General features: G+C 41.2%; 58 protein-coding genes (2 of these 58 cut by a window edge). 25 read left to right on the plus strand and 33 right to left on the minus strand.

Annotated elements, in window-relative coordinates:
• Positions 1–246, minus strand: the start of a protein-coding gene (locus CHJ_RS21995) for an NAD(P)/FAD-dependent oxidoreductase (RefSeq protein WP_317919042.1). It extends 1,020 nt beyond the left edge of the window; 246 of the gene's 1,266 nt are visible here — the first part of the coding sequence; its start codon is at positions 244–246; its stop codon lies off the left edge, out of view.
• Between the two features lie 110 nt (positions 247–356).
• On the opposite strand from CHJ_RS21995, the gene CHJ_RS22000 reads away from it, so the two are divergent.
• The 3 genes from CHJ_RS22000 (at position 357) to CHJ_RS22010 (ending at position 3,791) form a co-directional block, all read left to right on the plus strand.
• Positions 357–1,358: a 4-hydroxyproline epimerase gene (locus CHJ_RS22000; RefSeq protein WP_317919043.1), complete on the plus strand. Its 1,002-nt coding sequence runs from the start codon at positions 357–359 to the stop codon at positions 1,356–1,358.
• A 12-nt stretch (positions 1,359–1,370) separates the two neighbouring features.
• Positions 1,371–2,885, plus strand: coding sequence for an aldehyde dehydrogenase (NADP(+)) (locus tag CHJ_RS22005; protein WP_317919044.1), 1,515 nt, complete (start codon positions 1,371–1,373; stop codon positions 2,883–2,885).
• 240 nt (positions 2,886–3,125) lie between these two features.
• Positions 3,126–3,791, plus strand: coding sequence for a GntR family transcriptional regulator (locus CHJ_RS22010; RefSeq protein WP_317919045.1), 666 nt, complete (start codon positions 3,126–3,128; stop codon positions 3,789–3,791).
• A 118-nt stretch (positions 3,792–3,909) separates the two neighbouring features.
• Here the strand turns inward: CHJ_RS22010 and CHJ_RS22015 are convergent, their stop codons facing one another.
• A complete protein-coding gene (locus CHJ_RS22015) occupies positions 3,910–4,695 on the minus strand; it encodes a helix-turn-helix transcriptional regulator (RefSeq protein ID WP_317919046.1) in 786 nt (261 codons plus the stop codon).
• Between the two features lie 205 nt (positions 4,696–4,900).
• On the opposite strand from CHJ_RS22015, the gene CHJ_RS22020 reads away from it, so the two are divergent.
• On the plus strand, positions 4,901–5,521 hold the full coding sequence (locus CHJ_RS22020) for a glutaredoxin (RefSeq protein WP_317919047.1): 621 nt from the start codon (positions 4,901–4,903) through the stop codon (positions 5,519–5,521).
• 105 nt (positions 5,522–5,626) lie between these two features.
• Here CHJ_RS22020 and CHJ_RS22025 read toward each other — a convergent pair whose 3' ends face one another.
• Positions 5,627–5,770: a hypothetical protein gene (locus CHJ_RS22025; protein ID WP_317919048.1), complete on the minus strand. Its 144-nt coding sequence runs from the start codon at positions 5,768–5,770 to the stop codon at positions 5,627–5,629.
• Between the two features lie 193 nt (positions 5,771–5,963).
• Here CHJ_RS22025 and CHJ_RS22030 point away from each other — a divergent pair, with 193 nt between their 5' ends.
• The gene (locus tag CHJ_RS22030; RefSeq protein ID WP_317919049.1) at positions 5,964–6,839 is read left to right on the plus strand and encodes a patatin-like phospholipase family protein; all 876 of its coding nucleotides are present in this window, start codon (positions 5,964–5,966) and stop codon (positions 6,837–6,839) included.
• 86 nt (positions 6,840–6,925) lie between these two features.
• On the opposite strand, the gene CHJ_RS22035 is transcribed toward CHJ_RS22030, so the two are convergent.
• A complete protein-coding gene (locus CHJ_RS22035; RefSeq protein ID WP_317919050.1) occupies positions 6,926–7,300 on the minus strand; it encodes a YbaN family protein in 375 nt (124 codons plus the stop codon).
• 194 nt (positions 7,301–7,494) lie between these two features.
• Here CHJ_RS22035 and CHJ_RS22040 point away from each other — a divergent pair, with 194 nt between their 5' ends.
• Positions 7,495–7,773, plus strand: coding sequence for a hypothetical protein (locus CHJ_RS22040; RefSeq protein WP_317919051.1), 279 nt, complete (start codon positions 7,495–7,497; stop codon positions 7,771–7,773).
• Positions 7,774–7,963: 190 nt separating this feature from the next.
• Here CHJ_RS22040 and citG read toward each other — a convergent pair whose 3' ends face one another.
• The 7 genes from citG to CHJ_RS22075 form a co-directional block, all read right to left on the minus strand.
• Positions 7,964–8,908 carry a triphosphoribosyl-dephospho-CoA synthase CitG gene (gene citG, locus CHJ_RS22045; protein WP_317919052.1) on the minus strand — a complete coding sequence of 315 codons (945 nt, stop codon included), beginning with the start codon at positions 8,906–8,908 and terminating at the stop codon, positions 7,964–7,966.
• Between the two features lie 40 nt (positions 8,909–8,948).
• Positions 8,949–9,476 carry a citrate lyase holo-[acyl-carrier protein] synthase gene (gene citX / locus CHJ_RS22050; RefSeq protein WP_317919053.1) on the minus strand — a complete coding sequence of 176 codons (528 nt, stop codon included), beginning with the start codon at positions 9,474–9,476 and terminating at the stop codon, positions 8,949–8,951.
• A gap of 2 nt (positions 9,477–9,478) precedes the next feature.
• The gene (citF, locus tag CHJ_RS22055) at positions 9,479–11,008 is read right to left on the minus strand and encodes a citrate lyase subunit alpha (RefSeq protein ID WP_171752574.1); all 1,530 of its coding nucleotides are present in this window, start codon (positions 11,006–11,008) and stop codon (positions 9,479–9,481) included.
• A 15-nt stretch (positions 11,009–11,023) separates the two neighbouring features.
• Positions 11,024–11,899 (minus strand): citrate (pro-3S)-lyase subunit beta, encoded by an 876-nt coding sequence (gene citE / locus CHJ_RS22060; protein WP_171752575.1) that lies wholly within the window; start codon positions 11,897–11,899, stop codon positions 11,024–11,026.
• Positions 11,896–12,192: a citrate lyase acyl carrier protein gene (gene citD, locus CHJ_RS22065; RefSeq protein ID WP_317919054.1), complete on the minus strand. Its 297-nt coding sequence runs from the start codon at positions 12,190–12,192 to the stop codon at positions 11,896–11,898. The genes citE and citD overlap by 4 nt, the downstream gene beginning before the upstream one ends.
• 468 nt (positions 12,193–12,660) lie before the next feature.
• The gene (locus CHJ_RS22070) at positions 12,661–13,362 is read right to left on the minus strand and encodes a hypothetical protein (protein ID WP_317919055.1); all 702 of its coding nucleotides are present in this window, start codon (positions 13,360–13,362) and stop codon (positions 12,661–12,663) included.
• A gap of 202 nt (positions 13,363–13,564) precedes the next feature.
• A complete protein-coding gene (locus tag CHJ_RS22075; protein ID WP_317919056.1) occupies positions 13,565–14,224 on the minus strand; it encodes a hypothetical protein in 660 nt (219 codons plus the stop codon).
• A 487-nt stretch (positions 14,225–14,711) separates the two neighbouring features.
• Here CHJ_RS22075 and ylqF point away from each other — a divergent pair, with 487 nt between their 5' ends.
• Entirely contained in the window at positions 14,712–15,656 is a 945-nt protein-coding gene (gene ylqF, locus CHJ_RS22080; protein WP_317919057.1) for a ribosome biogenesis GTPase YlqF, read from the plus strand.
• A 164-nt stretch (positions 15,657–15,820) separates the two neighbouring features.
• On the opposite strand, the gene chrA is transcribed toward ylqF, so the two are convergent.
• Positions 15,821–16,975: a chromate efflux transporter gene (chrA, locus tag CHJ_RS22085; protein WP_317919058.1), complete on the minus strand. Its 1,155-nt coding sequence runs from the start codon at positions 16,973–16,975 to the stop codon at positions 15,821–15,823.
• 107 nt (positions 16,976–17,082) lie between these two features.
• On the opposite strand from chrA, the gene CHJ_RS22090 reads away from it, so the two are divergent.
• A complete protein-coding gene (locus CHJ_RS22090) occupies positions 17,083–17,994 on the plus strand; it encodes a LysR family transcriptional regulator (protein ID WP_317919059.1) in 912 nt (303 codons plus the stop codon).
• A gap of 27 nt (positions 17,995–18,021) precedes the next feature.
• On the opposite strand, the gene CHJ_RS22095 is transcribed toward CHJ_RS22090, so the two are convergent.
• Complete coding sequence (locus tag CHJ_RS22095) at positions 18,022–19,002, minus strand: CobW family GTP-binding protein (RefSeq protein ID WP_317919060.1); 981 nt, start codon at positions 19,000–19,002, stop codon at positions 18,022–18,024.
• A 519-nt stretch (positions 19,003–19,521) separates the two neighbouring features.
• On the opposite strand from CHJ_RS22095, the gene clcA reads away from it, so the two are divergent.
• The gene (clcA, locus tag CHJ_RS22100) at positions 19,522–20,862 is read left to right on the plus strand and encodes a H(+)/Cl(-) exchange transporter ClcA (RefSeq protein ID WP_317919061.1); all 1,341 of its coding nucleotides are present in this window, start codon (positions 19,522–19,524) and stop codon (positions 20,860–20,862) included.
• A gap of 22 nt (positions 20,863–20,884) precedes the next feature.
• On the opposite strand, the gene CHJ_RS22105 is transcribed toward clcA, so the two are convergent.
• The 3 genes from CHJ_RS22105 to CHJ_RS22115 all read right to left on the minus strand — a co-directional run bounded on the left by CHJ_RS22105 (position 20,885) and on the right by CHJ_RS22115 (position 25,219).
• On the minus strand, positions 20,885–21,406 hold the full coding sequence (locus CHJ_RS22105) for a methylated-DNA--[protein]-cysteine S-methyltransferase (RefSeq protein WP_317919062.1): 522 nt from the start codon (positions 21,404–21,406) through the stop codon (positions 20,885–20,887).
• 117 nt (positions 21,407–21,523) lie between these two features.
• Positions 21,524–23,725 (minus strand): diguanylate cyclase, encoded by a 2,202-nt coding sequence (locus CHJ_RS22110; protein WP_317919063.1) that lies wholly within the window; start codon positions 23,723–23,725, stop codon positions 21,524–21,526.
• 153 nt (positions 23,726–23,878) lie between these two features.
• Positions 23,879–25,219 carry a diguanylate cyclase domain-containing protein gene (locus tag CHJ_RS22115; RefSeq protein ID WP_317919064.1) on the minus strand — a complete coding sequence of 447 codons (1,341 nt, stop codon included), beginning with the start codon at positions 25,217–25,219 and terminating at the stop codon, positions 23,879–23,881.
• Positions 25,220–25,543: 324 nt separating this feature from the next.
• Between CHJ_RS22115 and CHJ_RS22120 the strand changes: the two genes are divergently transcribed.
• The gene (locus CHJ_RS22120) at positions 25,544–26,311 is read left to right on the plus strand and encodes a transporter substrate-binding domain-containing protein (RefSeq protein ID WP_317919065.1); all 768 of its coding nucleotides are present in this window, start codon (positions 25,544–25,546) and stop codon (positions 26,309–26,311) included.
• A 91-nt stretch (positions 26,312–26,402) separates the two neighbouring features.
• Here CHJ_RS22120 and CHJ_RS22125 read toward each other — a convergent pair whose 3' ends face one another.
• The 3 genes from CHJ_RS22125 to CHJ_RS22135 all read right to left on the minus strand — a co-directional run bounded on the left by CHJ_RS22125 (position 26,403) and on the right by CHJ_RS22135 (position 31,155).
• On the minus strand, positions 26,403–27,590 hold the full coding sequence (locus CHJ_RS22125; RefSeq protein WP_171752588.1) for an acetate/propionate family kinase: 1,188 nt from the start codon (positions 27,588–27,590) through the stop codon (positions 26,403–26,405).
• A gap of 506 nt (positions 27,591–28,096) precedes the next feature.
• Positions 28,097–30,028 (minus strand): DEAD/DEAH box helicase, encoded by a 1,932-nt coding sequence (locus tag CHJ_RS22130; RefSeq protein ID WP_317919066.1) that lies wholly within the window; start codon positions 30,026–30,028, stop codon positions 28,097–28,099.
• Positions 30,029–30,375: 347 nt separating this feature from the next.
• Positions 30,376–31,155, minus strand: a complete 780-nt coding sequence (locus CHJ_RS22135; protein ID WP_171754038.1) for a substrate-binding periplasmic protein — start codon at positions 31,153–31,155, stop codon at positions 30,376–30,378.
• 275 nt (positions 31,156–31,430) lie between these two features.
• On the opposite strand from CHJ_RS22135, the gene rnb reads away from it, so the two are divergent.
• Both rnb and CHJ_RS22145 read left to right on the plus strand, forming a co-directional pair.
• A complete protein-coding gene (gene rnb / locus CHJ_RS22140) occupies positions 31,431–33,422 on the plus strand; it encodes an exoribonuclease II (protein ID WP_317919067.1) in 1,992 nt (663 codons plus the stop codon).
• Positions 33,423–33,494: 72 nt separating this feature from the next.
• Positions 33,495–34,304 carry an AraC family transcriptional regulator gene (locus tag CHJ_RS22145; RefSeq protein WP_171754040.1) on the plus strand — a complete coding sequence of 270 codons (810 nt, stop codon included), beginning with the start codon at positions 33,495–33,497 and terminating at the stop codon, positions 34,302–34,304.
• Positions 34,305–34,349: 45 nt separating this feature from the next.
• Here CHJ_RS22145 and CHJ_RS22150 read toward each other — a convergent pair whose 3' ends face one another.
• Positions 34,350–34,709, minus strand: a complete 360-nt coding sequence (locus tag CHJ_RS22150) for a DUF3024 domain-containing protein (RefSeq protein ID WP_171754041.1) — start codon at positions 34,707–34,709, stop codon at positions 34,350–34,352.
• A 288-nt stretch (positions 34,710–34,997) separates the two neighbouring features.
• On the opposite strand from CHJ_RS22150, the gene CHJ_RS22155 reads away from it, so the two are divergent.
• Positions 34,998–35,813: a phosphate ABC transporter substrate-binding protein gene (locus tag CHJ_RS22155; protein ID WP_171754042.1), complete on the plus strand. Its 816-nt coding sequence runs from the start codon at positions 34,998–35,000 to the stop codon at positions 35,811–35,813.
• A gap of 98 nt (positions 35,814–35,911) precedes the next feature.
• On the opposite strand, the gene CHJ_RS22160 is transcribed toward CHJ_RS22155, so the two are convergent.
• Positions 35,912–36,598 (minus strand): MaoC family dehydratase, encoded by a 687-nt coding sequence (locus CHJ_RS22160; RefSeq protein WP_171754043.1) that lies wholly within the window; start codon positions 36,596–36,598, stop codon positions 35,912–35,914.
• Between the two features lie 786 nt (positions 36,599–37,384).
• On the opposite strand from CHJ_RS22160, the gene CHJ_RS22165 reads away from it, so the two are divergent.
• Together CHJ_RS22165 and CHJ_RS22170 are read left to right on the plus strand one after the other, a co-directional pair.
• Positions 37,385–37,921, plus strand: coding sequence for a hypothetical protein (locus CHJ_RS22165; RefSeq protein ID WP_317919068.1), 537 nt, complete (start codon positions 37,385–37,387; stop codon positions 37,919–37,921).
• 96 nt (positions 37,922–38,017) lie between these two features.
• Positions 38,018–38,383, plus strand: a complete 366-nt coding sequence (locus CHJ_RS22170) for a PH domain-containing protein (protein WP_171754045.1) — start codon at positions 38,018–38,020, stop codon at positions 38,381–38,383.
• A gap of 131 nt (positions 38,384–38,514) precedes the next feature.
• On the opposite strand, the gene CHJ_RS22175 is transcribed toward CHJ_RS22170, so the two are convergent.
• A complete protein-coding gene (locus CHJ_RS22175; RefSeq protein ID WP_171754046.1) occupies positions 38,515–39,036 on the minus strand; it encodes an ATP-binding protein in 522 nt (173 codons plus the stop codon).
• 122 nt (positions 39,037–39,158) lie between these two features.
• The gene (locus tag CHJ_RS22180; RefSeq protein ID WP_317919069.1) at positions 39,159–39,329 is read right to left on the minus strand and encodes a hypothetical protein; all 171 of its coding nucleotides are present in this window, start codon (positions 39,327–39,329) and stop codon (positions 39,159–39,161) included.
• Between the two features lie 833 nt (positions 39,330–40,162).
• Between CHJ_RS22180 and CHJ_RS22185 the strand changes: the two genes are divergently transcribed.
• Positions 40,163–40,546 carry an energy transducer TonB gene (locus tag CHJ_RS22185; RefSeq protein ID WP_317919070.1) on the plus strand — a complete coding sequence of 128 codons (384 nt, stop codon included), beginning with the start codon at positions 40,163–40,165 and terminating at the stop codon, positions 40,544–40,546.
• A gap of 213 nt (positions 40,547–40,759) precedes the next feature.
• Here the strand turns inward: CHJ_RS22185 and CHJ_RS22190 are convergent, their stop codons facing one another.
• The 4 genes from CHJ_RS22190 to CHJ_RS22205 all read right to left on the minus strand — a co-directional run bounded on the left by CHJ_RS22190 (position 40,760) and on the right by CHJ_RS22205 (position 44,578).
• Positions 40,760–41,554, minus strand: a complete 795-nt coding sequence (locus CHJ_RS22190; protein ID WP_317919071.1) for a hypothetical protein — start codon at positions 41,552–41,554, stop codon at positions 40,760–40,762.
• 55 nt (positions 41,555–41,609) lie between these two features.
• A complete protein-coding gene (locus tag CHJ_RS22195) occupies positions 41,610–41,831 on the minus strand; it encodes a hypothetical protein (RefSeq protein WP_317919072.1) in 222 nt (73 codons plus the stop codon).
• A gap of 399 nt (positions 41,832–42,230) precedes the next feature.
• Positions 42,231–43,262 carry an L-threonine 3-dehydrogenase gene (tdh, locus tag CHJ_RS22200; RefSeq protein WP_317919073.1) on the minus strand — a complete coding sequence of 344 codons (1,032 nt, stop codon included), beginning with the start codon at positions 43,260–43,262 and terminating at the stop codon, positions 42,231–42,233.
• Between the two features lie 122 nt (positions 43,263–43,384).
• Positions 43,385–44,578 carry a glycine C-acetyltransferase gene (locus tag CHJ_RS22205; RefSeq protein ID WP_171754056.1) on the minus strand — a complete coding sequence of 398 codons (1,194 nt, stop codon included), beginning with the start codon at positions 44,576–44,578 and terminating at the stop codon, positions 43,385–43,387.
• A 161-nt stretch (positions 44,579–44,739) separates the two neighbouring features.
• Between CHJ_RS22205 and CHJ_RS22210 the strand changes: the two genes are divergently transcribed.
• Positions 44,740–45,681 (plus strand): LysR family transcriptional regulator, encoded by a 942-nt coding sequence (locus CHJ_RS22210; protein WP_317919074.1) that lies wholly within the window; start codon positions 44,740–44,742, stop codon positions 45,679–45,681.
• A gap of 1 nt (position 45,682) precedes the next feature.
• Positions 45,683–46,066, plus strand: coding sequence for a VOC family protein (locus tag CHJ_RS22215; RefSeq protein WP_317919075.1), 384 nt, complete (start codon positions 45,683–45,685; stop codon positions 46,064–46,066).
• A 56-nt stretch (positions 46,067–46,122) separates the two neighbouring features.
• Here the strand turns inward: CHJ_RS22215 and CHJ_RS22220 are convergent, their stop codons facing one another.
• Positions 46,123–46,866: a phosphatase gene (locus tag CHJ_RS22220; protein WP_171754059.1), complete on the minus strand. Its 744-nt coding sequence runs from the start codon at positions 46,864–46,866 to the stop codon at positions 46,123–46,125.
• A 170-nt stretch (positions 46,867–47,036) separates the two neighbouring features.
• Here CHJ_RS22220 and CHJ_RS22225 point away from each other — a divergent pair, with 170 nt between their 5' ends.
• Complete coding sequence (locus CHJ_RS22225) at positions 47,037–47,357, plus strand: heavy metal-binding domain-containing protein (protein WP_171754060.1); 321 nt, start codon at positions 47,037–47,039, stop codon at positions 47,355–47,357.
• A gap of 280 nt (positions 47,358–47,637) precedes the next feature.
• Entirely contained in the window at positions 47,638–48,294 is a 657-nt protein-coding gene (locus CHJ_RS22230) for a Qnr family pentapeptide repeat protein (RefSeq protein WP_317919076.1), read from the plus strand.
• Between the two features lie 65 nt (positions 48,295–48,359).
• Here the strand turns inward: CHJ_RS22230 and CHJ_RS22235 are convergent, their stop codons facing one another.
• From CHJ_RS22235 to CHJ_RS22245, 3 genes are all read right to left on the minus strand, one after another.
• A complete protein-coding gene (locus tag CHJ_RS22235; protein WP_171754062.1) occupies positions 48,360–48,674 on the minus strand; it encodes an AzlD domain-containing protein in 315 nt (104 codons plus the stop codon).
• The gene (locus CHJ_RS22240) at positions 48,671–49,357 is read right to left on the minus strand and encodes an AzlC family ABC transporter permease (protein ID WP_317919077.1); all 687 of its coding nucleotides are present in this window, start codon (positions 49,355–49,357) and stop codon (positions 48,671–48,673) included. The genes CHJ_RS22235 and CHJ_RS22240 overlap by 4 nt, the downstream gene beginning before the upstream one ends.
• Before the next feature lie 81 nt (positions 49,358–49,438).
• Positions 49,439–50,293, minus strand: coding sequence for a tetratricopeptide repeat protein (locus CHJ_RS22245; RefSeq protein WP_171754064.1), 855 nt, complete (start codon positions 50,291–50,293; stop codon positions 49,439–49,441).
• A gap of 617 nt (positions 50,294–50,910) precedes the next feature.
• Here CHJ_RS22245 and CHJ_RS22250 point away from each other — a divergent pair.
• On the plus strand, positions 50,911–51,597 hold the full coding sequence (locus tag CHJ_RS22250; protein ID WP_171754065.1) for a helix-turn-helix domain-containing protein: 687 nt from the start codon (positions 50,911–50,913) through the stop codon (positions 51,595–51,597).
• 15 nt (positions 51,598–51,612) lie between these two features.
• On the opposite strand, the gene CHJ_RS22255 is transcribed toward CHJ_RS22250, so the two are convergent.
• The gene (locus tag CHJ_RS22255) at positions 51,613–52,131 is read right to left on the minus strand and encodes an NUDIX hydrolase (RefSeq protein ID WP_171754066.1); all 519 of its coding nucleotides are present in this window, start codon (positions 52,129–52,131) and stop codon (positions 51,613–51,615) included.
• Between the two features lie 78 nt (positions 52,132–52,209).
• Entirely contained in the window at positions 52,210–52,917 is a 708-nt protein-coding gene (locus tag CHJ_RS22260) for a GntR family transcriptional regulator (protein WP_317919078.1), read from the minus strand.
• Positions 52,918–53,318: 401 nt separating this feature from the next.
• Between CHJ_RS22260 and CHJ_RS22265 the strand changes: the two genes are divergently transcribed.
• From CHJ_RS22265 to torA, 4 genes are all read left to right on the plus strand, one after another.
• On the plus strand, positions 53,319–54,707 hold the full coding sequence (locus CHJ_RS22265; protein WP_317919079.1) for a DEAD/DEAH box helicase: 1,389 nt from the start codon (positions 53,319–53,321) through the stop codon (positions 54,705–54,707).
• A gap of 443 nt (positions 54,708–55,150) precedes the next feature.
• Positions 55,151–55,960 (plus strand): AraC family transcriptional regulator, encoded by an 810-nt coding sequence (locus CHJ_RS22270; RefSeq protein ID WP_171754069.1) that lies wholly within the window; start codon positions 55,151–55,153, stop codon positions 55,958–55,960.
• Positions 55,961–56,447: 487 nt separating this feature from the next.
• The gene (locus tag CHJ_RS22275) at positions 56,448–57,545 is read left to right on the plus strand and encodes a NapC/NirT family cytochrome c (protein ID WP_317919080.1); all 1,098 of its coding nucleotides are present in this window, start codon (positions 56,448–56,450) and stop codon (positions 57,543–57,545) included.
• Positions 57,546–57,565: 20 nt separating this feature from the next.
• Positions 57,566–57,671 carry the 5' end (the start) of a trimethylamine-N-oxide reductase TorA gene (gene torA, locus CHJ_RS22280; protein ID WP_317919081.1) on the plus strand. The gene runs 2,321 nt beyond the window's last position, so 106 of the gene's 2,427 nt are visible here — the first part of the coding sequence; the start codon lies at positions 57,566–57,568; the stop codon falls past the right edge of the window.

A 57,671-nucleotide genomic window follows, 5' to 3' on the forward strand; every position in this document is an offset into this window, starting at 1 on the left:
AGGGCTTGTCGTAGAAAGTAACATCTTGGGTAATTGAGGAAGTAAGCTCGGCGTCGCCAATGGAAAAACCTGTTCAGTGGCAAAATGACCCGCATTGCCTTTTGAACATTTTTCAGCCGCATCAGCACGTTCAAACAGCGTAACTCTTTTGCCTTCTAACTGAAGCTTTAAAGCGATACATAAGCCAATTACTCCCGCTCCAATTACTGCAACCTTGGTGTCGTCTGATGAAATTTTGTTCACCATTATTTTGCTCCTTATCACGTTTACCGTATAAAATTGTATAAAATATACTTAACATTACGATAACATTCAAACCCAGCACTACAACTAATTTCATGATCAAGGAGCGAGAAATGAGACAAGGCACTTTCTTTTGTATTGATGCTCATACCTGTGGAAACCCAGTTAGACTGGTTGCGGGGGGAGTGCCACCGCTAGTGGGTAATACCATGAGTGAAAAACGTCAGTACTTTCTAAAAAACTACGATTGGATTCGTCAGGCTTTAATGTTTGAGCCTCGTGGTCATGCCATGATGTCTGGGTCAGTTGTACTTCCGCCGTGCAGTGACAACGCTGATGCGTCAATACTCTTTATCGAAACCAGTGGCTGCCTGCCAATGTGTGGCCACGGAACAATTGGCACCGTCACCTCCGCTTTAGAGCACAAACTCATCACCCCAAAACAGGAAGGCAAGCTCATTTTAGATGTCCCAGCCGGTCAAATAGAGGTCCACTATCAACAAAAAGGAGATAAGGTGACCTCAGTTAAGATCTTTAACATTGCCGCCTACCTCGCCCATCAAGACATTACCGTTGATATTGAAGGCCTTGGCACCATCACTGTTGATGTTGCTTACGGGGGCAATTTCTATGTCATCGTTGACCCACAAGAAAATTATCTAGGGCTAGAGCACTATAGTTCAGACCAAATATTGATGCATAGTCCTAAGGTGAGAGAAGCGGTCTCTAATGTTGTGGAATGCATCCACCCAGATGATCCAACGGTTTGTGGTGTCTCACACGTATTATGGACAGGCACGCCAACTCAACCGGAGGCGATCGCTAAAAATGCCGTTTTCTATGGAGAAAAAGCCCTCGACCGCTCCCCGTGTGGTACAGGAACCAGTGCCAGAATGGCGCAGTGGCACGCCAAAGGAAAACTCAAAGTAGGAGAAGATTTCGTCCATGAAAGCATCATAGGCAGCTTATTTACTGGTCGTATCGAAGACACCACCGAAGTTAACGGTAACCTTGCCATTCTACCTAGCGTAGAGGGATGGGCCCACGTTACCGGTCACAATACAATCTGGGTCGATGATCAAGACCCTTACGCACATGGATTTGAGCTAAAATAACTAGGAACCCCAATGATTGATACTGATAATTTTGCCGCCATCAACCCGGCAACCGAACGGCCTATTGAAGGTCTGTTTCCACAGCATTCTCAACAAGATGTTGACCTAGCAGCAACTGCCGCGAACGAAGTCGCACTGCAGTTTCGTCGCGCCTCTCCGCTCAAGCGAGGTCAACTGCTAAGAACAATTGCTGACTGCTTAGAGACTCAACGAGAGTCCATAGTAAATCGAGCACATCTGGAATCTGCTCTACCGCTCGCTAGACTCAACGGAGAACTAAGCCGTACCACAGGACAACTTAATCTCTTTGCCAGTGTTGTCGAGGGTGGATTATGGCAAAACGCCATTTTTGATACCGCCAATCCTGAACGAGCACCACTAGCAAAACCTGACATTCGTAGCCAAAATATCGCCATAGGGCCTGTTGCTGTTTTTGGTGCATCCAATTTCCCACTGGCTTTTTCAACCGCAGGTGGCGATACAGCTTCAGCACTCGCCGCAGGATGCCCAGTCATTGTGAAAGGCCACCCTGCCCATCCCGGAACCAGTGAAATCGTTGCAAAGTGTATTGCGAACGCACTCAAACAACTGGCTATGCCACAAGCGATATTTGCGTTACTTCAAGGCACCAGTCACGAGCTTGGCCAATCGCTGGTCACTCATCCATTAATTTCGGCTATTGGTTTTACTGGTTCGATTCATGGTGGCCGCGCACTTTTCGATCTGGCGAACCAAAGAACAAAACCAATCCCATTTTATGGTGAACTTGGAGCATCAAATCCTGTATTTATTTTGTCAAATCGCATGCGAAAAAATCCACAATCTTTAGCGGATGAATTTCTAACTTCAATGAGTATGGGCTGTGGTCAGTTCTGCACCAAGCCAGCGGTGCTGTTTGTTGCACAAGGAGCAGCAACAGAGCAATTTCTTTCCCATGTAAAACAGGGTATTCAAGCTCAACCAGAACAGACCATGCTCACTTCTGGCATCAAACAAAACTACATTCAGCAGTGTCAACAGCGTGCAGCTCAATCAGGCTTGGCACAAACCCGCTCCTCACAACACCATGACGTAGCCGCAATGGTATTTGAAACTAATGCCATTCAGTGGCGTGACAACCCTCAGTGGCAAGAAGAGATCTTTGGACCGCAGTCTACTATTGTTGTTTGTGAAGATGACCATGAAATGATAACGCTTAGCCAAGAGTTAGCCGGAAGCTTAACCGCAACGATTCAAGCAGAACAAGAAGATTATCCAGTTGCCGCCAAGTTAATACCACATTTAGAAGAAATCGCAGGAAGAGTGGTATTCAACGGCTGGCCTACAGGTGTAGAAGTCAGCTATGCGATGGTTCATGGAGGACCGTATCCTGCGTCTACCATGTCAGCCAGTACCTCTGTCGGTGCAGAGTCAATAAAACGTTGGTTACGCCCAGTTGCTTACCAATCTCTGCCTAATGAACTACTGCCTGATGCATTAAAGAATGAAAATGCGCTTAACGTTCGTCAGTCAGTAGATGGTTGTTAACTGTCTGTTGTTAACTGTCTATTTTTAACTCTCTGTTGTTAATTGCCAGTGAACTGCCACGACATGCGTACAAAATATGAGTAATGGCTTTTTCAGCCGATGGAAATCGAAGGGTTGGTTATAGTAACCATATGACCTAGCGCCCAAATTGCTGAGTTACTTATAGCATGAGGGTCGCAATCTATGGCTAAAATAGTATATTGAATACAATATTAAAAATTCCTATAGTTGGAGAGGTGGATGTCACAAAAGCCTGTGTTTAAAACTCGTACCCAATTAGTTGAAGAAGCCATTCGAAGTAAAATTCTTAAAGGTGAGCTTAAAACTGGTCAACCTTTAAGACAAGACGCCTTGGCAAAAGAGTTCAATGTAAGTCGTATTCCTGTGCGTGAAGCCTTAATGCAGCTTGAAGCACAAGGCTTAGTCAGTTTTGAGGCTCACAAAGGGGCTACCGTGACGGAACTGTCACCGGATAAGATCGACGAACTGTTTGAGTTACGAGCCGTTGTTGAATGCCATATTCTCGAACGTGCAATCCAGAACATGACGAGTGATGATCTCGAACGTGCCAACCAGATACGTCAGCACTTTGATGAACTGGTCAGCCGAGGTGATGAAGTCGAAGAGTGGAGCAACCATAACTATGAATTGCACAAAGCACTCTACTCGCCTGCGAATATGCCTGAAACTATGGATGTCATCTATAACTTAAATACCAAGTGTGACCGCTACATTCGCATGCAACTGCTGTTTACCGAAGGAACGGAAAAAGCAGATAAGGAGCATATGGCGCTACTAGAAATGTGTAGAAACCGCGATATTGAAGGAGCAAAATATGTGCTTAAAAAGCACATATTAGAAGCAGGTGCCGCCATACGTGATCTGCTAGTGGAACGGCAAAAATAGACCATATTTTGCGTGTTACTTCTGCTAGATAGCATCGGATAAAGTATAAAACCATAGGGCTCTGATACAGAGCCTTATTTGATTGCTCAAACATTTTGTATTGGTGGCGTTAGACCCATCAACGCAAACGAATTTTGTACTGTTCAGGCGTCTCTCCTGAGTACTTTTTAAACATAGCTATAAAAGGGCTAGCTTGCTGATAACCTAACGTGAGCGCCACCTCTTTAACCGACATACCTGATTTGAGTAGAGTCATCGAGTGCAAATATCTCGCTCTTATCCGCCACTCAGTAAAACTCATGGTCAATTCTTGCTGGCAATACCTAGCTAACGTTCTCTCTGTAGTGTGCACTTTCGCCGCCCACTCCTTTAAGCTAGTGTTGTCCGTCGGGTTCTCTTCTAATACCGACAAAATCGGTCGCAGTAATTTATGATCGCTACTCGGTAAAAAGTGTTGTTGCTGTTGACACAACGCAAGTTGATCAAGCAGGACGTTCGCTAAGCGTTGATCTGGTATCGATTTAGCCACCGTTATTTGTCGTTGTCGAAAGTCATCAATAATGGCCGAAACAATCGCTGAAATTGACAGTAAACAGGTATGCGTTGGCATATCGACAATCTTGCTTGGATCAATGTTCAAGGAACAGTAGATAAGAGGTCGCTTATTATAGTTACAATGAGCCACTCCCGGTGGTATCCAGATCGCTAAGTGGGGAGGCGCAATATAACGCGTCTCTTCTGCTTTAAGTTCAAGAGTTCCACCAGAAACAATCTGCAATTGACCCCAATGATGCGAATGCAACCGTGTTTCGGTATTTTCTCTAAATGCGTCAAAATTAAAAAACAGCTCTGATGGCGGTGAATCAATCGTTAACGAAGGATGTACAAACGGCGATGCTTTCATGGGCTCAAACACTATCATTGACGGATTAACACAATATATCTCAAATAAGATCATAGCGGCAATAGCTACTTGCTCTGCTCTGCTCTGCTCTGCTCATAAGGTTGACTCGAAATAGAGCGATCATTATCTTTTTTTACTTTTGTTGAAATTAAATCAGAGTTACTTTGTTCTTATCTGATACAAATACTTAAAATGGATAATTGATATGGCAGATCCTATTAAAATCACTCTCTATCGCTGGGCAGGAAGTTGGGGACCATTTAGCGTTAAAATCCCTTGTGGTGAATGTACCCTCACAAAAGATATTCTTACCGATACATTCGCCAATGAACTAAAAGACGTACCTGTGGAGTTAGAAGTGAAGGATTGGCTATCTCACTGGTGGGAGCCATTGAAGCTAGGCTCATGGCATGCTCCTATCTTAGTTGTAGAAGGTAAAGTAATAAGCCAAGGCGAAGCATTGAATCGTGGTGTGCTAGTGCAGTCCGTTATCAAAGAGTGGACCAATCGTGACCAGCTTAAAGGCAACATTGTCTTTGGTAAAGCGACATGCCCATACTGTGTCAAAGCAAAAGAGATGCTGGATAAGTCCGGGATTCCTTACCAATATTTCGATGTCGTCAAAGATAGTGCCGCACTTTATAGAATGATTCCTGAAGTGAAGGCCATTATTGGTGAGAAAACGCCGGTGACGGTTCCTCAAATATGGATGGAAGACAAGTATATCGGTGGTGCTGATAACTTAGAAAAATGGTTAAAAGACAATAATCTAGAAACGGTTCCTGATAACGTGATAGAAATAGAAGCAGACTCAGCTGCTAGTTAAAAAAAAGCCCCGATTAATCGGGGCTTTTTTTTTGATATTAGCTACTCAGATAACGGTTTAGCAGTGCTTTTCGACTATTCTGTTCCACTAAATCATTAAATACGATTATGCGTCTGTTGCTTTTCGTCTAAATATTCTTGCCAACAGCGATTTTTTCACTGCTTTCTTCTCTGTGCCGTACATTTGTTCATTTAACATAGCTTGTGCCGCTTTATAACCAATAAATGCCGTTGCGATATCGTGTCCCATGACCCAATCCTCTATAATTTTCACCGATCCAATAAATGTGATTTTAATCACATTTATTGTCAATATCAAGAGATAGATCACATTTATAACACAGGTTTTGCTGTTTTACTGAGCGGCGAAATCAACGGAAAAACAGTCACAATACAAACTAAATAGCGTACAATCTGACAAAGGTTATGCAACGGAGTTAATCATGGGTCAGACAGTTTCTTTGGTTTTAGGTAGTGGCGGAGCACGAGGTCTCGCTCATATTGGCGTGATTCAATGGTTAGAAGAAAATGGCTATCAAATAAAATCTATTTCTGGCTGCTCTGCCGGAGCCCTGATTGGTGGTATTTATGCAGTCGGAAAGCTGGATGAGTTTACGCACTGGATGTCGGCAATCGATAAGATTTCTATGGCGAGATTGCTGGATATTTCATGGCAATCCAGTGGGTTATTCAAGGGAGACAAGATCATTAATCAACTTGTTGAGCTAATTGGAGACACCAAGATTGAGCAGTTATCCATTCCATTTACTGCGGTAGCGGCAAACGTGGCAGATGAAAAAGAAGTTTGGCTAAACTCTGGAAGTCTGTTTGATGCTATTCGTGCTTCGATCTCTCTTCCGTTATTTTTTACCCCGTTTGAGATAAATGGAGAGCTGCTTGTGGATGGCGGAGTATTGAACCCTGTCCCAATTGCACCCACGTTTGGTGATAAAACCGATCTTACACTGGCAGTAAATTTAGGAGGTGAGTTAATGTCACATCCTTTAGAGCTCAAACAGAGCCACGATAATGTCGACTCTAGCTTTCAGCGCAAAATCTCCGGTTATCTTGATAAGATTCAAGATTCTCTGATGGAATCCACCAATATCAATCTCGATGCCTTTGATATCGCTAACCAAGCATTTGACGCAATGCAAAGCAGCATTGCCCGACAAAAACTGGCAGCTTATCCGCCGGATATGAGCATCAACATTCCACAAAATCTATGTGGAACCTTTGATTTTGATCTTTCTGAGCAGTTAGTTCAGTACGGATATAATGCAGCAAAAGAGGCGTTTGCCGTTAAAGCTCGTCAATAGTAATGGCTTTGTAAAATCAACGATAAAGCATTAGCTAACAGTAAACAAAAGGTCTACAAAGCTCGTAATAAGCCTAGATTGCATACTCAATCATGACTTGGGTGATAAGTTTTCATTCGCACTATTGCCCAAGTTTCTATCGCTAAAATCAACAGAAGCATTGAACGGATATGAGTGCTTTCGAGGATAACAATCACGGTAAAGCAGATAGACAACCAACTAAACAGCAATATGCGCTTTTTCTCCGCAAGTGTTAAACCAAGATCTTGCTTGATTCGCAGTACGGTATCCCCTAAATAGCGGTTGTTTTCCAGCCAAACCTGAAACCGCGGCGAAGAACGACCAAAGCAGTACATGGCTAATAAAATAAATGGCACCGTCGGTAGCAAAGGGAGAAAAACACCTAAAAACCCTAAGCCTGTCGCTAACCAACCAAGTGAAAATAGAAACCACTTTTTCACACATTCTACCCTTATCTATTTTATCGCTTCGTCACATTATTACGAATAGTTACTATTAGCAAGCACCGACGCTATAAGGATTAATTCCATTAAATTCATTTTGTTCTGTTAAACACACGATTTATTGCGCCAGTGCTCATAAAACGACGACGGCATGCTGATTACAATCTTTGTGAATTATTAATTAGGACAAAATGATGATAGTAACCAATGTGTCAGACCAACAATTAACGACTAAATCACGACTACACTGGCTGAGTTATTGGAGTCATTTCAATACGAGCGATTATTGTTATTGCGCAGAGGCTAACTGCACCAATAAGCATCAACATGGTGTTCTTGTTAGTCATAGAACAGCCACTGCCAACCGTTTATACGTAGTTCCATTATGTGAAGAACATAGCTATGGATATCAAAATCAAATTGAAATAGATGAACGCGTAGATATTGTTCCAGCTGAATTAAGTTTATAGGTCTTGTTGTAGGGACGAAATTGGAACAGAGCAATGAGGCCATTTTCATTGCTCTTTTTTTAAGACATTATGAACAACCACTAGCACCCTTGTTGATGACAGCTCTCTTTTTGTTATACCACTTTTTGCTTTCGCTATAGATTGGATTTTAAGGTGATTCACTATTTATAGAAAAAACGAGACCTTGACGTCATTTGGCTATACTGCTGCATAGGTTCAGTTGGGACAACAGCCATGTAGCCGCTAATAAATCGGCACTGCCACCAGGACTAAGATTTCTCTCAATTAAGCACTCATCAAACTCTTGTATATGTTGTTCAAACTCTGTAGCTGTACTCACCACTGTGTTGGCTAACTGTTTTGCGTAATGTTGGACATACTTTAGTCCTGCGATTCCACCTCTATTGATTAAGTTGGTATCACAGTTGTGCGCCATTAGCACCAGTAAAGCCTGTGACAGTGCTTGTTCTTCTGACTGACCACAAGCAATAGCCGACTGATAACAAGGCAACGAGTAATCAAAAATTGTCGGATAGCCTTGTGCCGCCTCTCCTCGAATACCGGTTAAGCCATATTTGGCATAGATCTTCTCGCCTGCACTCTCTGGTTTTCTCCTCGCCAAACTGAGCTCTTGTGTCACCAAGGTCGAGCACGCTTCAATAATCACTGTGCGAATATGTTTAGCGTTAAACGGTAGAGCATTGCGATATAGCCAACCCACTGCCCCACAAATTAATCCTAAGGTAAAAATCATTCCTTTATGCGTGTTAATGCCTTTGGTCGCCGTAAACATAGCTTTCTCAGCGGCCACTCCAACCACTCTTAAATCGCCTAGCAGTTCACTTGCCGAGAGTGCATGGTTGTTGAAACCCGTCACAACAAAAGATGTCATAAATGGGCGCAATACTTCCGCACTCGAAGTAAAGGTGTCAATGTCCATATCGGAATGTGCACCATTAGAGAGACAATCCACTAACCCTGCTTTGGGTGTCAAATGAGCTTCCAACATCATCGCGTGATAAGCCAAGTTACCACACAGTTCGCTAATGTTTATGGTGCGTTTACCATTTGATAAAGATGACTGAAAAATCTCATTTTCATTCAATAATAATTGGATAGGATTACGGACATTCATTATTTGTCTCACTGACTAGTTAGTTCGCATACTGCCTAGTTCACTTGCTATCTAGCTCGTTCACCATTTCACTCATTTTTTCAATTAGCTGTTGTAGTGAATGAGCTTGAGTTCTCGCGCAAACTTTTGCTTGTTCATCACATATTAAGCAACGACGACGAACAAGCTCAAAGTCATCACGGGACAATAGAACACCCTTAGAATCAATGACATCGAGATCAAATAATCGCCCCAGTGGATGTGTCTCTTCAATCGCTAACATTATTTTTTTCAAATACAGCGCTTCGATGTTCGCCATGCAAAACAGCATCTGGTAACCAGCATCGTTATCCGTCGCTTGAGCACGTTTTATCTCTATATCATGCAGCACACAAGCATCCTTGATTGCGTGGATACCGTGATCAAATGCCGTTTTCGCTATCTGATTTCGCTTTATTGGCCCAACCATATTGATGGTAAAACTCACTAAGGGAGCGGCAAGCTCTCTACTCCAAGCTCTCTGTTTTTCCGCTCTCTCCTCTCTGCTCGTTAATAACTGCTGTAACGATATTGTTGGGCCTGAATACACGCTTATTCCTTGATTTGTTTAATTAGGTCAATAACAGTGCCGTCTCGATAGCGAATACATGCAACAGTTCTATCTAAATACTCAATAGGTTCAGGTTTCCCTGTAAGCATCTCTGCTCTCTGCTGTAAGGCTTCGATGGTTGTCACTTTGATACCACACTGCTGCAATTTATCTTTGACATCCACTCTTTCCGGATTTACAGCGACACCATGGTCGGTAACCAATACATCAATTTGTGACCCAACCGTGACCACATTGAGCACCGAATTCACTACCGTAGGAATTCGACCTCGAACGAGGGGCGCAACAACAATAGTCAGCTTGGCTGACGCGGCAGTGTCACTATGACCTCCCGAAGCGCCACGAATGACACCGTCGGATCCCGTAATGACATTCACGTTAAATCGAGTATCAATTTCCAGTGCACTCAAAATAACCACATCTAATCGTTCTACAACCGCCCCTTTAGAGGATGGATTCGCGTATTGATTGGCCGAAATCTCAATATGGCTTGGGTTTCTCGCTAACGAATCTGCTGCGTCAGAGTCAAAAGACTGAACATCAAATAGCGTTTTGATCAGCCCTTTTTCATGCAAATCCACCATGGTAGAAGTTATTCCCCCCAATCCAAAACTGGCGGTAATGTTACTACGAAGCATTTTCTCTTCTAGAAAACGAGTTACTGCTAACGATGCTCCTCCTGATCCTGTCTGTAATGAGAATCCGTCTTCAAAATAACCTGAATGTTCGATAACATCAGCGGCCTTACGAGCAATAAGCAGCTCTCTAGGGTTGGTTGTCATTCTGGTGGCGTCACCGCCAATTTTCGACGGGTCACCCACTTCATCCACTTCAACAACCGCATCGACTTGGTCTTGCTGCAACGATGCAGGCATATTTGGAAATGGAACGATTTGGTCTGTTACTAAAATGACATAGTTGGCATTTTTGGCATCAATTTGTGCATAGCCCAATGAGCCACATCGAGCCTGTCCATTGATCCCATTGGCATTACCAAATTCATCTGCGGTAGACACACCAAGTATCGCCACATCTATCTTCAATTCACCACTATCAACTAAATGGACTCGTCCACCATGAGAGTGAATTTGAACCGGAGAGGTCAATAAACCGCGAGAAATTTCATCAGCAAGCTCACCACGAAGACCAGAGGTATAGATTTGGCTAACAACACCATTTTTAATATGCTCAACCATAGGTGCGTGCACATCGGTCAATGAGCTCGGAGCTATAGTTAAGTTTTTAAAACCCATTTCAGCGATTACGCTCATCGCCATGTTAATCACTCTATCGCCGCCACGATACGAGTGATGGAAAGAGACCGTATCTCCATCTTTTAGCCCAGATCGGCCAATAGCTTCACGTAAATTTTCTGCAATTTTTCTATCACTTACATGGCATTTATCGACAGACTGCGGTGTTAGTTCATGAGGCCCGATATAGGCTTTTAATTCAATTTGTTGCTGGCCAGATAACTCAATATCACGGCTAAGAGCATTTAGTTTTGTCATTCGATATCCCGCCTATTACTGCCTAATTCCAGATTCTGCACGTTGTAGTGTCCAGCGTGCTCTTTCAATGACCGGAGCATCCACCATTTTGCCATTAAGAGAAGCAACACCCATGCCTTGCGACTCAGCTTCTTCCGCAGCTTCAATGACGGCTATCGCGTGATCAACTTCTTTTTGTGTCGGAGCAAACAAGTTATGTATCAGTTCGATTTGCCGTGGGTTGATAAGTGATTTTCCATCAAACCCTAAGGATTTAATATGAGCCGCTTCTTTTAAGAAACCTTCTTCATTATTTGCATCTGAATAGACGGTATCAAACGCCATGATTCCAGCAGCACGAGCCGCTTGTAAAATAGTGCATCGGGCAAATAACAGCTCTGTACCTTCTGCGGTCCGCTGTGTTTTTAGATCACGAACATAATCTTCCGCCCCCAAAGCTATACCAATTAAGCGTTTAGAAGCCATTGCGATATCTACCGCATTATTGATACCTTGAGCGGATTCAATCGCAGCCAGCATCCCCGTGCTTCCTACTTTTCGTCCAAACTGCTTTTCAGCATCTGTGATGGCATTTTCCATATCAATAACATCTTGAACGGTATCGGTTTTAGCAAGGCGCACGACATTAACCCCGGCCTTAACTACCGCTTTAACATCATCGCGACCATATTTAGAATCAAGGCTATTGACGCGAACAACGGTTTCTATCTCTTTATATAGTGGATGTTGTAAAGCATTGAATACCAACATTCTTGCGGTATCTTTTTCCCGTATTGATACCGAATCCTCCAAATCAAACATAATGGCATCAGGGGTATAGATAAAACTATTGCTCAACATGGCGGCATTTGAACTAGGAACGAAAAGCATACTTCGTCGTAATTTACTCATGACAATACGCTCCATTCAATCTCTTCAGTTTCTGTCGCTCGCATCACTGCAGCCTGAACTCTAGCGCGTATGATGCAATCAAGCGCACCTTTATCATTAACGGTTACACAACCGGTCTCGACATGCATCTCAAACAAGGTGTCCTGAACAACTTTTAAGATGGCTTTTTTGAACTGTTTTTCGACAGAGCTGGTAATTTCGATTTCGAGTTCATTTGTTTCCGATGGAAAGACTTCCACTAACAAATCGCTTGATTCTAATGTCCCAGCGTAAGATCGCTGACTGATAAGCATGTTAGCTCCTTATAGGTATAAATTTCATGAATCATTAAGAATTGGACGGTATTATTAACCTGTATTTTGCCATTTTACTAAATTGATGAATGAAATTTAATGACCTTGTTCATACTTCAAAGGAGATTAGAAAAAATTGTAGCGGCATTAACCAACGACTTAAGCAGCGTGCTTGAAGAAATCGTACTTACAAGTGAGATACTATTTTGAATCACATTCGAGATGACACCTCGAACTCACTACACAAAGTGGCTTAGAGGCTTAGAGGCTTAGAGGCTTAGAGGCTTAGAAATAATTGTATGTTAACTAAGCTATCAATTCGGTTGCTAATCATCACCAAAATAAATTTCAGCTGAGAATATATAGAATCAAAAAAAAACTCTATCAATAGGACTATTGATAGAGCGACTTAACATAGCCGAAAACATCACTTTGACTAAATCGTTTATACTCACATAGCTTAATGGTTTAAAGAGCAGAATCTTTAACCTCATCAACATGCAGAAATTTATTCAGGAACACATTGCCACATGAAAGAATAAAAAGCTTATTATTAGCAACCACATCTTTGTATGCTAACGATACTTGGTAGCTATCCACTTTTTTAACGTGACTTTCAAATCCAATCTTTTTCAAAAATTTAATAACATGCGATGTTCTACTTGTCGCCGTATAAATAATCGAGGATACCTGACGAGAAGCTACTTTCGACAACAGTAGATTTAATATTCTCAACATAATCTCTTTATTACTGCAAAATATAGACTTTATTACTAAAACTTTATTATCTGACAAATCACCCTGCTGTTTAATAGAAAATATAATCTGCCCTATTGTTACACCATGAGCATCACTGAAAATATAACTGAATTCATTGCAATCATTTGCGGTAATCTCCCTAAAATATATGTCTCCGTTTGTTTTAACTTCGTCAGCAAAATCCCAACATGTGGCTGGTACATACTTATCAACAATTTGTTTTTTAGTGGTCGCTTTCTCTAAATTTAACGCTTGCTCATCCACCAGATCAATCATCTCAATACCCAGTCGTCTTAACAAGTCAACCTGTCTTCGATGACAAGGAGAAATAGTATTATTTTCCCATCGACAAACTGAAACCGTATCGGCATTGCTGCCATGTTCTGACGATAAATCTAGTATCGATATCATCTCACTTCGGTTAATACCTAGCTCATGTCTCGCCTTTTTTAGTATGTATCCAAAATTTATAACCATAACACCGTAATCAAAACTTATGCAAAGTGGTGATATTTTCAGTCAATCAAGTTATTAAATATATAAGTCTAAGGCCACTAAAACATAAGAAATTTCTTAAATATACAAAACCTTGCCGTACGCAAGCACACACCGTTTAGCAATTTTCATGAATAGCTCCTTCATGAATTAACTTTAGCGTACAGTTAAATAGCTCTTGATTAAATACTACATCATAATATGACAGTGAAATTGAAGGGGTTGCTACATTGTGCATTGCGGATTTAAAACCAAGTGATTTCAAGAATCGAAATTCTGCCGATTTTTTGTTTCCACTAACAAATTCTACCGATTTCACCGAACCGGTCAAAATGCATCTAGATATCAAACCTAACATATGAATTGCAATCTCTTCTCCCAGGCAAAAAATATATTTTATAATTAGCTTTTTCTCGCTATTAATTTCGGTTACATCTTGAATCTGTAAATTATCTCGACGCCCAACCTTATCAATCAATTTATAATTCACATGTCCAACGGGAACACCTAAAGGATCTGAATATAACAAACAATATTCCGTGTCATCTTCAGACATTTTCAGTTTTATCTTTTGGTAGTTAATGTCACAAACTTTAACTGAATAAGATGTTTCCCACGCATAGGCTTTTTTTATCTTAGGGAAATCACATTCACCCTTAATCACATCTCGGTGGTGATTTATGAAGTCAAAATAGCAGTATCCAAGCGCCGAAAAAACGTCAACTTGTCGTTTATGGCTTGGCATAACAACACCATTTTCCCAACGACTGATAGTCACTACATCAACACCTGACAGCTTTTGATCCTTTGTCGTGAGTATACCGACTAACTCACTCTGACTTATCGATCTTGAAGCTCGATATATCTTTAACGCTAAGCCGAAATCTACCATTTTTTCATAACCAATAGAGATACTGATAATGGTAATTTTACGGACTAAGCACTCAGGTTATATAGCATTTCAAAATCAAAATTTCACTGTTAATGCTATATAAAATGCATAGGTAGTTTTCAGACCTAACGTATACTGAAATACAGAGGTCATCCGTTTCGCGCCAGCTAACCGGCTCAATGCTGATAATTCTTATCAACAACTATGTTGATGACATTCCAGCATGCACTAATTAATGTTAATATTCCGCCATCAAACGCTACGATGGCCTTAGAGCAATGATTGCGCAAACTACATCTATGTTTATCCTTCTTCTTTGCGAAACCATCTTATTCCCCATCAGCGAAACAAATATATAAAGGCAAAATTTTTAATGGTTAACAACAAAATCCAATGGTTTCCGGGACATATGCATAAAGCACGAAAGGAAATTGAAGAAGTTGTCCCTCAAATAGATGTCATCATCGAGGTCCTTGATGCAAGAATTCCATTTAGTAGTGAAAACCCTTTAATCTCTACTCTTCGTGGTGACAAACCTTGCGTTAAAGTACTGAATAAAAGAGACCTTGCCGATCCAGAATTGACCCAATTGTGGATCGACCATTTTGAAAAAGAAAACCAAGTGAAGGCGATGGCCATTACGACGGCTAACCCTCAGGAAGTGCATAAAATTATGGAGCTTTGCCGGAAACTAGCTCCCCACCGAGAAGAGTTAGGCAAAAACATCCGAACCATGATTATGGGCATTCCGAATGTCGGTAAATCGACCATAATTAATACATTAGCAGGTCGAACCATCGCTCAAACAGGCAATCAGCCAGCGGTGACTCGTCGTCAACAACGAATCAATTTACAAAACGGTATTGTTCTTTCAGATACACCGGGAATATTGTGGCCCAAAGTAGAAAATCCACACAGCGGCTTTCGTTTGGCTGCCACAGGCGCGATTAAAGATACTGCGATGGAGTATGATGAGGTTGCATTTTATACTGTTGAATATTTGGCCTCTCACTATCCTGAGCGGCTAAAAGATCGTTACAAGCTGGAAGATTTACCGACCACAGAGCTGGAATTAATGGAAGCCATTGGTCGCCAGAGAGGCTGTTTACGTGCAGGAGGAAGAGTCGATCTTCATAAAGCTTCAGAAATATTGCTTCATGAACTGCGCGATGGGACATTAGGGAATATCACTCTAGAGCTACCAGAGATGATCACGAAAGAGCTAGTGGAAGTCGAAATAGACAACGCTCAAAAAGAAGAGTTAAAAGCGAAGAAGAAATTGGAACGTCGCAGGCGCTATCTGAGAAACAAGCGTTAGATAACCTTACAAGGAAATGCCATTCCTTCGCTTATCTTTCTTGAACTGACCCTGTTAATGCAGCTCTTAACCCTGCACCTTGAGGTCACTTGAGTAATGAATATAAGAGTCAGTCGCTATATCGGCTGACTCTTTTTTCTCTCAATGTTTTAAAGCATCATTCATCACCCTATTGACAGCAATGGTACCATCGCGCCTGACAGCATAAAAAATAACACCAACCAGACTATCGGCAGCTTTAACTGTTTAAGAAGATATGCGCCCGCCAGTATCAAAGCAAAATCAACCGAGGAGACAACTGCACTCACAAATACAGGTTGATAAAGTGCCGCCAACAACAAACCGACCACCGCTGCATTAACCCCACGTAATGCCCCAGCTACATATTGATTGGACGCCAAACTTTGCCAGTTTTTTAATACGCTTAGCAACAATAGAAATCCCGGTAAGAATACCGCTAAGGTCGCCATTAACGCCCCTAATACCGGAGATTGAGGCCATAGTTCGTACCCCAAATATGTCGCAAAAGTAAACATTGGCCCCGGCACCGCTTGCGCCGCAGCATAACCGGTTAAAAACAGATCTTGGCTTAACTGATCACCTACCATGCTCTCTAGCAATGGCAGAACAACATGACCACCACCAAACACCAAACTCCCTGCGGTGAAAAAATCACTGACCATTTTCACTAGTGGTGTGCTACTTGCCACAAGGGGTAAACCAAATAGCAGAATGACAAAAAGGATTAAAGGTAGAAAGTTTGGCTTAAACGCTTTTTCATTGCTACTCATTGGTTGTGACTTTAAATATTTCAATCCAACAACGCTAGCAAATAGCAGTACCGCAACTTGACTAGCCACTCCTGAAAAAACGAGAAGTATCGTGGCGGTAAATAGGCAAAGGAAAACTGTTAACTTACTTTGACAGAAGTTTTTGTACATTCCCCACGTTGCATCGGCAACCACAACGACGGCAAGCAGCTTAAGGCCGTGAATAACACTTTGAAATAACGTTGAGTCCGTTAAGCTATGGCTAAGAAAAACCAGCAACAACATAAACACAACAGACGGAAGGGTAAACCCTAAAAAGGCCATCACGCCGCCCCAAACGCCACCTTTTTTATAACCTAGTGCAAAACCAACTTGGCTTGATCCTGGCCCCGGTAAAAACTGACTCAATGCGACCAACAGACCATATTCATTCTCGTCTAACCATTTTCGCTTTTCTACAAATGCTTGACGAAAGTAACCAATATGAGCGGCGGGGCCCCCAAAACTAATACACCCCAACGCGAAAAATACTTTAAAAATTGCCAACATATTTTGTTTATTCCTAGTTAATGCTGTTAACAACAATGTAAAAAAAAGCTTATAATTAATCCAATTAATAATACTAATTCAAACTATTAATAAAATAGGATTAAAAAGTGACAAACAGAACTAGCTGGAAAAACATTGACCTCAACCTACTGGTAACCTTCAATTATCTTTACCGTTATCAAAGCGTGACTGTTGCAGCAGAGAAAAGTTTTGTCAGCCAATCCGCCATGAGCCATAGTTTAGCAAGATTAAGACAGCTATTCGGTGATGTGCTGTTTGAGCGAAAAAATCACAAAATGGTAGCAACAGATTACGCTCATGTCATAGCACCTAAAATCGAACGATTACTTGAACAAGTTCAGCATGACTTACTGGTCAAAGAGCCATTTCAAGCCAATCGATATCAGGGCGTCTGCAAAATAGGCCTCACCGACTACGCGGAGTATATTTTTGGCCCAAGCCTTTACGACGCGATTTTACATAGCGCACCCGACGCTCAAGTAAGTTTCGTCAATGTAAACCGACAAAACTACGTCGCGATTGCCGAGCAGGAAAAATTAGATATTGTACTTGGCAGTATTGATGTTCCTGACAACGATTTTACCAGCCAGTTTTTATATACCGAAAAACATGTTTGTTTAGCAAACCGAACACTGCTCGCGGGCAGAAACGAGTTATCCCTTGATGAGTTTGTCAATATCGAGCAAGCGATGGTCAGCCCAGATGGTCACTTCACCACTCAAGTGGATAAACAACTGCAAACTCTGGGGCTTAAGAGACGTGTGACCATTGCATCTCGAAATTTCTTAACCATTAGAAAACTGATTGAAACGAGAGATTTGATCGCCATTGTTCCTGAGAAAATGGCACTGGCCTCAGGACTGGGAGAACAACTTGTGGTAATGGAGCCGCCTATTCCAGTAGCAGACTTCAACATCTATCTACTCTGTTATAAACGCAAATCAAACGATGAGAAAATTCGCTGGCTTCAATCGATCATTAGCCAGCAAATAAGCTAATTTTAACTCTTCAGCAAGCTAACTCGCCTAATCCATTTTGGCGATATTTAGTAACAACGACTCCAAATCGTCCCATGGCATCAACTGGCTGTCTATAACCTCAATGCGAGATTCAAATCCGCTCAAACTGAGTTCATTTACAGAGACCACACCATTCGCGACATTAAATGCGTAACAGCCTTGATCTGTGTTAACAACCGCTTTTACCCGCTCAGCGGTTAACTCACTAAACATAGAAAACAGCAGATCAAAGTTAAAGCTGATTTCCGCGCCAAACAGCCAACCGCAGCTGTAGTACCCATGCCCTTGGTTCTCTTTACGCGCAAAGCTCTGTTCTGGAGGTAGCTCAAATTGAGGCTCCATTGCAGCATGTTCATGATGATGAGCGGCAATACTGCTAGACGATGACTCTGCTGTTCTATCGATATTTAGCAGCTCAGGTTCAAACTCTCCCTTTTCTACAAGGTGACTTGCCAGCTTGCTCGGGGTTTGCACCTCTATCCAGTGCTGAAAACATTGGATATCTTGCTCTGAACACTGATCAACCTTGTTGCCAATAATGATTTCTGCACACTCGAGTTGATCATTAAAGTTTTGGTTTTCTAAATGCTTTTTATCGGATAAGTTACGGGGGTCGACAAGCGCAATCGTCGCCTTTAAATCGACATAATCTGCATATTGTGGCGACGTTAACGTCGCAATCACTTGCTTAGGGTGCCCCAATCCAGTCGGCTCGATCAGCAAACGATCTGGTTTTTGTCTAAGTAACGCGTTTATTCCTACCGACATAGGTACACCAGCAGTGCAACACATGCATCCACCCGGCACTTCTTTAATCAGTGCCCCTTGATCAGTCAACATTGCGCCATCTATACCAATTTCACCAAACTCATTCACCAACACAGCCCATGACTCATCGGTCGGCTTGTTCTTTAATAAATTAAGTATGGTTGTGGTTTTCCCTACGCCAAGAAAACCCGTAATAATGGTGGTTGGTACTTTATGCATGAAGTGAACTTACTTATAAAACAAAAAAAGCAGTATAGGGGATTTTTACAACGCTGAAAATGCAAAAAGGCGTACAATATAAAAGTACGCCTTAAACACCTCGTTACTCAATCGTGAGTATGCGGAATGGGATAACAACAGTATGTTTCCCAAAGAAATACGAGGAACATGAATTGATATTTAATCCAATCAAATTGTATGTAAGACTCCAATGTCCTCCGTGTTATAGGGTTTCTCTTGCCTTACAAATTAAGTGTGGTTCAAATTGTAGGAAACGCAAATGATAGAGGGGATATAATCGATTTTTGTGACTTTAGTTTACATTTTTAAAATTTAGATATCTCTTATGAGAACTCTCGTTTGTGTTAGTATATGCACTCTAATCTCTTGCTCTATTCGAGACGCGACTAAAACGCAAAATATCCACGCTATTTTGCAAGTGCAGTTAGTCCAAAAGAAAACATAGAGTTGGTCCAATCATCATAAATACAGACGACACAGGGAGTGTTACTTTATATCATGGCAAAATTATCCAGACCTGCCCGTATTCCTAATTTTTTCTCTTCTCAGTCTGATTATTTTGTCGTTGTACTACTTTCAGGAATTGTCGGTATCATTGCCGGCGGCGTCGTTTCATACTTTAATATCATAATTAATTGGATCCTCGATTACCGAACCGCTTTTATCGATTACCAATCCCCTGATGAGTTTCTAATTCAAGCATCACTGATTGTATTTAGCGGCGCAGTAATGGCCGGTTTAGGGTTCTGGCTAACATTTCGTTTTGCACCTGAGGCTGAAGGCAGTGGCATTCCACATATTGAAGGTGCCTTGGTCGGCGAACATGATATTCGTTGGCGACGAATAATACCGATTAAATTTGTCTCAGCGATTCTAACCATCGGCTCAGGTATGATTCTTGGTCGTGGTGGACCTTCTATTCAGTTAGGAGGCGCAATTGGACGAATGGTTGCAGGCAGGTCCAACAAATATGAGCATGCTCAACATATACTCATTGCCGCAGGATCCGCTGCTGGCATTGCCGCCGCTTTTAATACTCCACTCGCCGCTATTCTATTTGTTAATGAGGAGATGAGACGACAGTTTAGTTACAATTTCACCTCGGTAAAATGCGTGACACTAGCGGTCATTGCCGCCACCGTAGTGATGGAATACTTAAACGGACAAAACGCGGTATTGCAAATTCCACATTTTGAAACGCCACCACTATCATCGCTGCTCTCGTTTGCTTTTTTAGGAATGGTTTTTGGTGTTGTTGGCGTCTATTTCAATCGATGGATTCTCGCCACCACCAGTTGGTTTAAAAATTACCACAAAACCAATATCACCAAGCTGGTCATCACAGGAGCCAGCTTAGGGGCGCTATTTTCATTCTTACATGTCAGCTTCCCTATTTTTTCTGGCGGCAGTTTTCCAGCAATTGCCGACATTTTCATCACTCCCGCCCCTTGGTTAGTGATGGCTGCCATATTTGCACTGCGGATGTTTGGCACCATTGTCTGTTTTGGATCAGGCGCCCCCGGCGGGATCTTCGCCCCTATTTTAACCTTGGGGACATTTCTCGGTTTAACCTACGGTGTTTTAATCGAAGATATCGCTTCACACATTCCAATTGAACCCGGTATGTATGCTGTGGCGGGAATGGGGGCATTAATCGCTGCCAGCCTACGTACTCCACTGACTGGCGTCGTCTTGATCGTCGAAATATCCAATAATTATCAACTCATACTGCCGACAATGGTCACTTGCCTTGGTGCAACGTTTATCGCCCAAGCCATAGGTGGAAAACCTTTATACGCCTCACTATTAGAGTTAAAACAGAAAGATTGGAAACTGTAGATTATTTCAGCTTGGTGGCTAGCTAACACTGGCGGTTAGGGGCAAACATATCCTGCTCTAACAGCAGTAATTTACGTTTAGTTTCAAGCCCACCAGCATAGCCAACGAGCTTGCCATTGCTGCCAATAATGCGATGACAAGGCACAATAATTGATATCGCATTTGCGCCGTTGGCATTCGCGACCGCACGCACAGCACTTTTATTTTCTATCTTCTCAGCAAGATTTAAGTACGTGGCGGTTTCTCCGAAAGGAATGCTCATTAATGCATGCCACACTGTCTTCTGAAACTCTGTACCAACAAGTAATAACGGCAAGTCAAACGACACTCTTTCAGAATGAAAATACTGCTGGAATTGAAGGCGAGTCTGCTTTAACAGATCGTTATCTCTCTCCACATAATGGCTATTAAGTCGGGACTGAATTCTCTTATCTAGCGATTCTCGCATTTTTCTGTAACGCCAATCGCATAAACACAATTTGTTTTCGAAACTGCCCAGTATCAACTCACCATAAGGGGTTTTAAAATATTGAATTTCTATCATTGTGACGCACTCTAGTTCAGCTTAAGCCAGTTAGAATACTAAACTTATCTCAACATGCAATTACTTTTATGTGTATTTATACAGTACTTAAGGTGCTCTCGACAGCTTGGTGAATGATTATTTCTTAGCGACCACTCTATTTCTTCCTAGAGACTTGGCTTCATATAACGCTTCATCTGCCCTCGACACCATCGACTCTATGGTATCTTGCGGTTGATAACTGGCAACACCAAAACTAATGGTCAAGCTCTCCACTTGTTTAAAGTGTGTTTTCTCCACCTGTGCTCGTAGAATTTCAGCAAATTTTTCTGCACTGTCACTGTCCGTATGAGGACATATCACTAAAAACTCTTCTCCCCCCCATCGGCCTATCGTGTCAACTTTTCGAATATTGTTTAAAAATAGCAACGACATCTCTTGCAACACCACATCACCCACTTGATGACCATAGGTGTCATTTACTCGCTTAAAGTGGTCAATATCTATCATCATAATGCTGTACACCTCGTCATAGCGAAATGAACGATGAAACTCTTTTGCCAACACTTCTTCCAACTTTAAACGGTTATAAAGGCCTGTTAACCGATCAGTAATAGAGAGTTTTTGAAGTTGCTGATTTTTAACTTCTAATGAACGCTTAGTTTCCGTTAGTTCAATGAGTAACCAATCCAATTTACGTTTCGCTTTAGAGATTTTTCGATGAGAAATAATAAATCCGCCAATAACCGTTAGCGCTCCAATCAATATCGCCCACGTCAGTCCATAATTTGTTTTATCAATCGTTTGAAGAGAAAACCAGTTTTGCTGAATTAAGCTGTGTTGATGAGGAGAAATAGATCGAAAGCCTTTATTCAATATGGATGTTAGTTCAGGCCATTTTTTCGGCGCAATAAAGCGGTAATCAACGTTGGCGTATTCGGTGGGAGCGGCAATTTTAATGTTCTCTAAAGCCCCGGTTGCTTTCATATAATTAGCAATCGCCAAGTTACCTATGTAAGCATCTGAGTTGCCAGAATCGACCATTCGCAATGCTTGAACCGTATTTGCAGTTTCAACAAGGTCTATCAGCGGGTAGTCCCTTTTAAACCAGTTCGTAGTGACAAAACCTTTCTCCATGGCAACATTGCGACCAAACAGATCATTTATGCCGCCGATGTAACCTAAGTTCTTGTTCACCACTATCATCACGGGATAAGACAAAAATGCATCGCCAAACGAAAAGCGCTCTGCCCTTTGCTGATTTTTCACTGAATACAACAAGGTATCAAATGCATTCACATCTACTTCCATCTCATTAAATGCATCGGGTTGAGGTCTATCGTCCAAAACAAATTCAGCTTTAAAACCAGTCTGCTCAGCAATAAGCGAAATATAATCGATCGCCAACCCTGCAACTTTACCATCTTGTACAAACTCAAAAGGAGGACGATTCGAACGTGTTCTAAAACGGATAACTGGATGTTTTCTAATAAAATCCAGCTCTGCATCACTCAACATATTTGGGTCATCATGATTAACAGAAACAGAAACCCAGTTATTTAACACTCGTTGATGCTCTTCCATAGGGATGGCGTTAATTGCTTTATTAAATATTGAAGTCAGCAGTGGTTGGTCTTTATTGACCCCGACACTAATGTCCCACTTGCGGTCTAACTTTCCGCTAATTTTTAAACTACCAATGTACTCTTGCTGTATTTGATACCCCACCGTTGCCAACATTTCCACCATGCCAAAAAGCTTACCTTTTGCGACTAACTCTAAACCTTGCTTCAACGATTCAACTTCCGTTATCACAATGTCGGGGTAGTTATTCTCTATAAATTCAGCAGATGCGTAACCCTTTACAACACCAATTTTATTACCGGAGATATCATCAATATTATTAATCCAAGGTTGATGTAACCCAGTTGCAATAACCAGTGATGAATGAAAATAGGGGTCTGTAAACTCTAAATACTCGCGTCTTTGAGGTGTCTCAGCCACCGCAGATAAAAAATCACATTGCTTAGATTTACTTGCTTCAACAGATTCAAGCCATGTTTTAGTACTAAACAGATGAATAGGCTTACCAATTAACGCTTCAAATAACGCCATATAATCCGCGGTTAATCCGACATACTTGCCGTTATCGTTCATCTCAAACGGCATCCATTGAGGATCAATACAGACACTTAAAGAGGCTTTGTTATTAAGGTATGAGATTTCTTGAGGGGTAAACTTAATTTCAGGTAAATCGCGTCTTTCTTCAGCAATCGCGAAAGACATAGATGAGTATAAAAACGTGGTTACCAGCAATAACCATTTTACTAAGGGCATCATATTATTAGGTCAACTACCTACAGATCGTTCACCTCACTACTTTCACAGCAAGATGCGTACAAAATACCCAGCCATCACAAATTTTTTATTCGTTGTAGTAATAATTATATATTCATTATTAACTATATTTGTAGCTTATAACTAACAACATTGCTATTCGGTCTCCACAAAATGGCGGTCAATCACGCTTTTACCTGTACCATCACTCTCCGATACATGTTGCGCGCACATTAACCTATTCGCTTCTGTTTTTGTTAGTTGTGTCTTTAATTGGTTTACTGCCGATTCTGGTGAAAATTTTACATCTGGAAAACAGGTATAAGCTTCGATTCTCATCGAAAGGGATGAAACCTCAGTCTCTAGTTGATGAAGTTGCTGGATAACGCGTTTTTTTACCACTTGGGCACTGGTAGCATTGGTGTTGGATAGAATAAAAATAAACTCATTGTCTGAGTATCTATACACTCGGTCTTCTACTCTTAAAAGTGACGCTTCTAACTTATCGGCAAGATCGACAAGCACTTTCTCTGATGCATTTACACCAATATCTTCAACAATATCCTGCCAGCTATCCACCTCACAACAAATTAGAGATAATGGCATTTGAGTTTGAATATGGCTTTGCCACTCAGCGACTAAGGTCTCTTCAAAATAACGACGATTACCAATGTTAGTTAACCCATCAAGGAATGAGAGCCTTTTAAGTTCATTATTTGCTACCGACAACTTCTCTTTTGCTCTCTCTTTTTCACTGATATCCCGAGCAAATATAAACAGACCACGTTTTTGAGTAACGGGATCAATATAGGCAATTTTTCTTGCTTCTAACCATTGTCGATTACCAAATCGATCAAACGTCTCATCAATAATGTGAAACTGTTTACCCGTTTCCAGTACTCGTTTATCGGAAAATAGAAACTTCTCAGCAATGTCAGGATCGGCAACATCCACCAATCGTTTACCAATAAGCTTATCTGGTGAACTGATCCTTAAGGCTTGCACAAACGCATCATTGCAAGCCTCATATTGGTAATTGTCATTCATCATACCTACCGCATCGGGCAAGCTCTGAATAATATGGTGCAGTAGTCGTTTGCTCTGTTTCAAGTTCTCTTCTGCTGATGCTTTATCGACTTGACGTCTTACGGACACCAACCAATATTGTTGGGCATTAAACCAACATTTTCGGCCTTCGAAGCTAAATTCTCGTTCTTGTTCGCTATCGATAAACTTATAACAAAAGCTCGATTCATCCCCTATTCCTTGCAGATAGAGGGCAAGATCAGTACTGATGTACTGCATTCCTTCGATTTGAACAGTCGGTAGGTAAAAATCTTTAGCTGCAGAGTTCCGATGGATCACCTCACCTTGTGTATTCAACACAAATAAGGGGATGGTCGTGCACTCTACAGCATTCTTTGTGCCAGCTTGATAAGCCATATAGACAAGCAATAGCAAACCAACTAGCCCAATCAATATATATATTATGATCATGTTTTATACGTATTAGCCAAACAACGAGACAGTTAACAACCGCAATCATTAACTTTAATTATTAACCAAGTTACTTCTATCGATAAAACTCAGCAGAAGTTTCCCAGTACAATTTTATTTTTATATCTGCTCAGTTTAGCAGAACAGCTTTTTATCCTTCAGGTAAGCAAATATAAATTGCCTCAATTTGTGATTAGTGACCGGAAATAACAATCAAAGCGGTCTCTTCACAAAAGAATGGAAAGATCCAGACAGGTGAAACTATTTTGTTCTACCCTTATAACAAGTAAGGCTAAATTTGTGTTAACAATGGTATAGGTGACTATGAGAACAATTGTGCTGTTTATTGTCCTGATGTTTTGTTCTGCTGCCAGTTACGCGCTGTCAGACTTGCGTTACTATACTGAAGAGTACCCACCTTATAACTTTACCAGCAACGGGAAAATAAATGGTATTGCGGTAGATATGCTTTTGCAGGCAAGTCAGCTTGTAGAATCGGAAGTAGATCTAAAATCCATTAAGCTCTACCCATGGCCAAGAGACTATCGAATTGTACGAAGTACCCCAAACACTGTACTGTTTTCCACGGCTCGAATTACACATAGAGAACCACTCTTTAAATGGGCGGGTCCAATTGGAGAGACTCGGATCGTCGTTCTGGCAAAAAAGATAAATAATATTGAAATCACCCAACCCAGTGACATAACAAACTACTCTCTGGGGGTTGTGTTAGATGATATTGGTGAGCAGCTAGCAATGAAAGCGGGTATGCCACTGGAAAGAATGGATCACGCCAACACCGCCGTTCCACTGGTCAAAATGCTTTATTACGACAGAGTACAGTTAATCGCCTACGAAGAACAAGTGGTGCTATGGTCCATTGAAAAGGCTGGGCTTGATATCGATGAGTTCGAAGTCGTGGGCGTATTAGAAACGGTTAATCTTTATTATGCCTTTAATTTAGAAACAAGTGATGTGTACGTAGAAAAAATGCAACGAGGCATAGATTTACTCAAACAGAATAAAGATAGCAATGGTAAATCCGCTTATGACAACATTGTCGATAAATATATGAATTGGCGAGAGGATTAATCTGCATCTTCCCTTAAACGACAAAGCTCAGGAATCATCCTGAGCTCTGTTTTTCGGCCCCGTGGTTGTACAAGGAGCTCAATAGTTCATCTTAAATCAGAGAAACCGCATCTTGGGCAATAACCAACTCTTCATTGGTTGGAATAACCATAGCGATCGGGCTATTGGCTTCAGTGATAACACCACAGCTACCAAATCTTGCCGCTTCATTGGCTTCTTTATCTTCTTTATATCCAAACAAGTTTAGATAGCCAAGGATCTCACTACGAATAGGTAATGAGTTTTCACCGATACCACCAGTAAAGATAATGGCATCTAAACTGTCTAACGGGATCATGTAAGAGCCGATGTATTTAGCAACACGATAGGTAAACACTTGGAAGGCCAGCTTCGCCCCTTTGTGTCCTTCTTCCATCGCTTCTAATATGCCTCGTGCATCACTCGTCAGCCCGGAAACACCTAAGAAGCCAGAGTTCTTGTTCAGTTCATTAAAGATCTCATCTTGTGACCAACCTTTCTTCAACAAGAACTCAATAATACCAGGGTCTAAATCACCACAACGCGTTCCCATCATCAAACCGGCAAGAGGTGTAAAGCCCATTGAGGTATCAACGCTCTTTCCGTCTTTAATCGCACAGACAGAAGCACCGTTGCCCAGATGAACCGATATAAAGCTTGCTTGCTCAATTGGCTTGTCTAGCATCTGAGCCGCTTCTCGGCTTACATAATAATGGCTGGTTCCGTGGAAACCATAACGACGAATCGCATAGTCTTTATAGAGCTTATTAGAAATCGCCCCTGTAAAGGCTTTTGCCGGCATCGTTTGATGGAATGCCGTATCGAATACAGCAATTTGAGGAAGAGAAGGGAATGCCTCTAAAGCAGCTTTGATCCCCAGAATATTTGCTGGGTTATGAAGTGGAGCAAGATCTTGAACAGCTTCAATATCAGCAATCACCTTCTCGTCAATGACTACGGACTTGGTAAATGTTTCACCACCATGGACAACACGGTGCCCTACAGCAACAAGACTCTCTGTTAAGCCTAGTTCGCTAACCAACTCAACTAAACGAGCGATTGCTGCTTTATGATGGTTACCATCACCAGTAATGGCTACTTCAGATTTCTCTCCGTTATACTTCCAACCTATACGAGCATCTTCAAGACCAAAACATTCGCCTAAGCCGCTTAACACTGCGTCACCTGACACGGAGTCTATAACAGCGAATTTTAATGATGAACTTCCTGAGTTTATGACTAACACGAAGTTGTTTGACATAAGAGTCGATTCCTATCCAAAGTAGTTTTACGCAAATGCGTTCCGATTTGTTAAACCATTATTCAATATTTTTTGAATGTTTCAACTTTAATTGAACCTTGAGAGCAGTAGCAATCGATTTTTATTGACCTTGATCAGTTTTTTATTTATTTCGATAGTAAAATAAAAGCCAGTTCAGTAAATGTTAAGCTTATTGAACCAATTTGTTGCATATCTTTATCGGCTTTACTCTGTGATTTTGCTTGCTCATAATCAGTAATAGATCTCAAAAACAAATCTCAAAAACGTAGCTAACTGTCGAGAATTTGCAATAACTAACCGTCGACCTTTTCTACAAGCCCGTCGCTGTCATCTACATAGCAAAGCTGATCACTCAATCGCACTGATAAGCCGTAGCGGTTAATCGCCACTATTTCCAATAGACGATTTAAAGCCTAAAACAAAAAACCGGGCCTGTAGAGGCCCGGTTTTGTTAATTTTTGCTAAACGAGTAATTCGCTATTGGCTTATGCTTCGCCACCACGTGAACCGCGGTTCTCAGAGCGGCCATGGCCACGTTCACCACGATGGTTGCCACGGTGATCACCACCACGGTTTCTATCAAAACGACGCTCGCCATCTTTTCCACCACGGTTACCACGATGACCTTCACGAGCACCATCGCGATTACCACGATACCCGCCTTCACGACGACCACCGTTGTTGTCACGACGTCCACCGCCACCTTCACGACGGCCACGAGATTCGCGGAAGTCATCAAAGTCACAAACAACAGCACCCACTTCTTTTTGGCGAATACGTAGCTTGTTTAGTTTACCAGCAGTATCAGAGTTCATCGCTTTAGGAAGCTGAACAAAAGTATGGCCTTGAGCAAGCTTAATTGCACCAATTGACCCTTTTGTTAAGCCAAGTTCATTAGCCAAAGCACCAACAATGTCTTTAACCTGTACACCTTGCTCGCGACCAACTTGTAACTGGTAAGTATCCCAATCTTGAGTTGTACCACCAAAGCTACGACCTTCACCACGACGACCATCGCGTCCACCGTCACGTCCGCCGCCTTCACGACGTTCTTTACGACGTTGCTTATCACGTTCGATTGCCGCAATCATAGGATCAGGACCTTTGTAGAACAGAGGTCGTTTACCTTGTGCGCGTTTCAATAGCATTGCTGCTAAAGTGGTTGCATCAATGTCTAACGACTCTTGTAACTTACCAACTAGCTCAGCAAAGTTCTCAAGTGATGCGTTCTCTTTTTCAGCTTCTAGTTCAACACCCAGTTTCTCTAGACGAGATTCTGCCACTTTATCTCTTAGTGGAAGTTGGATCTCTTCCATACTTGAACGAGTAACACGTTCAATAGTACGAAGCATACGAATCTGATTAGTGCGAACCAACAGTATCGCTTTACCTTTACGTCCGGCACGGCCGGTACGACCAATTCGGTGAATATAAGATTCAACATCGAATGGGATATCGTAGTTAAATACGTGGGTAATACGTGGAACATCTAGGCCACGCGCAACAACATCTGTTGCAACCAAAATGTCGATAACGCCTTTCTTAATGTGATCAACCGTACGCTCACGAAGAGACTGAGGGATATCACCATGCAATGCAGCAACTTTAAAGCCACGAGCAGAAAGGTAGTCAGCAAGGCGCTCTGTATCTTGACGAGTACGAACAAACACGATTGAAGCATCTGTCTCTTCGGTCTCTAATAGACGAGTCATTGCTTCGTCTTTTTCTACGCCTTTAACAACCCAGTACTGCTGCTCAACTTTGTCTACTGTGTGGTTACTACCAGCAACATCTATACGAGCAGGATCACGTAGGAAACGGTCAACGATTTTTTTCAGCATTGGAGGCATAGTTGCAGAGAACATTACGCGTTGTGCTGTTTCTGGAGCGTGCTCCATGATAGCGGTAACGTCGTCAACGAAGCCCATGTTAAGCATTTCATCAGCTTCATCTAGAACAAATGTTTTTACTTCATCTAAATGTAAGCGATCACGGTTGATAAGGTCTTGAACACGGCCCGGAGTACCAACAACGATGTGAGTTCCTGATTTTAGAGCTCTCATCTGATCTACGATAGATGCACCACCGTAAATTTCTAAAACTTTTAAACCCTTGATGTTACGACCAAGGTTTTTGATCTCTGCAGCAACCTGAATAGCAAGCTCACGCGTAGGCGCTAGAGCAACGGCTTGAGGCTTATACTGTTTAAGATCGATCTTATTAAGAATAGGGAGAGAAAACGCAGCGGTTTTACCTGTACCTGTTTGTGCTTTACCTAGTGCATCTCTGCCTTCTAAAAGAGAAGGGATTGACGCTGATTGGATTGGAGTTGGTGAAACAAAACCCATTTCATCTAAAGCAGACAATAGGGTGTCATTCAGCTCTAAATCGCTGAATTTGATATCGGAATCTTGCATTGGGATCCTAAATTATCTATGTAAATATCGGTCCCATGTGCTCTTCCTATTCCAATACCGTCTAGTACTGAATCCATTCAGGTGCAGAAGTAGTATAAAAACGCAACAAGCCGTTAGGGACATCTCTAAGGGGGCGAGATAATGCCTTAAAAAATGGTAAAAATCCAGAAAAAATTGAAATACATCACACTTTTGTTCAATAAACGAAAAATTGTACGATATAAAATCAATTAGCTGGTCATTATCGCCGCACTGCCTTGCTCATCTGTTCATTGTTTGTCCACAACAGGACCTACAACACCGTTTAACTATAGTCGACATTTACTGTGAGCAGAGGAATTCTATCGCTATTTTAAATTAAGCATACCGTATTTCATTAATACTCTATCGTAATAGCTGGTATCACTGCCCTCTGAGGTACGCTTTAATTGATTAAAACTCTGTTGTAAATGTTGAATCAACTTATCGTCTGTTTCTAAGTTGAACGCATAGTAAAGCTCAAGCTCCTGCAGAACATAAACCACTTCAAAGTCTTCATTATTAAACCCTAATGATGTGATAGCGCTACGAGCGACTTGTTCTTCATAAGCCCATAAATCCACTCGATCAGAATTTAGCATTTTTACCAGCGGAAAAGCCGTATTAGCGTATTCCACTTTTATTCCTTTTATACCGGTATCGCGAAGCAGATGTTCACTGATATCTTCTCTTACAATGCCAATCACATGCTGAGTCAAATCTTGAGGCTTATTAATCACAATATTGGATTGCTTTTTCGCTAATACCACAACTCGCGTTTTTCCTATCGGTCCAAGCCATTTAAAGTCAGCCTCTCTAGACGCTGTACGAGCGGCAGTGAGTAGCACGGTATTAGGTGTCGTTTGCACTATATGATAAGCACGAGGCCATGGAAGAAGATCAATTTGTGACTCTGTTATTTTGCTACCGGTTCTTTTGCCTGTTTCAAAAAGCAAGTCAACCGCAATACCTTTAATAGATTGCTGCTCTATATAGTTATACGGCGGATACTCTTCAGAATAATATTTGAATCCTTGCATAGTGACGCTATGCGCCACATTCGTCACCGTCAGCACGAGTAGATAAATTGGTAGCAAAATGTACTTCACAAATATAACCCTCCCGAATATAAGGATTTACTAATTATACAGAGATCTTATGAGTTCAAAATGATTTATAGCAATCAAATCGGCACTTAATCAGCAATAAACCACTAATATACTTTCACCTTATTAGCTAGTATTATGTTCTGCAATTTCGGTTTCACTCATTTATTCTAAAGGTCTAACCTAACCGCAGTGTCACTTTCGCTTTTGACAAGGGTTTTGTAGAAGATCATAGGGAAATGTATTTCCCATTTAATTCAAAGGTTTAAAGCTCATTAATGTTTCAAGATAACCCTCTACTTGCCCAATTAAAACAGCAGATAAAAGAAAACATCCCAAAAAAAGAAGGCACCATTAAGGCAACGGACAAAGGTTTTGGATTCTTAGAAGTAGATAGTAAACACAGCTATTTTATTCCGCCACCTTACATGAAGAAATGTCTTCATGGTGACAAAGTCGTTGCATTGATCCGAACAGAAAACAATAAAGAAGTAGCAGAACCCGATGAGCTTGTAGAGCATCACATGTCTCGCTTTATTGCTCGTGTAAAAATGTTCAAAGGGCGTCTTAATGTTGTTGCAGATATCCCACAACTTAAGAGATTGTCACTAAAAGCCAAGGCTAAAAAAGGACTCAACCCTGAGTTTCTATCTGATGGCGACTGGGTCGTTGCGCACTTAACAAAGCACCCTCTTAACGGCGACAATGGATTCTTTGTTGAGATCAGCGAGAAAATTGCCGATGCCAATGACAAAATTGCCCCGTGGTGGGTAACCCTAGCAGAAAATGATTTGCCAAACTGCGAACCGGAAGGACTAACAGAATGGCACACCAATGACGACGACGATCTCACTCGTGTTGATATGCTGGATATTCCTTTTGTTACCATTGATGGTGCTTCAACAAAAGATATGGACGATGCGCTATACGCTAAGCGCAAAGAGAACAATGACATTGAACTAACCATTGCTATCGCGGACCCAACCGCCTATATCTCTGTAGATAGTGATATGGATAAAGTCGCCAGAGAGCGCGGTTTTACCATTTACCTTCCAGGTAGAAACATTCCAATGTTGCCACGAGATCTCGCCGATAACTTGTGCTCATTACTAGAAGGCGAAACTCGACCTGCATTATGTTGCCGCGTTACGGTTGGACAAGATGGCGCGCTAGCGGATGACATTCAGTTTTTTGCAGCAAACATTAAAAGCCACGCTCGTTTAACTTACCAAGATGTCTCCGACTGGCTTGAAGAAGACTCAAATAGCCAGTGGCAGCCAACTGAGGCGATTGCCGAAGTGATTAATTCACTGCATCAATTTGCGACTTCTCGCAGCGCGTGGCGAGAACAAAATGCAGTGGTTTTTCCAGACAAACCTGACTATCGTTTTGAGCTTAGTGACGAAAATGATGTTATCGCAATTCACTCGGAACAGCGCCGCAGTGCAAACCGTTTGGTAGAAGAAGCGATGATTACAGCGAACATATGCGCTGGTCTGACGTTACAAAACAGCTTGGGCACCGGCATATTTAATACCCATTCCGGTTTTAAAACAGACCGGCTAAAAGATGTCATTGAGCTGGTAAATCCAGATCAAACACAGCCATTTACTCTTGACAGCATTACAACTTTAGATGGTTTTAGTGCTCTAAGACGCTGGCTAAATACGCAAGATACAAGCTATTTGGATAACCGAATTCGCAAATACCAAACCTATAGCGAGATCACTAACCACTCCGCTCCGCATTTTGCTATGGGACTAGAGAGTTACGCCACTTGGACATCTCCTATTAGAAAGTATGGTGATATGATTAACCACCGTCTTCTTAAAGCGCACATTTTAAATAAGCCGCCAGTACAAACACCGGATGAGCTAGTGGGTGCAGAGCTGTCGAGCCACCGTAAACACCATAAAATTGCTGAACGAAAAGTGGCAGATTGGTTGTATGCACGAACATTGTTAGCCGCCGTTAGCAATAAAACGGTCTTCAATGGCGAGATTTTTGATATTAATCGAGCAGGATTACGCGTTCAATTAATAGAAAATGGCGCAACAGCGTTTGTTCCGGCGTCGTTACTCGTTGATAATAAAGAGCGAATTGAGTGTAGTAGCGAAACGGGCACTGTATCTATAGACAATGATCACGTTTACCAACTTGGCGATGTGATAGAACTAATACTTAGCGACGTAAATATTGAAAATCGCAATATTGTTGCCAAGCCCACAGCCGTGTTTACCGATGTATCACGGGACTCTGAAGATAGCTGAGCAGCCGTTGCGGTTATCCAAGACTTAAGGCACGACTCGATGGCGTGCCTTCAACAATAAAAATGAAAATATATGTCACGAATAACAATTTATGAGCACAACGTTTTTATCGCTCGAAAAAGAGATCGTTACCCAGTTACCCAGTGTGGCGTTATCTTTGTGCGAGAAGGTTTTCTAACTTATAAAAACGAAAATGATGAAATTTCACAGCTGAAAGCGGGTGAATTTACCGTTTATCACTCTGATCAACTTCGTGATCTTGAGTCCTTTGCGGACGATGGTCATTTCCTTGCGGACATCATCACATTTGAACCCAGCTTGTTTAGACAGTTTTGCGACACCTTTTCAAACAGTGCTGTTGAAGTTAGCGACGATAAAGCCCCTGTTTATCTCTTAAATGAATCACATAAGACGGCGTTACAAACATTAACTCTGCTTATTGAGGCTAAGCAATCCGGCCTAAGCTCTGAACTTACGTTGGAGTCGCTCTCTCAAGCACTGTTATTTGAGATCATTCATGTCGCGCCAAATCTACAACCGGTTATGCGTAGTGCTTGTAACCAAAGCACCGCTCAAAAGGTTATCGGCTTCATCGAGCTGAACATAGAAAATGACGTATCTCTAGATATGACAGCCCACTTTTTAGGGATTTCAATAGCGACACTTAAGCGTCGCCTTGCCGCAGAAAACCTAAGCTTTTCTCAAATACTAAAAGTGAAACGAGTTAACCACGCAGCAACCAAGCTAAGGCTCTCAAGTAAATCCATTGCACAGATAGCCTTTGAATCTGGCTTTAAGAGTGCCGCGCACTTTAGTACTGCTTTTAAAGGTGTACAAGGAATGACACCGAAAGAGTTTAGGCAACAAATTACACAGCGCTAATAAAAAAGAGAACATTTATTGTTCTCTTTTTTTATGTTTAATCAATTACCAAAATAATTGCTGTGGATCGTGCTCTATTTCATTTAGCAGCACAGTAAAATCATGGCTTGAAGAGAGATGAGGGTAAGGTAACCAAGCGATTAATTGAGCACTATTTTCTTCTCGTTCAGCAACAAACAACTTCCACTGCTTACAGTCAATATCAAACTCCAATTTAGCAATGGGACATTCATAATTAATATGGGAAGAATCTAATAAAAAACAGAGTTTAGTAAAAAGCACACCTTCTTTATAAATTTCGTACTGAACTTTACCCAACTCAGCAGGGATACTTTGGTTTCGACTTGAACACATAGATCGTACAGCTTTTTCAAGGCGGAATTGTTCTATTTCAGAGATATACATTCTATTAATACCTTTACCAGCTGACTAATATACTCAAGCACCTTGAAGTAACTTGAGCATAACATATTAACAACATGCTGTGAGGGCGTATAGCACCTCGGTCACTATTTCCACACAAAAACTAATACTTCTATTTTAATTCCGGAGTAAGCTAAAAGACTAATACTAAACAAAATACGCTAAGACCAATTTATTGGAATTACTTTTTTAATAATGAGGTTATTCACAAAAATGACATAACTGAACGTTAATATTGGCTGTCAGTTTGATCATCTACTAGGAGTATTTATGTTTCGTGTTGTCTTAGCCACTCTCTTGTCCTTAGTCTCTGTCACATTTGGAGTAATGGCTAAAGAAGTTACCGTATCTGGCTCAACATCCGTTTCACGCATTATGGACGTGTTAGCAGAAGAATTTAATGCCACTTCCGACTCTGCCTATATCGCGGTACAAGGAATAGGCTCTACGGCGGGTATCACCATGGTAAAAAAAGGAGTCTCTGAAATTGGTATGAGCTCACGTTACCTAACCGAAGCCGAATACAACGAAGGCCTAACTGCGTTGACCATCGCCTATGATGGATTGGCCGTTGTAACTAACCATTCGAATCCTATAGACGATGTATCACGCCAGCAACTCTATAATATTTATAAAGGCAGTATTAATAACTGGAAGCAACTTGGTGGTGCAGATCTTGAAATTGCGGTAGTGACAAGAGAACAATCTTCAGGCTCAAGAAGCAGTTTTGAATCGCTGCTGGGACTCACCCGAATCATCAATAATCGCCTAGTTTCTGATATTAACGCAACCAACTTAGTAGTAAGCAGTAATAGCATGGTAAAAGCGTTAGTTAATCATAACCCGCAAGCCATCGGATTTGTCTCTGAGGGATCTGTAGACAACTCTGTGAAAGAGTTAAAGTTTGAAGGGGTTAAAGCGACCATGGATAACATCGCTGCCAAGAAATATCAGCTTTCTCGCCCGTTTATCTTGCTGTATAAAAATGATGGCTTAACTGACAGCGGCAAAGCGTTTATTGAATTTATCAAATCACCGCGAGCTAAAGAGCTTATCCAGCAGTACGGTTACGTTCCTACTCTGTAACCCATATTCTCAGTAGCTATAATCGATGGCTACACATAGCAAAAGAGCGAAATATATTTCGCTCTTTTTTTACATTCTCATATTTGGTTATTAAAGCATTAAAAATAGAGTCTAATAACCGACACCACAACGCAACCCGGTCTACGAACGCCATCTATTTCTACTTTCATTTCGCGCTCTATCTCTAAACCCTTTTTAATGGGAGTCACTTTAAGCAACTTGCTGCGAGTTCGGATATTGTCACCAGACTTTACAGGATATGGGAACCTAACTTGATTTAAACCAACGTTAACCACCAAACGCGCAGTTGGGAATAACGACTGCTCTGGATCAACACTGTCGGTCATTTTAGACAACATTGCCAACGTTAGAAAACCATGAGCAACGGTAGTTTTAAAAGGAGACTCTTGCTGAGCTCGCTCTGGATCGGTATGTATCCATTGCATATCTTCCGTTACTTCACCAAACGCATCAATACGCTGTTGAGAGATGGTCACCCAGTCTCCTACGTGAATCTCTTCATTCAGTTGTGTTTGTAACTGTTCAAATAATGCCTGTGCTGCTGCTGGCAACACAATAGGGTCCGGTTGGGTATGGTGTTGCTCTTCATTTACCGCAGGCAAAAGCGCATGCTCTCTAAACCACTGAGCTAATGGGTTGTCATTTGCTTTATTTACAAAATCGACCCAGTAATCCCGTAGTACAGGAGACATCAAATCTTTAATTTCGAAAGGCTGTTTAGACAGAGATTCACTTCTGTGTTTTAGCATATCAACAACTTTCATAAAAAACCCTATATAACTTTGCCAAACAATCCGGCATGCGTATGGTAATTTTGAACAACTTCACATAATCTTGCAACGACTTTCGAGCGAACAGGTGTATTCTGAACACTGTTTTATACATAAATAACAAAAGGTTAAGCAATAAAACATTATTTTATTATCACTTACCCTACTGCTCTGATCTCTTGATTTTGTAGCACGTATACAATGCATTCATAAAATAAGGTCAATTTATGAATAAAAAAGTGTTTCAATTATGAGAAAGTTCATGCACTTTCATCGAACAACCAAACATTGCCGCTTTCCTTAACTCTAGTTCACTTGCAGCAATATTTACGCCAAATCTAATAAAAATGGCGATTTGACTTGCTAAACTGAGAGACAAGTACGGCTTCATTTAACATGTAATGACTTGTCATTAATACACCATGTTAGGTGAATATAGGGTAAATTTAGCAGTATCGATTAACTCACCCGTCCACCCTGTTTGTTTGGTAAACCTTAGAGAAATTCAAAGATAATAGAATCCCATTTTGCCGAGTTCTGACCAACATTATTTGCCTTCTTTAGCCGTTATTTATAATCAGAATAGGAAGGCTGAGAATGTCGTTATATGAAACAACTCACAAAATATGCTACCAACACAATAAGTTATCATTCCGAACCTATAGAATGACTCACCAATAGGCTGAGTCATAAAGGCTTTAGCCCACGGTTCAGTAACAACTCACTAAATATGTATTGGCTAGTTTTGCTCCGACATAATAATAATTCTGAGGAACATTAATGTATAAAATATTGATAATAACGACAGTAAGCGCAGCGGTAATGGGTTGCAGTTCGGCAGGTAACTCAACAACAGAAGTAAAAAATTCAGATATGTTAAAACCCGAAATCACGTTTGATACAGAACTCTTTTTCGGGAATTGGCAATGTACCGCAGCAAATCCCAATAAAGACTTCATGTTTGTAAGTCACATTTCAAATACTATTGATAACCGTTATTCCGACTCTACTACTCTGACAATAAAAAGAGCGAATCTTGAAACACCATTGAATTTTGAAGGGGCTATGTCGGGAAAAAGATATATAAAAGGAAACACAATTTACTCCACCGTTAGTTATTTCAATCTGGTAGCAAAAGACGATTTTTCTCAAATGTATTACAACCGTATCAAGCGCCCAATGATAGAACGTTTGGAGAGGGAAAATTACAAATTTGAAGGTACACTCATCAGTCTTGACTCTGTTAGCTATAGTTATCGCTCAGAGGCGGGCAATCTTATCAACTGTAATAAGATGACTGAGAGCAGTGATTTATAGACATTATTACCGAGACATTCGCGATAAAGTACCGCAGAATGGTATTAACGTCTCACGATAAAAATAGACAACTCAATCCATAGCAAGGAGTACTCGATGTTCAAAGGATTAAAACTAACCGCATTAACTGAAGAAACGATTGGGAAAAATGCTGATCGCTACGACTTTTTAATCGCAGACAATGAAACCGTTGAGCTGGAATATAAAACCGTTCGCGATATGCTCATTTTAACTAATAAGCGCCTTATCACTATAGATATTCAAGGTTTACGCGGAAAAAAGGCAGAGTTCTTCGTTCTTCCATACAGCAAAATTACCGCATTCTCTGTTGAAACTGCAGGCACTTTTGATCTTGATTCTGAGTTTACACTTTGGGCGTCCGGTATTGGCGAAATAAAATTTGAGTTCCTTAAAGGCACAGATGTGTCTAAGATCGCCAAGTTATTAAGCTCCGGAATTTAAGCTGTAACTCAGTTCTAGCAAACTTCAAAAACGCGCATAATTTCAACTCGAAATAAGTAACAATATCAAAACCCTATGCGCGTTTTTATTCAACTCTCCTTAACCAATGGTATTCATTTTAATGCCATCATCTAGATCTTTAAACTAACAACGTTCTTAACAAGCGCTTCTATATCGCTGGCCGATTTATACTCTAACAACGGTATATTCAACTGTTGCGCTATTCGACTGGCCTTCCTCATTTCTTTCGTTTGCATCTCTTCTATTAAATCCACAGGAAAACTATTTTTGTCTCGATAAAGTAACCGTTGATGAACTACGTCTGGAGGGCAAGTAACAACAATAATTACTGACGGCTTCATACGGTGATAAATACTGTCTTTTATTTCAATGACCAAACCTTTGCTGTTTAAAAGACAAAAATGCCCATCGAGTATCACTGTCGGCGCGGCGATTTTATCCAGAGCGTCTAGCAAAATAAGCTGTTTATCGTCAGCGTTTGTGGACAGTTTAGACAACTCATCAAATTGACCATGTGCTTTTATTAACGAACTGCTTGAATAATGAGGTAATGCGAGTTGGTGTTTGATCTGCCTACAAAAAGTTGTTTTGCCTACCCCATGAGCCCCAGAGACAAATATGATCTTTGCCATTTCTACCATTCCTTAAACCATTCAGAATCAGACAGTTAAGATCACTAAATGCAGCAAACAATACTGTGACGTCGCTGGCAAACATAGGCAAATTTAAAAGCGCCCGTTAGGGCGCGAATGGCTTATTCCGTCTCTTGCTTTTTGTGATAACAAAGCAAACTGAGCAAAAACATGCCTATCTCGTTATTTAAGGCATGGTCGCCAGTAATATCCGCGGCAACCGCACTAATAATGAAATCTTCCACTTGAAGGTGAAAGTCAGCTTCTGGTTCGCAATGAATAGGTTGGGTCATAATAACCTCCGATGGTAATTTAATTAAATCACCACTCGAAGTTCCTACGCTAAGGGTGGTGAACTGAACAGGGGTAGGAATACCGCACCATCGACACGGCCAACCCGAAGGTTGCCCTGCCCAGCCCACCATAATTTTATCTCAATGAGTCTGTTGAACAGACTAATGTACAGGTGTGCTAAAGCCGCACGTAAAAAAACCAGCATGAGGCTGGCATCTACATGCCGATGGTATTTTGAGCGGGTTCCTACGCCCGACACTGGATTTTGCCAGTGCAGAATTAGAGTACGATCATAGACTTATCGTGTCAATCAGCTAGTATCACTGCTCATCATTTTGTATTGAAAATTATAAATAGTATGTATCTTGGGCTTTACAGGGATATCCACCACAATTCATTTTCATTACATGAGCATTAAATAAAAACAAAAATATTAGCAATCTTACTTACATTACTTCCGTCAGTAATTCTTGCTGACACTATGACTATAGAATGTAAGTACACTGAGTTCGCATAACCAGATGGACTCCATAAAACAAAAGAAGACTTTGTTTTACAGTTTTTAATAGATAAGAACACCGGAAAATCATACATTCTTGGCAATAACGGTAGTGCTGAAGTTATCAGAATGGGTTCCGAGGATCAGATTACATTTGTTGAAATAACTGGGGTAAAAAACGTAATGACTACGACTATGGCATTCGACAATGGAAAATCTGTCCATAGCCGTAACACTGTTAGCTTTGGTGATTTAATCCCCTCCCAGTATTATGGATCATGTGTAGATAAACTTTAATTAAAGAACGTTCATTAAGGGACCGACAAATCAATCATGAGTAATGTCGTTATAAAAATGAAACAGCTATTCATCATACTGCTCTGTTTTTTCTCTTTCTCTGGGGTATCAAAGGAAGTTGAACTTTCAGGGAAGGAATGGAAGGAAGTTCAGCACTGGATGAACAAAACGCACGCGTTAGTTCAGAATCAGTTGCTTGTACCCAAAGGCGCCGTTAAACACGATGTTACCTATGAGCTAACAATGGATCTCTTTGGAGAGGTGGCTGAAGTAACTTTAGTGAATAGTTCAGGAAATGAAGAACTAGAAAAGAATGCTAAGCACGCAATAATGCTTGCTCAACCATTTGATTTAAGCTCTCTTTCTGAAAATAGCTATGAAAGGCTGAAGGTGTTTCGCATAACTATTGCTCCTGAATAAAGTACTTGCTGTGCACTAGCATTTATAGGAACAGTCATTAATTTAATACCTGCAATCTTATGAGATTCAAGAGCCAACAGTTAGTTAAAAGGATATACGCCCTAATGAATTTATTGAAATTCCAGCGTTCTATACCATTTGAAAACGAAGAATGGATAGATAGATCTGATATCATTGCTTCAGCATTTAAGAATTATAAGATTCCAATTCACCTTACCACACTTCAAAATTTCTAGACTCTTCTCGCTCTTTCAACTCTTTAGAATATAAATCTTCTTTTTCTTTAAAACGTTCGTAGTAACTAAAGTCATGCAAATGAGCATGAACGATTTCTCGAAGTGGCAACGTCACCGCAAACATTTCTAAATTAATGGTTTCTTGAGTTGTATCTTCGATATCCAAGATCACGTCTCGGTATGGTGTAATGGGAACGAGTTCTAAACTGTCTCTTTCTCTATAACCGCTAAAAATTGGAACGATATGAATATCATTAAAGTCAGATGCATGAACTTCAATGACATACCCTATATAGACTTTTCTATCGGATAAAGTGAACAAAATAGGAAGCCCAAACTCTAGTGATCTAAAGAATAACTGAGTAAATTCGGGGCTTTCTGGGTCTTTAGAGAATTTGTGGATATACATCTCACGCTTTTCACTCTCAGATTTATAAATAGCCTTTGGAACAAGATAGCTAATGGATAACATCCATACTGCAATCTCTAATAATGTACCATCGGTAGAGCTAAATTTTGTTGCTGGAAATACTTTCACCAAGAACCACTCACCAATATTTATTTTAATGTGGTACATATTCGAGAAATGGCCTCCAATTGCATAAATCACAGAGACCAAAAAAAACAGGATCAGCCCAGCAGCCGCTGATTTAAGAAACGTGTGATAACCGTTGCTACGTTTAAGATCATAATGATGTGAATGGAGTTTTGTAAGTAACTGGTAGCCTGCTATGCAAAGAATAAGGACAAACAGTACCGAAGGCTTAATCATAATTACCTCAATTAAAAAGGGATGCTAATAAGCATCCCTTAGAAATAAATTTGTATTACGCTTCTTTCAACGTGTTTTTTGCAGCCTTTATCTGGGCTCTAACCACTTTACTATTGCGAAATGATTCCATGTTCATTCGAATAACATCAGGGCTAACTAAAACAGGCTCTATTTCATAATCTGTTTTGTCAGAATCGCTGCTTTTAAAACCAAGCAATCTTCGAATAAATCCCATATACCCCCCCCCTTTTATGTCATCGTTCTTCATCAACGTCATAATGCTTATTACCACGGATATTAACAAGAAAGAACTTTTCCTACAATTTCACTCTTATCATTGTTTAAAAATGAAGAGCTGTCGACTCACTTAATAAAAAAATAAGCTTCTCTTCGCAAAGTGCCACTTTTGTTTACAGCTATAGCTAAATGAACATTGTCGATTATTCACGAACAAATTGCTGTTCATATATACAGTATCACTTAGATTTCCTATTATGTCCATACGAAACCTAAAAGACAACTCAACCCTCTCAAAAATTAACCCACAAAGCACCTAATAAAAGTGGCAACAAGAATGGCGACGTTGTTTGTAATTCAGCGTTTTTCACTGTAACAAAAACAAAAAAAGGGGCCTAAAATAGGCCCCAAAGGTAATGAAGACGCACCAATTGGTGCATCAATCCCAATCTAGTATAACCTTGCCAGAAAGCCCGCTGCGCATGGTGTCGAAGCCTTTTTGGAAGTCGTCAATTTTGAAATGGTGAGTAATAATTGGATCTAAGTTCAATCCTGATTGGATCAAACTTGCCATTTTGTACCAAGTTTCAAACATCTCACGGCCATATATGCCTTTGATGACTAATCCTTTAAAAATAACCTGATTCCAATCTATGCCCATATCCGATGGCGGAATGCCCAATAGAGCAATGCGGCCACCGTGGTTCATGCCTTTTAGCATAGAGTTAAATGCCGATGGGTTGCCTGACATCTCTAGCCCTACATCAAAGCCTTCCGTCATTTTCAGCTCTGCCATCACATCTTCTAGGCTCTCTTGCGCCACGTTTACAGCTCGTGTCACGCCCATCTGTTTGGCTAGGTCTAATCGGTACTCGTTTACATCGGTAATAACAACGTGACGTGCGCCAACGTGTTTGGCTACGGCTGCCGCCATGATTCCAATAGGGCCTGCGCCAGTAATTAATACATCTTCACCAACCAGATCAAACGAAAGTGCGGTGTGTACTGCGTTACCGAACGGGTCAAATATAGACGCCAAATCATCAGAAATTTCTTCTGGGATCTTGAAAGCGTTAAAAGCTGGAATCACAAGGTACTCTGAGAAAGCGCCCGTGCGGTTAACACCAACACCAACCGTGTTGCGACACAGGTGGGTACGTCCACCACGACAGTTACGGCAGTGTCCGCACGTAATGTGGCCTTCGCCTGATACTCTGTCGCCAATTTCAAAACCGCGAACTTCTTGGCCAATACCAACAACTTCCCCTACATATTCATGACCCACAACCATAGGCACAGGAATGGTATTTTGTGACCACTCATCCCAGTTGTAGATATGAATATCTGTCCCGCAAATGGCTGTCTTTTTGATCTTAATGAGCAGATCGTTATGACCAACTTGTGGTTTTTCCACTTCCGTCAGCCAAATCCCCTCTTCCGCTTTTAATTTTGATAGTGCTTTTATTTTCATGCTCTTTCTCCAAGTCACAGCCGGTCTCTAAACTGGCTATAACTCCAAAACAGTACGCTGTACCCAAACGTTATGAACTGGCGTCGCATCGCCAACTGTTCAGGCAACAACAGAGGTTTAGGTTAAATAATGCCCATATCTTTGCCAACCTGAATAAAGGCATCAATGGCTCTATCCAGATCTGCACGGCTATGTGCCGCAGACATTTGAGTACGAATACGTGCCTGTCCTTTTGGTACAACAGGGAAAGAGAAGCCCACTACATAAATGCCTTTTTCAAGCGCACGCTCTGCAAATTCTGCCGCTACCTTAGCGTCACCTAGCATAATTGGGATAATCGCATGGTCTGCACCGCCCATAGTAAAGCCAGCGTCTTCCATACGTGCGCGGAAATGCGCCGCGTTTTGCCACAATTGGTCGCGTAGCTCACCACTCTCTTTTAGTAAATCAAGAACACGGATAGATGCAGACACAATGGCAGGAGCAACAGAGTTAGAGAACAAGTAAGGACGTGAACGTTGACGTAACCAGTCAATCACTTCTTTTTTACCTGACGTGTAACCACCCGACGCGCCACCCATTGCTTTACCAAGTGTGCCGGTAATGATGTCGATGCGGTCAATAACGTCATGGTATTCGTGCGTACCGCGACCGTTCGCGCCCATAAAACCAACTGCGTGAGAGTCATCAACCATTACTAATGCGTTGTATTTATCAGCTAAGTCACAAATTGCGGGTAGGTTGGCTACTACGCCGTCCATTGAGAACACACCGTCAGTCACAATAAGCTTATGGCGAGCACCCGCTTGGTCAGCGGCAATAAGTTGTTCTTCAAGACCGCTCATATCGTTGTTTGCATAGCGGAATCGCATTGCTTTACATAAGCGAACACCGTCAATGATAGAGGCGTGGTTAAGAGCATCAGAAATGATGGCATCTTCTTTAGATAAGATGGTTTCAAACAGACCAGTATTGGCGTCAAAGCATGATGTGTAAAGAATGGTGTCTTCTTTACCCATAAATTCAGATATTTTTTGCTCTAATACTTTGTGAGAATCTTGCGTTCCACAAATAAATCGAACCGATGCCATGCCAAACCCGTGCTCATCCATTCCGGATTTTGCCGCTTCAATCAGATCGGGGTGGTTAGCCAAGCCAAGGTAGTTATTAGCACAGAAGTTTAAAACTTCTTCGCCAGTAGAAATCGAAACCGCTGCTTTTTGTGCAGAAGTGATAATACGTTCCGATTTATATAACCCTTCAACTTTAACTTCTTCTATTTGTTGATTAATTTGTTTGTAGAATGCAGAGGACATAAGTATTCCTTTAGGAAATTTATTTTAAAAACAGTGAATTATGGATATCCGCTGTTTACCGCTTATTAATTTACAGTGTAAAAACATTTTAATTGATCTCTATCCAGACTATTATCCCTACAGATGGAAAAACATTAGTGAATTTGAGGCACAAATAAAACATGATTTCTAACAAACTGCTGTCACTATTACCTGATCTCGCTGCTTTTATATTAGTCGTTCAGGAAAAAAGTTTTACCGCCGCAGCAAAAAAATTAAATGTCACCCCGTCTGCGCTCAGTAAAACCATCACTCGATTAGAAAAAGCCTTATCAGTAAAACTGTTTGAACGAACCACCAGAAAGCTCCTGGTCACAGAGGCGGGGAAAAAGATCTACGAGCAGTGCCTTGTCATGGTTAGCTCTGCACAGCAAGCGATAGAACTGTCCAATAGTGATCATGACTCACCATCAGGGCCCATTACTGTTGCCGCGCCAGAGGCCTTTCTTAATGTGGTACTGCAGCCCTTTGTTATCCCTTTCTTAAAGAAATATCCAAATATCCAATTGAAACTTCGAGCCGCAGATGGCGCAATTGACATCTTCTCTCAAGGTATAGATATCGTCTTCCATCTAACGGATAAGCCCGATGAAAACCTCGTACTTAAAGAAGTCGGTAATACTAACTTAGTGCTGTGTGCTAGCCCCGACTACATCAACACAAGAGGGAAACCAGAGCACCCAGACGACCTTCAGCAACACGACTGCTTATACCTTGCAGAAACCGAAACCGATCACATATGGCATTTCATTAAAGATGAAGAGTATTTATCTATTCCTGTTTCCGGTCGATATGCTGTTAACCATGCTCAGATGCGACTAAATGGTGTTAAGAATGGCTTAGGCATTGGCATATTCCATGATTTCGTTGTAAAACACGCCATAGAAAGAGGTGAAGTTATTGAAGTATTAGATGAATGGACATTAAAAGGAAACTATCACGGCATCATCGCACTTCAATATGCTCAAACTAAGTACATGCCGGCACGTATGCGGGTATTTATTGATTATGTCATGCAGCATCTATCCATTGAGCAAAACAACCTAACAACGGGAGCACAGTAACATGCTAAAAGGCGTTCATCATATAGCCATTATCTGTTCTGATTACGCGGTTTCTAAGGCGTTTTATACCGAGCTACTTGGGCTAAAGGTGCTCTCAGAGCATTACCGAGCACATCGGGACTCTTACAAACTCGACTTAGAAATTGCAGATGGTTGCCAGATAGAACTGTTTTCTTTTCCTAATCCCCCTGCCCGTCCAAGCTCACCAGAAGCTCAAGGCCTAAGACACCTAGCTTTCGCGGTAGATTCTGTAGAACAGACAGTAAATTATTTGCTAAGCAACAAGATTGATGTTGAAGAGATAAGAGTAGATGAATTTACTGGCAAAAAGTTTACCTTTTTTAAAGACCCCGACGGCCTGCCGTTAGAGATATACCAAAACTAAAACAAGGGCTATCAGCCCTTGTTATCATCATCTTTGTTTTGATATCAAAATCAAACTTACAAGTCAGCAAACTCTTCAATAGGCGTTCGACCGCGCAACTGCAAAAAGTCTAAAAACTGACGAGCGGAGTAGGTAATGATTTGGCTAGGCGGCATCGCTATCTGCTCTAACATATCACTCACTTTTGCGAACTTACCAATATCCATACAGAAGTGCGCATCAGATCCCGTGGTAATATAAGCACCAACTTCCTTTGCTGTTTCCGCTATCTTCAAACAACGTTCTACACTGCCAACTCGGCTATGGCCTTTTAACGAACTGTTATTGATTTCAATCGCGACATTGTGCTCTTTAGCGCATTGAATAACTGAGACAAAATCAAAATCGAAATTTGGGTTGCCTAAATGTCCTAAAGCATCCACGCGACCACTTTTAATGACATTAATCAGCGTTTCTGTATGAGTTTCTTTATTCGCAGGACGATATACATGTTCGTGAAAACTGGCGATTACCCAATCCAGTCTCGCTTCAATACTTGGATGAACGTCCACTTCTCCCTCTATATTAAGGATATTGGACTCTATGCCTCTCACAATGCCAACACCAGAAATAAAACGAGGAAGTATCGATTGATTACCAAAAAACCAATGGTGCGGCGCTCCCGGCATTGTCGATGCGTGATCAGTAGTACAAAACAGGCTTAGACCATGTTCTTTCGCTGATGCGGCGTTCTCGATTAATGTGCTATATGCATGGCCACTAGCGTAAGTGTGTGTATGCGTATCTACTGCAAAATTCATAAAGCCCTCCTGACACAAGTAATTTTGTGACTAGTGTAACAATTTTATCTCCATTCAGCAGCGTTTCTTTTATGAACTTTTCATCATATTAACCGCCGCCTTAATGCTTTATTTGAATCAATACAAGTTGAGCAGTATATTGAAAGCCGAGCATATAAAGGAGAATAACGATGATCATTACCACTACGCCAAGCATCGAAGGGAAACGAATTGTCTCTTATAAAGGAATCACTGCTGGTGAAGCGATTCTGGGTGCGAATATGTTTAAAGATATGTTTGCAGGGATACGTGACTTAGTTGGAGGCCGATCCGGGACATACGAGAGAGAATTACAAAAAGCGCGAGAAATAGCGCTAGAAGAGTTAGAACAAAAGGCGCGAGAGTTAGGCGCAAATGCTGTTGTCGGTGTAGATATCGATTATGAAGTGCTAGGGCAAGGCAATGGTATGTTAATGGTCAGTGCTTCTGGTACCGCGGTTGTTGTCGACTAATTCAGCCGCCAATTGTCTGCCATCAAACCTAGCCCTCTTTTCCAGCCATGAATTATGACAGTTTAAACCTTGTGGCTTTGCTATTTTACGCTGTAAGCCACAAAACTTTTTTTCTGTAACCCGCATAACCAAAAAGCAAAACACCCTGCTTAAAATGGCCTTTTGCCCCCTCAAATTGGCGATTTGAGGGTTTTTATCTTGTTGTATTTTAAAGGTTTATTTTTGATGCATGGAATGTAAGCTGATGGTAGCCTAGCGGAAACTTATTGAGGCCGCAAAAATGCAATTAACAGATAAAGAATTCGACCAGCACGATTTTTCCCACCAAGACTTAACAGAACATCAGTTTATTCGCTGCAAGTTCTATCGCTGCGACTTTTCTCATGCACATCTAAGAGACAGTCAATTTCAAGAGTGCAGCTTTATTGAACAAGGAAAAATAGAAGGGTGCCATTTTACCTTCGCGGATCTGCGGGACGTCAGCTTTAAACAGTGTCAGCTCTCCATGGCTAACTTTAAAGGCGCCAATGCATTTGGTGCCGAGTTTCGAGAGTGCGATTTAAAGGGTGCAAACTTTTCTACCACGCGATTTTCCAATCAGATCAGTAACAAGATGTATTTCTGCTCGGCTTACATCACTGGTTGTAATCTTTCCTACGCCAATTTCGAGAAACAGTGCTTAGAAAAATGCGAACTTTTTGAAAACAAATGGATAGGAACCAACCTGCAAGGTGCCTCATTAAAAGAGTCAGACTTAACAAGAAGTGTGTTTTCAGAAGAGTGCTGGCGTCAATTTAGCATGCAAGGCTGCGACTTAAGCCACAGCGAATTAGATGGGTTAGATCCACGTCGCGTCGATCTCACAGGGGTAAAAATATGTTCATGGCAACAAGAGCAACTGCTCGCCCCATTAGGGGTTATTGTCATGCCTGATTAATTCAGTTCGCTAACAACCTACTTTACACTGGTCAAACACTCTCAGCTCGGGATGATTGAAGTCGATTATCCCAGGCTGAGTTTAAAGAGCAGAAACACCGCCATGCTAATTATGGTTGTCCATAAAACATTTTTGGTTTTCCACACCAAAAATGCCGCGACTAAGGCACCAATTAAATATGGGTTAGTGAGTGACAATGCCACCTCATCATCTTGGATAAACACAATGGGTCCCCAAATAGAGGTTAATACCGCGGGGCTGGAATACGCCAACAGTCGTTGTGCTTTAGAATTTAACCGAATAGGTAACCTTGGTTCTAAAAACAGGTAACGACTTATAAATACCAAGGCCGCCATCGCTAATATAGACAGCATAATCATGCGGACTCCTTAGCAAACGACTCACACACATAGCCACTGATCATTGCGCCAATCGTCGATATCATTAACGCCCCTTCCACCTGAAACATAGCCAGAGTGACAGAGAGCAACAGCGCGACGATAACTGAAACAAGTATTGCCACGCTCTTAATCGTAGGCACGACAAGAGCAATAAAAGTGGCGGCAACGGCAAACTCTAAACCATATTGTTCAAGGTTTGGAATTTGATTCCCTGCCACAATACCAATTAGAGTGGCCATGTTCCATACTAGGTAAAAACTGAACCCTGCACCAAATGCGTACCAAGGTTTAAAGCGTTCAGCACTTTGGTTACCTACTACGGCAAACAGTTCATCTGTCAGTAAAAAGCCCAACGTGATCCTCCATTTAAGAGGAAGAGGACTGATCTTGTTGCGCATCGAGACACTATAAAGAAAATGTCGAGAGGTAATAAAAAACGTCGTGAGCAGCATAGTACTCAGCCCCACCCCTGCCTTAAACATTCCTACGGCAACAAGCTGCGCTGAGCCAGCAAATAAGATAACTGATAACGCTTGGCTTTCAATAACCGTTAAACCAATATCAGTTGCAAACGAACCGACCAAAAAGCCCCATGGAATAACGGCAATAGAGAGGGGGAATATCGCTAGCGCTCCTTGCCAGATTTGTCTCTTTATAGACATTGTCTATCCTTAAACGTTTAATCCTTAAACTCGCTGTGTTGGTAAAACACATACTCCCCACTCATCAAACCATTTTTGAGATTACTGCTGGCTAGTTTCAACCCCTTCGATCATCTCATCAAATGTGGCGTTGCCTCGCAATACTTCAAAATCCGGTTCTTCTGCTGCCAGCTCTCTAAACGACGAGCTAATAGCAACAGACTGTTGTAAGTCATAGATGGCTTGGTCTTCAGCACCCAATTGAGCATAAGAACAAGCACGCTGATAAAACGCGTGGGCATTTTTTTCATCAACTTCTAACACACGATTACAAATACTCATTGCCCAATGGAACTCACGCATTTCCATCGCGGTATCAGCTTTATAGGTCAACGCTTCTAAGTCTCCGGGACGAATTTTCAAGATCTCGTTATAGACATCCATTTTCTGTTCTGGAGTTTGAGCATTTTGCGCACGTAGCCATAAGTTATGGACTTCGTTAATAATCTCAATCTCTTGGTTATTTTCAGAGATAATGCGTGTTTTACGTTTTAAATCTCGTTCTAGCGCTAAGAATTTCTTCTCATACTCTTTCGCAATCTTGTCTAAACGCGCATCCGCCATCTCTTTGGTGTTTTGCTTAATATCCTTAAGAGACTGCCAACCGATTAATGCCACCAAAGAAGCGACACCAGCAATAATGTAGAAGAAGTAGTTTACGGTTACATTGGCGTAATTAAGTGATTTATCTGCGACTTCTAGTTCACGATCGGTTATCTGAATCGTCAAACGGCGTTCTAGGTCTTGCTGATCATGCCTTAATGCCTTCAATTCATCTAAGATATAACGTTCAACAAGAGGTCGTTCAAGTATATCTGTTTTTGAGTATGCCTCCTCCGCGCTTAACGAAGTGGACAACAGCAATAAACTGATAAACACCATTGCAATTTTTTTCATAACCATTACCAGCAGAAAGAACAAGAAAGCCATAGACTATGGTTTAACGCCTCTTGGTTCAAGCATTAATTACTGGTTGAAATTACTAGCATTCATCTCTGTTTTTGCTGCAGTTTGCTGGCACTCTAGGTAAGGCCGCAATGATGGGTGGTCGTTTTGGAAATAATTCCGCTAACACTTCATTGAAAAATGACAACAAGGGCAGGCAAAAGGACTTCGCGAGGAAAAAATAGACTTAAGTGAACAGCCGAACGCGAGAAAAAAAACGGGGGCAACTACACCCCCAAAAAGGCTATTGCCTATGAAGGAAAATGGCAACTGTTAATCATGGTACGACCACAGAGAGTGCATTGTTTGAACAGTTATTCGGGTGGCTTAACTTAACAATCTAAAACAATTATCACTTACTACGTACCGAAGAGTGTGAAGTTGAAGGCCTATTGAAACAGTGAGTTATGGTGATATCCTAGTTAACTGCGAATATTAACTGAACATCTATATCTACTACCTTGTGTCAACTGTTATCAATAATTGGCCTCCAACGGAACCGATAGTAGATCGCCAATAGTCGCCTTACAAGACACCAAAAAGCGATCTACGTCGAAGAAAATAAACATATGAAAATAGAGAAAGAAAAAATCCCCACTTTCGAGTACTCAAGAGGAAGTGAATTTACTGAAAAGCTAAAAGAAATTACTGAATGCAATACGCTATTACATATGGCTAAAGTTTTCGAAATGCCTAAGGCCACTTTTAGCACTTGGAACCGTCACGATCGAACATCTCACGAACTCATGGTGAGGTTACTTTTACAGAACAAGATATCGATTGATGAGTTACCAAAGCTTGCTCTTACTGACGATTCTCTTACCAAATTTTATGAGAATCAACCAAGTTCCACAGCGGAAGCTTCTGAGGAAATTTCTGATTCTGAGTCAGGTCTCTACACAATTGAGCAGTTGCAATCATGCTTATACATCAAGCTGAAAAGTTTTAATTTGCAGGATGGAAAGCTAATTGAAGAAGAAAGCATCCCTTATTCCACCCGCAGAATAGTGATGTTGGGATTTGAAAATGCGAACCTGATCGAAATTGTAACAAAGGATATAATTTATTTGGTTGATAAGACAATTACCGATGCGATGTCCGGCAATTATCTCATCAGTATGGATGGTCGACACTCTATTAATTCGATTCAACGATTACCCAGAAAACTGATTGCTGAATTTGATGGCAATAAAATCGAACTGAGTGACGACGAGATAACCATTTTAGGCAAAGTGGTGTTAACCAGTCATTTGTAAAAACAAAGCGACTGGTTATAGCATCTCTTTTGCGATGAGATGTAGCAGAAAAGTTTCTCGCTCAATACTCATGCCTTTTTTAGGGCTCTCTGCCATGGTTTTTTCATTGTGGGCGATCGCTTGATGAATATTGATCCAAACTGGCTTCATGCCATTGTTCACTTCATGTTCTTCAAAAGCGGTATCCCCTAACTGTGCATCAATTTTGCAGCTATAGCAGTAAGAGACCTGATGCATGACATCTGCGTTATCTTTATACCAAGGACGAAACTCTTCATAGATACCATAGGGTTTAATATTGTGAATATTCTGCGCCCCGGTTTCCTCTTCTAGTTCTCGAACTAAGCCTGCGATAGCATCTTCGCCTTCATCTAACCCACCACCAGGAATGGTGTAGTCGTGATAACGCTCAGTATAGAGCAGTAATATATTCTCACCATCTAACACAATGGCGCGAGCAGCATGACGCTGAAATATGATTTTATCATCCAAATGATCGATATCAGGATGGGTGGTCGTTCTTAGGTGTCTCATGATAAGTAAACGGGTTCATTCATTTTGCGCGCATACTAACATACCAAAACCATTCGCCACACAAAATAAACGGGTCACTTATCTCAGGTCATAAGAAGAGATGGACTCAATCTTAATGGCATCATGGCGCCAATACTCAATATCGCAACAGACGGGTTGAAGATTGGAGTCATAATATGTTTTATGAACCACTAATGCTGATGAGCCCACTGTTGCTCTGAGTGCGCTCGCCACATCGCCAATCAGCGCTGTCGCCATTATATTAAACTTGCACTGCTTAAACTTCACATCATGCACATCAAGGTAGCTACGATGAAGTGAATGGATTAACTCTTGATCGGCAATTCTATTGCTATAGATAGGCAAAGAGAAATGAGTGCTGTAACAGACTGGGCGACCTTCTAAATGTTTAATCGATATTACTTGGTGAACATCACTAAAAGGGGCGAGAGACAACAGCTGCGAAGCCTCTTTACTTGCCATTTTCGTTTGGCTTGTCACAAGTGCAATCTCCCCTTTTCGTTGCTGCTCTGCTGCATTGTCAACAAAACTTATTGCAGCAGCAGGGTCATAGATAAAGGGAGCAGGCGAAATAAACCAACCTCGTCGATCTTCTCGAAAAATAAAGCCTTCAGCTTCTAATGTTGATAGTGCTTCTCGCAAAGTAATGCGTGTGGTATTAAACATTTCAGCCAGCTTTCGTTCCGCCGGAAGTTTTTGCCCCGGAGAGAGCATTCCGGAATCAATTTGCTCGACAATCGCTTGCTTTATCTTTACGTATTGCACATTTACTCGCTTATGCTGGCTAAATACAGGCTATAGAATATACCGAGAAAAATCAGAAGGCTATATATGTGAGTACGTCCAACTAGGGTCAGTTGATCTTTTTGGTTTATTTCTGCCGTTTTTTGTAGCGGTTTTATACAAGGTAGCGTCTGCGTTGTGCAGTCATCGACACAAACAGACGATAACGCAGTCGAAAATGCCAACAAACGCTGCTCGATAGGTTCAATTACGCTCAATTGAGTGAATTGCTTGTGTTTAACAACAAAAAACCGCAAAATGCGCCCGTTATTTTGCCATTTAACCGTATTTCTCAACAAAGCCATTATTACAGGCTTATAATAATAGAACTGCCTTTTCCTGCCATTTGACATCACTTCCATTTATAACAGAGCATTTAACCTATGAGTTTTACTTCCCTTGGTCTCTCTTCTCCAATTTTAAAAGCAATTGAAGAGCAAGGTTACACTACCCCATCTCCGATCCAGCAGCAGGCAATTCCTGCGGTAATTAACGGAGAGGATGTCATGGCTGCTGCACAAACAGGGACAGGTAAAACCGCTGGTTTTACTTTGCCAATATTACAACGTCTAAGCAGTGGGCCAAAAGTAAAAGGCAATCACGTTAGAGCGCTCATTTTAACGCCGACAAGGGAACTGGCCGCACAAGTTCACGATAATGTTGAGAAATACAGCCGACATTTGCCTCTGAACTCTACGGTCGTGTTTGGTGGCGTAAAAATTAACCCACAAATGATGAAATTACGCAAAGGCTGTGATGTTCTGGTTGCAACCCCCGGCCGACTGATGGATCTTCATCAACAAAATGCGGTGAAATTTTCTCAAATCGAAGTATTGGTTCTCGACGAAGCGGACCGTATGCTAGACATGGGTTTTATCAGAGACATTAAAAAGATACTCGCGCTATTACCGGCAAAACGTCAAAATTTACTGTTCTCCGCCACTTTCTCAGCGGATATTAGACAGCTAGCAAAAGGGTTGGTAAACAATCCTGTAGAGATATCTGTTAGCCCTGCAAACTCAACCGCAGCTGGTGTAGAACAGTTCATCTATCCGGCAGACAAGCGTAAAAAAGCCCCTATGCTGGCCAAACTAATAAAAGATAATGACTGGCGACAAGTGTTGGTGTTTACCCGAACCAAGCATGGCGCCAATAAGCTCTCTTTTTATCTCAATGAACAAGGGCTAACCTCTGCTCCTATTCATGGAAACAAGAGTCAAGGTGCACGTACCAAAGCACTCGCCAACTTTAAGTCGGGCGAGGTGCGTATTTTGGTTGCTACGGATATCGCAGCACGAGGCATTGATATTCCCCAATTGCCACAAGTGGTTAACTTCGATTTACCGAACGTCAGTGAAGATTACGTACATAGAATTGGCCGAACCGGTCGCGCTGGTGAAACAGGAAAAGCCATCTCATTAGTCACATCTGAAGAAGCCTCAGAATTATTTGGTATAGAACGCCTGATTAAGAAAGTACTACCAAGGTTAGAACTTGAAGGTTATCCGGTGGTAAACACGCTGCCCGAGTCTAGGCTGGACACTCGTCCAATCAAAGCGAAGAAACCTAAAAAAGCCAAAACGGGTCATGCCGATGGTCAACGCTCTGGAGAAAATGCCAAGGGACACAAACCAGCAGGTAAAAATCGTCGCCACATTGCTGGTGGCGGCAACGCCAAAGGTGGCGCTCAAAACAAACCTAATAACGGTGGAAAAGCGTCAACAAAACCACGACGTAACCGTCGACCAAAAGTCGCCAATACGAACAGTTAGTTTCGATTGAATAGTGGGTCTGATTCTATACAGATAATCTTGGAAGGAAATCCATTCCTTCCATTATCTTTCTTGAACTGAACTTGTTGATGTTGCTCTGAATCCTGCATCTTGAAGTCACTTGAGTATACTAGTAATCAGGCCCTTATTTTTTAACAGCAGAAAAATTCCGGCTTATTATCTTTAGCGTTTTTCCTTACATATTAAACCAATTAAATATAAAACTTTTATAAATATTCTTTTAAATAAAGCCCCATTCATTTAAAACAAACTTGTTTTCATTATACACCTTCAATATACTGACGATTAAATTACTCATACCAAAAGTCATTTTGTTATCACTTGGTTAATATTAAATTAACCTTTTACCATTTATTTAACTTCGATCAATCCAGTTAATAAAATAACTTTATTTATTAACAGCATAATATAAGAGCAAGAAAATGGAATATTCCAGAATATGGCAAAGTGATACAGTTAAAGGTATTGAGTTACTTAGAGCATCGTTTCAGCAATTTGAGTTTTCTAAGCATTGGCATGATGAACTGGCTATTGGTGTCATTGAGCATGGTGCCGAGGGCTTACATTATCGTGGCAACAACATTATTATCCCTGAAAACCAAATCGTCGCCATTAACCCCTCCGAGGTTCATACTGGATTTGCAGGGTGTGATTCGGGATGGTCATATCGTATGTTCTATTTCGACCCACAGATGATTCGAGCTCACTTTGAACTGGAAGAGCAGCATGTTCCTCCTTTAATCAATGCCCCCATCATCGATGATCCCTCTCTATTTCAATTGCTACAGCAATTGCACATGGCGTTGGAACAGCCCAGCTTTGACATCACCAAGGAATCTCTGCTAACGGTAGCATTTGAAGGGTTATTTGGTCGTCATGGCAGTAAGAAAACCAACAATAAGATTTATAAAGAACAGAAGAACAATGCGCTAGTGCGAGATTACCTATTACAACACTGGCAAGACAACGTCTCTTTAGAGGCTTTAGAAGCATTAACCGGATTAAGTAAATACAAGTTAATCCGAAGCTTTAACGCGCAATACGGCGTGACACCGCATCAATTTCTACTTTTAATAAAGATTAATCAGGCAAAGCGTCTCTTACAGTCCGGACAGAACTGCGCAGATACCGCATTATCCTGTGGCTTTTTTGATCAAAGTCATCTAACTCGCAATTTTAAGCGGGCATTTGGAATTGCCCCAAAGCGCTATTCTGCTTGTTCTGCACCTTAATCATGCCGATAAATTAAAAGTTAACATCCTCCAGCCTTACTGCAAAAACACCTACTCATAAAGTATTACAGCTTAAGTAAATCAAGCTCTACAAGCGCCCTCCTTGACATATTTACTAAATAATCAATACGTTACTACACCATCAGCACAAGATTCATAGCTAACATAACCACAATCTCTTCAACGTCACTGATCCGGAGTTGATGACTTTACCCTTACATTCGTACATCTCATGGGCTAATACAGTACGAAACACTCAAACTGTCTCACACTTTTTTCTGCAATTTTATACAAGAAAGTTAAAAATATAATGTCTATTCTGCTGTTTTATTAAATTAAGCGAGTAATAAATATAGAAAAATAATTATCACTGATTTATTTACATGGCCACCTTTCCACTTAAAGGATAATACTTTCAAATTAATTTGGAAGCGAAATACTATTATCTAAATTTAAATAGCATCACAAAGATGAAATGAGAAATAGAATGCTAGCAAAATTAAAATTGCCATCAATATTATTACTTACACTCGGAATCATTATTGGTTCTACTCTATTTATCGTGACAAAAATAACATTTGATAAAACATCTGAAACAGAGTTTTGCATCTCCTGTCACTCAATGGATAACGCCTATCAGGATTATAAAAAATCAAGCCACTTTTCCAATAAACATGGCGTAAAAGCTGAATGTTCTGATTGCCATATCCCCCAGCAAACTATGGAGTATTTGGTTACCAAGATACGAGCGTCGAAAGACATCTATCATGAGTTCATTAGCGGAAAAATAGATACGCAGCAGAAATACGATAGCCATAAACTCGCTATGGCAAAAACGGTATGGTCACAAATGGAAGCGAACGACTCAGCAACATGCCGATCTTGCCATGACTTTGAGCAAATGGCCCCCGAGCTACAAAAACAGGAAGCCGTCATTGCTCATGCTGGTGCAAAAGCCAATAACCAAACATGTATTAACTGCCATAAAGGCATCGCCCACACGCTTCCTAAGCCAAAAACCAACACTATTTCTATCTTAGACGCCGATATAAATGATCAGGTATACACCACCAAAATCATTCAACTACACAACAGTGATCAGTTGGAAAAATCGCGAGCAAAAGTGTTACCCCTAACAAAACTCACGATCATCAAAAAGCAGCAAGACAGAGTATACGTTGCCATAACAGGGTGGAAAGAAGCGCGAAAGAACGTTCTCTATAGCGAGAAAGGCCAGCGCATTGCCTCTGCAACCTTACGTGGCATTTCAAACATCGACGACTTAGGCGAGAACTATCAAGACCCAATCAGCCTCAATCCATGGAAGAAAATTCAGATCCACGGTTGGCTAGAAGAGACACCTATCGTTACTGATGTTAACCCCATCTGGGACAACCTTAAGTTTGCCTACGACAGTAAATGCGGCCAGTGCCACTTAAAAGTGGAAGAAGCTCATTTCTCTGCCAATGACTGGCCGGCTCAATTTATGGGCATGGCTAAACAAGCAAAACTCTCTAAAGACGAAACCCAAGCAATGCTGAAGTATTTGCAATATCACTCTTCAACCTTTGTAAAACATAATTAATAGATCTAAACGGAGCGACAATGAATTTTTCTAGACGTGATTTTTTAAAGTCTGCAGGCTTAACTGGTACTGCAGCACTGGCTACTCAATTAAGCCCCCTTGCCATGGCTGCACAGCAAGACCCTT

Origin of the sequence: Vibrio sp. MACH09, assembly GCF_033238805.1 — a bacterium.
GTDB lineage: Bacteria > Pseudomonadota > Gammaproteobacteria > Enterobacterales > Vibrionaceae > Vibrio.

Coding starts and splice junctions, on each gene's coding strand:
- CHJ_RS22000 (WP_317919043.1), top strand. CDS start 357: ATGAGACAAGGCACTTTCTTTTGTATTGATGCTCATACCTGTGGAAAC.
- CHJ_RS22005 (WP_317919044.1), top strand. CDS start 1,371: ATGATTGATACTGATAATTTTGCCGCCATCAACCCGGCAACCGAACGG.
- CHJ_RS22010 (WP_317919045.1), top strand. CDS start 3,126: ATGTCACAAAAGCCTGTGTTTAAAACTCGTACCCAATTAGTTGAAGAA.
- CHJ_RS22015 (WP_317919046.1), bottom strand. CDS start 4,695: ATGAAAGCATCGCCGTTTGTACATCCTTCGTTAACGATTGATTCACCG.
- CHJ_RS22020 (WP_317919047.1), top strand. CDS start 4,901: ATGGCAGATCCTATTAAAATCACTCTCTATCGCTGGGCAGGAAGTTGG.
- CHJ_RS22025 (WP_317919048.1), bottom strand. CDS start 5,770: ATGGGACACGATATCGCAACGGCATTTATTGGTTATAAAGCGGCACAA.
- CHJ_RS22030 (WP_317919049.1), top strand. CDS start 5,964: ATGGGTCAGACAGTTTCTTTGGTTTTAGGTAGTGGCGGAGCACGAGGT.
- CHJ_RS22040 (WP_317919051.1), top strand. CDS start 7,495: ATGATGATAGTAACCAATGTGTCAGACCAACAATTAACGACTAAATCA.
- citG (WP_317919052.1), bottom strand. CDS start 8,908: ATGAATGTCCGTAATCCTATCCAATTATTATTGAATGAAAATGAGATT.
- citF (WP_171752574.1), bottom strand. CDS start 11,008: ATGACAAAACTAAATGCTCTTAGCCGTGATATTGAGTTATCTGGCCAG.
- citE (WP_171752575.1), bottom strand. CDS start 11,899: ATGAGTAAATTACGACGAAGTATGCTTTTCGTTCCTAGTTCAAATGCC.
- citD (WP_317919054.1), bottom strand. CDS start 12,192: ATGCTTATCAGTCAGCGATCTTACGCTGGGACATTAGAATCAAGCGAT.
- CHJ_RS22070 (WP_317919055.1), bottom strand. CDS start 13,362: ATGATATCGATACTAGATTTATCGTCAGAACATGGCAGCAATGCCGAT.
- ylqF (WP_317919057.1), top strand. CDS start 14,712: ATGGTTAACAACAAAATCCAATGGTTTCCGGGACATATGCATAAAGCA.
- chrA (WP_317919058.1), bottom strand. CDS start 16,975: ATGTTGGCAATTTTTAAAGTATTTTTCGCGTTGGGGTGTATTAGTTTT.
- CHJ_RS22095 (WP_317919060.1), bottom strand. CDS start 19,002: ATGCATAAAGTACCAACCACCATTATTACGGGTTTTCTTGGCGTAGGG.
- clcA (WP_317919061.1), top strand. CDS start 19,522: ATGGCAAAATTATCCAGACCTGCCCGTATTCCTAATTTTTTCTCTTCT.
- CHJ_RS22105 (WP_317919062.1), bottom strand. CDS start 21,406: ATGATAGAAATTCAATATTTTAAAACCCCTTATGGTGAGTTGATACTG.
- CHJ_RS22110 (WP_317919063.1), bottom strand. CDS start 23,725: ATGATGCCCTTAGTAAAATGGTTATTGCTGGTAACCACGTTTTTATAC.
- CHJ_RS22115 (WP_317919064.1), bottom strand. CDS start 25,219: ATGATCATAATATATATATTGATTGGGCTAGTTGGTTTGCTATTGCTT.
- CHJ_RS22120 (WP_317919065.1), top strand. CDS start 25,544: ATGAGAACAATTGTGCTGTTTATTGTCCTGATGTTTTGTTCTGCTGCC.
- CHJ_RS22125 (WP_171752588.1), bottom strand. CDS start 27,590: ATGTCAAACAACTTCGTGTTAGTCATAAACTCAGGAAGTTCATCATTA.
- CHJ_RS22130 (WP_317919066.1), bottom strand. CDS start 30,028: ATGCAAGATTCCGATATCAAATTCAGCGATTTAGAGCTGAATGACACC.
- rnb (WP_317919067.1), top strand. CDS start 31,431: ATGTTTCAAGATAACCCTCTACTTGCCCAATTAAAACAGCAGATAAAA.
- CHJ_RS22145 (WP_171754040.1), top strand. CDS start 33,495: ATGTCACGAATAACAATTTATGAGCACAACGTTTTTATCGCTCGAAAA.
- CHJ_RS22150 (WP_171754041.1), bottom strand. CDS start 34,709: ATGTATATCTCTGAAATAGAACAATTCCGCCTTGAAAAAGCTGTACGA.
- CHJ_RS22155 (WP_171754042.1), top strand. CDS start 34,998: ATGTTTCGTGTTGTCTTAGCCACTCTCTTGTCCTTAGTCTCTGTCACA.
- CHJ_RS22160 (WP_171754043.1), bottom strand. CDS start 36,598: ATGAAAGTTGTTGATATGCTAAAACACAGAAGTGAATCTCTGTCTAAA.
- CHJ_RS22165 (WP_317919068.1), top strand. CDS start 37,385: ATGTATAAAATATTGATAATAACGACAGTAAGCGCAGCGGTAATGGGT.
- CHJ_RS22170 (WP_171754045.1), top strand. CDS start 38,018: ATGTTCAAAGGATTAAAACTAACCGCATTAACTGAAGAAACGATTGGG.
- CHJ_RS22175 (WP_171754046.1), bottom strand. CDS start 39,036: ATGGCAAAGATCATATTTGTCTCTGGGGCTCATGGGGTAGGCAAAACA.
- CHJ_RS22180 (WP_317919069.1), bottom strand. CDS start 39,329: ATGACCCAACCTATTCATTGCGAACCAGAAGCTGACTTTCACCTTCAA.
- CHJ_RS22185 (WP_317919070.1), top strand. CDS start 40,163: ATGAGTAATGTCGTTATAAAAATGAAACAGCTATTCATCATACTGCTC.
- CHJ_RS22190 (WP_317919071.1), bottom strand. CDS start 41,554: ATGATTAAGCCTTCGGTACTGTTTGTCCTTATTCTTTGCATAGCAGGC.
- CHJ_RS22195 (WP_317919072.1), bottom strand. CDS start 41,831: ATGACGTTGATGAAGAACGATGACATAAAAGGGGGGGGGTATATGGGA.
- tdh (WP_317919073.1), bottom strand. CDS start 43,262: ATGAAAATAAAAGCACTATCAAAATTAAAAGCGGAAGAGGGGATTTGG.
- CHJ_RS22205 (WP_171754056.1), bottom strand. CDS start 44,578: ATGTCCTCTGCATTCTACAAACAAATTAATCAACAAATAGAAGAAGTT.
- CHJ_RS22210 (WP_317919074.1), top strand. CDS start 44,740: ATGATTTCTAACAAACTGCTGTCACTATTACCTGATCTCGCTGCTTTT.
- CHJ_RS22215 (WP_317919075.1), top strand. CDS start 45,683: ATGCTAAAAGGCGTTCATCATATAGCCATTATCTGTTCTGATTACGCG.
- CHJ_RS22220 (WP_171754059.1), bottom strand. CDS start 46,866: ATGAATTTTGCAGTAGATACGCATACACACACTTACGCTAGTGGCCAT.
- CHJ_RS22225 (WP_171754060.1), top strand. CDS start 47,037: ATGATCATTACCACTACGCCAAGCATCGAAGGGAAACGAATTGTCTCT.
- CHJ_RS22230 (WP_317919076.1), top strand. CDS start 47,638: ATGCAATTAACAGATAAAGAATTCGACCAGCACGATTTTTCCCACCAA.
- CHJ_RS22235 (WP_171754062.1), bottom strand. CDS start 48,674: ATGATTATGCTGTCTATATTAGCGATGGCGGCCTTGGTATTTATAAGT.
- CHJ_RS22240 (WP_317919077.1), bottom strand. CDS start 49,357: ATGTCTATAAAGAGACAAATCTGGCAAGGAGCGCTAGCGATATTCCCC.
- CHJ_RS22245 (WP_171754064.1), bottom strand. CDS start 50,293: ATGAAAAAAATTGCAATGGTGTTTATCAGTTTATTGCTGTTGTCCACT.
- CHJ_RS22250 (WP_171754065.1), top strand. CDS start 50,911: ATGAAAATAGAGAAAGAAAAAATCCCCACTTTCGAGTACTCAAGAGGA.
- CHJ_RS22255 (WP_171754066.1), bottom strand. CDS start 52,131: ATGAGACACCTAAGAACGACCACCCATCCTGATATCGATCATTTGGAT.
- CHJ_RS22265 (WP_317919079.1), top strand. CDS start 53,319: ATGAGTTTTACTTCCCTTGGTCTCTCTTCTCCAATTTTAAAAGCAATT.
- CHJ_RS22270 (WP_171754069.1), top strand. CDS start 55,151: ATGGAATATTCCAGAATATGGCAAAGTGATACAGTTAAAGGTATTGAG.
- CHJ_RS22275 (WP_317919080.1), top strand. CDS start 56,448: ATGCTAGCAAAATTAAAATTGCCATCAATATTATTACTTACACTCGGA.